The organism is Oscillibacter sp. GMB15532 (assembly GCF_041020825.1).
In the GTDB taxonomy this organism is placed as follows: domain Bacteria; phylum Bacillota; class Clostridia; order Oscillospirales; family Oscillospiraceae; genus Oscillibacter.
This window is the reverse complement of the sequence record NZ_JBEVTO010000005.1, coordinates 1-54,342: the sequence shown is the minus strand read 5'-3', so window position 1 is coordinate 54,342 and position 54,342 is coordinate 1. Positions and strand designations below refer to the sequence as shown.

General features: G+C 48.7%; 63 protein-coding genes, 1 tRNA gene and 2 pseudogenes (1 of these 66 only partly in view). 36 read left to right on the top strand and 30 right to left on the bottom strand.

Translation table 11 applies throughout. The annotated features are described in order from the left end of the window. Together ABVS15_RS07310 and ABVS15_RS07305 are read right to left on the bottom strand one after the other, a co-directional pair. Positions 1 to 320, bottom strand: partial view of a tyrosine-type recombinase/integrase gene (locus tag ABVS15_RS07310; RefSeq protein WP_369283087.1) — the 5' portion only. 19 nt of this gene lie to the left of the window's left edge; the window shows 320 of its 339 coding nt (coding positions 1-320); its start codon is at positions 318 to 320; its stop codon lies off the left edge, out of view. Continuing rightward, positions 260 to 1,186 (bottom strand): tyrosine-type recombinase/integrase, encoded by a 927-nt coding sequence (locus ABVS15_RS07305; protein ID WP_369283086.1) that lies wholly within the window; start codon positions 1,184 to 1,186, stop codon positions 260 to 262. Before ABVS15_RS07305 ends, ABVS15_RS07310 begins: the two co-directional genes overlap by 61 nt. Positions 1,187 to 1,664: 478 nt before the next feature. On the opposite strand from ABVS15_RS07305, the gene ABVS15_RS07300 reads away from it, so the two are divergent. The 4 genes from ABVS15_RS07300 (at position 1,665) to ABVS15_RS07285 (ending at position 3,311) form a co-directional block, all read left to right on the top strand. Continuing rightward, positions 1,665 to 2,210 carry an alpha/beta hydrolase gene (locus ABVS15_RS07300; RefSeq protein ID WP_369283085.1) on the top strand — a complete coding sequence of 182 codons (546 nt, stop codon included), beginning with the start codon at positions 1,665 to 1,667 and terminating at the stop codon, positions 2,208 to 2,210. Next, on the top strand, positions 2,207 to 2,563 hold the full coding sequence (locus ABVS15_RS07295) for a hypothetical protein (protein WP_369283084.1): 357 nt from the start codon (positions 2,207 to 2,209) through the stop codon (positions 2,561 to 2,563). The genes ABVS15_RS07300 and ABVS15_RS07295 overlap by 4 nt, the downstream gene beginning before the upstream one ends. Further along, the gene (locus tag ABVS15_RS07290; protein WP_369283083.1) at positions 2,560 to 2,970 is read left to right on the top strand and encodes a peptide deformylase; all 411 of its coding nucleotides are present in this window, start codon (positions 2,560 to 2,562) and stop codon (positions 2,968 to 2,970) included. Before ABVS15_RS07295 ends, ABVS15_RS07290 begins: the two co-directional genes overlap by 4 nt. A 65-nt stretch (positions 2,971 to 3,035) precedes the next feature. Continuing rightward, the gene (locus ABVS15_RS07285) at positions 3,036 to 3,311 is read left to right on the top strand and encodes a DUF3841 domain-containing protein (protein ID WP_369283264.1); all 276 of its coding nucleotides are present in this window, start codon (positions 3,036 to 3,038) and stop codon (positions 3,309 to 3,311) included. Positions 3,312 to 3,431: 120 nt separating this feature from the next. Here ABVS15_RS07285 and ABVS15_RS07280 read toward each other — a convergent pair whose 3' ends face one another. The 4 genes from ABVS15_RS07280 to ABVS15_RS07265 all read right to left on the bottom strand — a co-directional run bounded on the left by ABVS15_RS07280 (position 3,432) and on the right by ABVS15_RS07265 (position 5,861). Next, positions 3,432 to 3,647: a hypothetical protein gene (locus ABVS15_RS07280; RefSeq protein WP_369283082.1), complete on the bottom strand. Its 216-nt coding sequence runs from the start codon at positions 3,645 to 3,647 to the stop codon at positions 3,432 to 3,434. 120 nt (positions 3,648 to 3,767) lie between these two features. Next, the gene (locus ABVS15_RS07275; protein WP_369283081.1) at positions 3,768 to 4,991 is read right to left on the bottom strand and encodes a hypothetical protein; all 1,224 of its coding nucleotides are present in this window, start codon (positions 4,989 to 4,991) and stop codon (positions 3,768 to 3,770) included. Between the two features lie 292 nt (positions 4,992 to 5,283). Then, entirely contained in the window at positions 5,284 to 5,478 is a 195-nt protein-coding gene (locus ABVS15_RS07270) for a hypothetical protein (RefSeq protein ID WP_369283080.1), read from the bottom strand. Beyond that, positions 5,475 to 5,861, bottom strand: a complete 387-nt coding sequence (locus tag ABVS15_RS07265; protein WP_369283079.1) for a hypothetical protein — start codon at positions 5,859 to 5,861, stop codon at positions 5,475 to 5,477. The genes ABVS15_RS07270 and ABVS15_RS07265 overlap by 4 nt, the downstream gene beginning before the upstream one ends. A 102-nt stretch (positions 5,862 to 5,963) precedes the next feature. On the opposite strand from ABVS15_RS07265, the gene ABVS15_RS07260 reads away from it, so the two are divergent. Then, on the top strand, positions 5,964 to 6,920 hold the full coding sequence (locus tag ABVS15_RS07260; protein ID WP_369283078.1) for a winged helix-turn-helix domain-containing protein: 957 nt from the start codon (positions 5,964 to 5,966) through the stop codon (positions 6,918 to 6,920). On the opposite strand, the gene ABVS15_RS07255 is transcribed toward ABVS15_RS07260, so the two are convergent. From ABVS15_RS07255 to ABVS15_RS07240, 4 genes are all read right to left on the bottom strand, one after another. Beyond that, complete coding sequence (locus ABVS15_RS07255) at positions 6,883 to 8,478, bottom strand: recombinase family protein (RefSeq protein WP_369283077.1); 1,596 nt, start codon at positions 8,476 to 8,478, stop codon at positions 6,883 to 6,885. The genes ABVS15_RS07260 and ABVS15_RS07255 overlap by 38 nt on opposite strands. Then, positions 8,475 to 8,738: a DUF6870 family protein gene (locus ABVS15_RS07250; protein ID WP_369283076.1), complete on the bottom strand. Its 264-nt coding sequence runs from the start codon at positions 8,736 to 8,738 to the stop codon at positions 8,475 to 8,477. The genes ABVS15_RS07255 and ABVS15_RS07250 overlap by 4 nt, the downstream gene beginning before the upstream one ends. Positions 8,739 to 8,874: 136 nt before the next feature. Further along, positions 8,875 to 9,738 (bottom strand): ParB/RepB/Spo0J family partition protein, encoded by an 864-nt coding sequence (locus ABVS15_RS07245; RefSeq protein WP_369283075.1) that lies wholly within the window; start codon positions 9,736 to 9,738, stop codon positions 8,875 to 8,877. Next, positions 9,725 to 10,189: a helix-turn-helix domain-containing protein gene (locus ABVS15_RS07240; RefSeq protein WP_369283074.1), complete on the bottom strand. Its 465-nt coding sequence runs from the start codon at positions 10,187 to 10,189 to the stop codon at positions 9,725 to 9,727. Before ABVS15_RS07240 ends, ABVS15_RS07245 begins: the two co-directional genes overlap by 14 nt. Before the next feature lie 230 nt (positions 10,190 to 10,419). Between ABVS15_RS07240 and ABVS15_RS07235 the strand changes: the two genes are divergently transcribed. Next, positions 10,420 to 10,527: transfer RNA gene (locus ABVS15_RS07235), tRNA-OTHER, on the top strand. A gap of 80 nt (positions 10,528 to 10,607) precedes the next feature. Here the strand turns inward: ABVS15_RS07235 and ABVS15_RS07230 are convergent. After that, positions 10,608 to 10,781 carry a hypothetical protein gene (locus ABVS15_RS07230; RefSeq protein ID WP_369283073.1) on the bottom strand — a complete coding sequence of 58 codons (174 nt, stop codon included), beginning with the start codon at positions 10,779 to 10,781 and terminating at the stop codon, positions 10,608 to 10,610. Positions 10,782 to 10,871: 90 nt separating this feature from the next. Here ABVS15_RS07230 and ABVS15_RS07225 point away from each other — a divergent pair, with 90 nt between their 5' ends. Next, entirely contained in the window at positions 10,872 to 11,087 is a 216-nt protein-coding gene (locus tag ABVS15_RS07225; protein WP_369283072.1) for a helix-turn-helix domain-containing protein, read from the top strand. Here ABVS15_RS07225 and ABVS15_RS07220 read toward each other — a convergent pair whose 3' ends face one another. The 3 genes from ABVS15_RS07220 to ABVS15_RS07210 form a co-directional block, all read right to left on the bottom strand. Next, entirely contained in the window at positions 11,088 to 11,672 is a 585-nt protein-coding gene (locus tag ABVS15_RS07220) for a DNA-binding protein (RefSeq protein WP_369283071.1), read from the bottom strand. Between the two features lie 10 nt (positions 11,673 to 11,682). Beyond that, entirely contained in the window at positions 11,683 to 12,912 is a 1,230-nt protein-coding gene (locus ABVS15_RS07215) for a tyrosine-type recombinase/integrase (RefSeq protein WP_369283070.1), read from the bottom strand. Positions 12,913 to 13,011: 99 nt separating this feature from the next. After that, positions 13,012 to 13,230, bottom strand: coding sequence for a helix-turn-helix domain-containing protein (locus ABVS15_RS07210; protein WP_369283069.1), 219 nt, complete (start codon positions 13,228 to 13,230; stop codon positions 13,012 to 13,014). A 123-nt stretch (positions 13,231 to 13,353) separates the two neighbouring features. On the opposite strand from ABVS15_RS07210, the gene ABVS15_RS07205 reads away from it, so the two are divergent. The 12 genes and pseudogenes from ABVS15_RS07205 to ABVS15_RS07150 form a co-directional block, all read left to right on the top strand. Further along, a complete protein-coding gene (locus ABVS15_RS07205; RefSeq protein WP_369283068.1) occupies positions 13,354 to 14,013 on the top strand; it encodes a sigma-70 family RNA polymerase sigma factor in 660 nt (219 codons plus the stop codon). A 78-nt stretch (positions 14,014 to 14,091) separates the two neighbouring features. Then, a complete protein-coding gene (locus tag ABVS15_RS07200) occupies positions 14,092 to 14,811 on the top strand; it encodes a hypothetical protein (protein ID WP_369283067.1) in 720 nt (239 codons plus the stop codon). Positions 14,812 to 14,995: 184 nt separating this feature from the next. Continuing rightward, entirely contained in the window at positions 14,996 to 15,199 is a 204-nt protein-coding gene (locus ABVS15_RS07195) for a DNA-binding protein (protein ID WP_369283066.1), read from the top strand. Continuing rightward, positions 15,196 to 17,577 carry an EcoAI/FtnUII family type I restriction enzme subunit R gene (hsdR, locus tag ABVS15_RS07190; protein ID WP_369283065.1) on the top strand — a complete coding sequence of 794 codons (2,382 nt, stop codon included), beginning with the start codon at positions 15,196 to 15,198 and terminating at the stop codon, positions 17,575 to 17,577. The genes ABVS15_RS07195 and hsdR overlap by 4 nt, the downstream gene beginning before the upstream one ends. Before the next feature lie 23 nt (positions 17,578 to 17,600). Next, positions 17,601 to 19,070, top strand: coding sequence for an N-6 DNA methylase (locus tag ABVS15_RS07185; RefSeq protein ID WP_369283064.1), 1,470 nt, complete (start codon positions 17,601 to 17,603; stop codon positions 19,068 to 19,070). Beyond that, a complete protein-coding gene (locus ABVS15_RS07180) occupies positions 19,067 to 20,719 on the top strand; it encodes a restriction endonuclease subunit S (protein WP_369283063.1) in 1,653 nt (550 codons plus the stop codon). Before ABVS15_RS07185 ends, ABVS15_RS07180 begins: the two co-directional genes overlap by 4 nt. Beyond that, the gene (locus tag ABVS15_RS07175; RefSeq protein ID WP_369283062.1) at positions 20,716 to 21,468 is read left to right on the top strand and encodes an ImmA/IrrE family metallo-endopeptidase; all 753 of its coding nucleotides are present in this window, start codon (positions 20,716 to 20,718) and stop codon (positions 21,466 to 21,468) included. The genes ABVS15_RS07180 and ABVS15_RS07175 overlap by 4 nt, the downstream gene beginning before the upstream one ends. A gap of 325 nt (positions 21,469 to 21,793) precedes the next feature. After that, on the top strand, positions 21,794 to 22,345 hold the full coding sequence (locus tag ABVS15_RS07170) for a hypothetical protein (protein WP_369283061.1): 552 nt from the start codon (positions 21,794 to 21,796) through the stop codon (positions 22,343 to 22,345). After that, on the top strand, positions 22,346 to 23,281 hold the full coding sequence (locus ABVS15_RS07165; RefSeq protein WP_369283060.1) for a DUF1848 domain-containing protein: 936 nt from the start codon (positions 22,346 to 22,348) through the stop codon (positions 23,279 to 23,281). Between the two features lie 326 nt (positions 23,282 to 23,607). After that, positions 23,608 to 23,931, top strand: a complete 324-nt coding sequence (locus ABVS15_RS07160) for a DUF6809 family protein (RefSeq protein ID WP_369283059.1) — start codon at positions 23,608 to 23,610, stop codon at positions 23,929 to 23,931. Beyond that, complete coding sequence (locus ABVS15_RS07155) at positions 23,921 to 24,283, top strand: hypothetical protein (protein ID WP_369283058.1); 363 nt, start codon at positions 23,921 to 23,923, stop codon at positions 24,281 to 24,283. The genes ABVS15_RS07160 and ABVS15_RS07155 overlap by 11 nt, the downstream gene beginning before the upstream one ends. Then, positions 24,262 to 24,342, top strand: a pseudogene (locus ABVS15_RS07150) (hypothetical protein); the annotation flags it as partial. The gene ABVS15_RS07155 and the pseudogene ABVS15_RS07150, both read left to right, overlap by 22 nt. A gap of 325 nt (positions 24,343 to 24,667) precedes the next feature. On the opposite strand, the gene ABVS15_RS07145 reads toward ABVS15_RS07150, so the two are convergent. Continuing rightward, on the bottom strand, positions 24,668 to 24,880 hold the full coding sequence (locus ABVS15_RS07145) for a hypothetical protein (RefSeq protein ID WP_369283057.1): 213 nt from the start codon (positions 24,878 to 24,880) through the stop codon (positions 24,668 to 24,670). Positions 24,881 to 24,899: 19 nt separating this feature from the next. Next, complete coding sequence (gene mobV, locus ABVS15_RS07140; RefSeq protein ID WP_369283056.1) at positions 24,900 to 25,877, bottom strand: MobV family relaxase; 978 nt, start codon at positions 25,875 to 25,877, stop codon at positions 24,900 to 24,902. A gap of 835 nt (positions 25,878 to 26,712) precedes the next feature. Here mobV and ABVS15_RS07135 point away from each other — a divergent pair. From ABVS15_RS07135 to ABVS15_RS07125, 3 genes are all read left to right on the top strand, one after another. Next, entirely contained in the window at positions 26,713 to 27,264 is a 552-nt protein-coding gene (locus ABVS15_RS07135; protein WP_369283055.1) for a DUF3795 domain-containing protein, read from the top strand. A gap of 2 nt (positions 27,265 to 27,266) precedes the next feature. Continuing rightward, positions 27,267 to 27,779: a hypothetical protein gene (locus tag ABVS15_RS07130; RefSeq protein WP_369283054.1), complete on the top strand. Its 513-nt coding sequence runs from the start codon at positions 27,267 to 27,269 to the stop codon at positions 27,777 to 27,779. Between the two features lie 76 nt (positions 27,780 to 27,855). Beyond that, on the top strand, positions 27,856 to 28,704 hold the full coding sequence (locus ABVS15_RS07125) for a GyrI-like domain-containing protein (protein ID WP_369283053.1): 849 nt from the start codon (positions 27,856 to 27,858) through the stop codon (positions 28,702 to 28,704). A 71-nt stretch (positions 28,705 to 28,775) separates the two neighbouring features. Here the strand turns inward: ABVS15_RS07125 and ABVS15_RS07120 are convergent, their stop codons facing one another. From ABVS15_RS07120 to ABVS15_RS07110, 3 genes are read right to left on the bottom strand one after another with little or no spacing between them, the layout of a single operon-like run. After that, entirely contained in the window at positions 28,776 to 28,967 is a 192-nt protein-coding gene (locus ABVS15_RS07120; RefSeq protein ID WP_369283052.1) for a YwbE family protein, read from the bottom strand. Between the two features lie 8 nt (positions 28,968 to 28,975). Beyond that, positions 28,976 to 29,617 (bottom strand): helix-turn-helix domain-containing protein, encoded by a 642-nt coding sequence (locus tag ABVS15_RS07115; protein WP_369283051.1) that lies wholly within the window; start codon positions 29,615 to 29,617, stop codon positions 28,976 to 28,978. After that, complete coding sequence (locus ABVS15_RS07110; protein ID WP_369283050.1) at positions 29,583 to 30,281, bottom strand: DUF3990 domain-containing protein; 699 nt, start codon at positions 30,279 to 30,281, stop codon at positions 29,583 to 29,585. Before ABVS15_RS07110 ends, ABVS15_RS07115 begins: the two co-directional genes overlap by 35 nt. 454 nt (positions 30,282 to 30,735) lie before the next feature. Here ABVS15_RS07110 and ABVS15_RS07105 point away from each other — a divergent pair, with 454 nt between their 5' ends. From ABVS15_RS07105 to ABVS15_RS07095, 3 genes and pseudogenes are all read left to right on the top strand, one after another. Beyond that, positions 30,736 to 31,680, top strand: a complete 945-nt coding sequence (locus tag ABVS15_RS07105; RefSeq protein ID WP_369283049.1) for a ketopantoate reductase family protein — start codon at positions 30,736 to 30,738, stop codon at positions 31,678 to 31,680. Between the two features lie 369 nt (positions 31,681 to 32,049). Next, positions 32,050 to 32,439: pseudogene (locus ABVS15_RS07100) on the top strand (DUF3788 domain-containing protein); the annotation flags it as partial. A 2-nt stretch (positions 32,440 to 32,441) separates the two neighbouring features. Continuing rightward, the gene (locus ABVS15_RS07095) at positions 32,442 to 33,203 is read left to right on the top strand and encodes a GNAT family N-acetyltransferase (protein ID WP_369283048.1); all 762 of its coding nucleotides are present in this window, start codon (positions 32,442 to 32,444) and stop codon (positions 33,201 to 33,203) included. Positions 33,204 to 33,274: 71 nt separating this feature from the next. On the opposite strand, the gene ABVS15_RS07090 is transcribed toward ABVS15_RS07095, so the two are convergent. After that, entirely contained in the window at positions 33,275 to 34,141 is an 867-nt protein-coding gene (locus ABVS15_RS07090; protein WP_369283047.1) for a GyrI-like domain-containing protein, read from the bottom strand. 458 nt (positions 34,142 to 34,599) lie between these two features. Here ABVS15_RS07090 and ABVS15_RS07085 point away from each other — a divergent pair, with 458 nt between their 5' ends. Further along, positions 34,600 to 35,394 (top strand): class I SAM-dependent methyltransferase, encoded by a 795-nt coding sequence (locus ABVS15_RS07085; protein ID WP_369283046.1) that lies wholly within the window; start codon positions 34,600 to 34,602, stop codon positions 35,392 to 35,394. A gap of 100 nt (positions 35,395 to 35,494) precedes the next feature. On the opposite strand, the gene ABVS15_RS07080 is transcribed toward ABVS15_RS07085, so the two are convergent. After that, the gene (locus ABVS15_RS07080; protein WP_369283045.1) at positions 35,495 to 35,716 is read right to left on the bottom strand and encodes a hypothetical protein; all 222 of its coding nucleotides are present in this window, start codon (positions 35,714 to 35,716) and stop codon (positions 35,495 to 35,497) included. Between the two features lie 111 nt (positions 35,717 to 35,827). Between ABVS15_RS07080 and ABVS15_RS07075 the strand changes: the two genes are divergently transcribed. Together ABVS15_RS07075 and ABVS15_RS07070 are read left to right on the top strand one after the other, a co-directional pair. After that, entirely contained in the window at positions 35,828 to 35,998 is a 171-nt protein-coding gene (locus ABVS15_RS07075) for a hypothetical protein (protein WP_312611644.1), read from the top strand. A gap of 26 nt (positions 35,999 to 36,024) precedes the next feature. Then, positions 36,025 to 36,240: a helix-turn-helix domain-containing protein gene (locus tag ABVS15_RS07070; RefSeq protein WP_369283044.1), complete on the top strand. Its 216-nt coding sequence runs from the start codon at positions 36,025 to 36,027 to the stop codon at positions 36,238 to 36,240. Between the two features lie 56 nt (positions 36,241 to 36,296). Here the strand turns inward: ABVS15_RS07070 and ABVS15_RS07065 are convergent, their stop codons facing one another. Further along, a complete protein-coding gene (locus tag ABVS15_RS07065; RefSeq protein ID WP_369283043.1) occupies positions 36,297 to 37,106 on the bottom strand; it encodes an enoyl-CoA hydratase/isomerase family protein in 810 nt (269 codons plus the stop codon). Positions 37,107 to 37,220: 114 nt separating this feature from the next. Further along, a complete protein-coding gene (locus ABVS15_RS07060) occupies positions 37,221 to 37,364 on the bottom strand; it encodes a hypothetical protein (RefSeq protein ID WP_369283042.1) in 144 nt (47 codons plus the stop codon). A gap of 350 nt (positions 37,365 to 37,714) precedes the next feature. On the opposite strand from ABVS15_RS07060, the gene ABVS15_RS07055 reads away from it, so the two are divergent. Beyond that, complete coding sequence (locus ABVS15_RS07055; protein ID WP_369283041.1) at positions 37,715 to 38,623, top strand: XdhC family protein; 909 nt, start codon at positions 37,715 to 37,717, stop codon at positions 38,621 to 38,623. Between the two features lie 64 nt (positions 38,624 to 38,687). Continuing rightward, positions 38,688 to 39,449, top strand: coding sequence for a ThiF family adenylyltransferase (locus ABVS15_RS07050; RefSeq protein ID WP_369283040.1), 762 nt, complete (start codon positions 38,688 to 38,690; stop codon positions 39,447 to 39,449). A 103-nt stretch (positions 39,450 to 39,552) separates the two neighbouring features. Here the strand turns inward: ABVS15_RS07050 and ABVS15_RS07045 are convergent, their stop codons facing one another. Further along, positions 39,553 to 40,461: a PLP-dependent cysteine synthase family protein gene (locus ABVS15_RS07045; RefSeq protein WP_369283039.1), complete on the bottom strand. Its 909-nt coding sequence runs from the start codon at positions 40,459 to 40,461 to the stop codon at positions 39,553 to 39,555. Beyond that, positions 40,458 to 41,612 (bottom strand): PLP-dependent aspartate aminotransferase family protein, encoded by a 1,155-nt coding sequence (locus ABVS15_RS07040; RefSeq protein ID WP_369283263.1) that lies wholly within the window; start codon positions 41,610 to 41,612, stop codon positions 40,458 to 40,460. The genes ABVS15_RS07045 and ABVS15_RS07040 overlap by 4 nt, the downstream gene beginning before the upstream one ends. A 695-nt stretch (positions 41,613 to 42,307) precedes the next feature. Between ABVS15_RS07040 and ABVS15_RS07035 the strand changes: the two genes are divergently transcribed. The 5 genes from ABVS15_RS07035 to ABVS15_RS07015 all read left to right on the top strand — a co-directional run bounded on the left by ABVS15_RS07035 (position 42,308) and on the right by ABVS15_RS07015 (position 47,597). Beyond that, positions 42,308 to 43,186 (top strand): transporter substrate-binding domain-containing protein, encoded by an 879-nt coding sequence (locus tag ABVS15_RS07035; RefSeq protein ID WP_369283038.1) that lies wholly within the window; start codon positions 42,308 to 42,310, stop codon positions 43,184 to 43,186. A gap of 152 nt (positions 43,187 to 43,338) precedes the next feature. Continuing rightward, positions 43,339 to 44,055, top strand: coding sequence for an amino acid ABC transporter permease (locus ABVS15_RS07030; protein WP_369283037.1), 717 nt, complete (start codon positions 43,339 to 43,341; stop codon positions 44,053 to 44,055). Beyond that, on the top strand, positions 44,052 to 44,804 hold the full coding sequence (locus tag ABVS15_RS07025; RefSeq protein WP_369283036.1) for an amino acid ABC transporter ATP-binding protein: 753 nt from the start codon (positions 44,052 to 44,054) through the stop codon (positions 44,802 to 44,804). The genes ABVS15_RS07030 and ABVS15_RS07025 overlap by 4 nt, the downstream gene beginning before the upstream one ends. Before the next feature lie 4 nt (positions 44,805 to 44,808). Further along, a complete protein-coding gene (locus tag ABVS15_RS07020) occupies positions 44,809 to 45,981 on the top strand; it encodes a M20 family metallopeptidase (protein WP_369283035.1) in 1,173 nt (390 codons plus the stop codon). 2 nt (positions 45,982 to 45,983) lie between these two features. Beyond that, complete coding sequence (locus ABVS15_RS07015) at positions 45,984 to 47,597, top strand: L-serine ammonia-lyase, iron-sulfur-dependent, subunit beta (RefSeq protein ID WP_369283034.1); 1,614 nt, start codon at positions 45,984 to 45,986, stop codon at positions 47,595 to 47,597. A gap of 313 nt (positions 47,598 to 47,910) precedes the next feature. Here ABVS15_RS07015 and ABVS15_RS07010 read toward each other — a convergent pair whose 3' ends face one another. Further along, positions 47,911 to 48,114 (bottom strand): helix-turn-helix domain-containing protein, encoded by a 204-nt coding sequence (locus tag ABVS15_RS07010; protein WP_369283033.1) that lies wholly within the window; start codon positions 48,112 to 48,114, stop codon positions 47,911 to 47,913. A gap of 96 nt (positions 48,115 to 48,210) precedes the next feature. Between ABVS15_RS07010 and ABVS15_RS07005 the strand changes: the two genes are divergently transcribed. Further along, on the top strand, positions 48,211 to 48,393 hold the full coding sequence (locus ABVS15_RS07005; RefSeq protein ID WP_369283032.1) for a hypothetical protein: 183 nt from the start codon (positions 48,211 to 48,213) through the stop codon (positions 48,391 to 48,393). 80 nt (positions 48,394 to 48,473) lie between these two features. Here ABVS15_RS07005 and guaA read toward each other — a convergent pair whose 3' ends face one another. The 4 genes from guaA to ABVS15_RS06985 form a co-directional block, all read right to left on the bottom strand. Continuing rightward, on the bottom strand, positions 48,474 to 50,009 hold the full coding sequence (gene guaA / locus ABVS15_RS07000; protein WP_369283031.1) for a glutamine-hydrolyzing GMP synthase: 1,536 nt from the start codon (positions 50,007 to 50,009) through the stop codon (positions 48,474 to 48,476). Between the two features lies 1 nt (position 50,010). Next, on the bottom strand, positions 50,011 to 50,589 hold the full coding sequence (locus ABVS15_RS06995; RefSeq protein ID WP_369283030.1) for a xanthine phosphoribosyltransferase: 579 nt from the start codon (positions 50,587 to 50,589) through the stop codon (positions 50,011 to 50,013). A 277-nt stretch (positions 50,590 to 50,866) separates the two neighbouring features. Beyond that, complete coding sequence (locus tag ABVS15_RS06990; RefSeq protein WP_369283029.1) at positions 50,867 to 51,688, bottom strand: P-loop NTPase; 822 nt, start codon at positions 51,686 to 51,688, stop codon at positions 50,867 to 50,869. Positions 51,689 to 51,770: 82 nt separating this feature from the next. Beyond that, complete coding sequence (locus tag ABVS15_RS06985) at positions 51,771 to 54,017, bottom strand: ATP-binding protein (protein ID WP_369283028.1); 2,247 nt, start codon at positions 54,015 to 54,017, stop codon at positions 51,771 to 51,773. Between the last annotated feature and the right edge of the window lie 325 nt (positions 54,018 to 54,342).

Sequence of the window (54,342 nt, the reverse complement as noted above, 5' to 3'; positions counted from 1 at the left end):
TCCATTTGCAATGCCATCTCCCTTCTCTGTTCGTCTTGAATCCGAGCGTAAACATTAAGTACCATGTCCGGCTTTACATGCCCGTTATCACCTTGGACAGATTTGAGATCACCTCCACTGATTAATAATTTGTACGTTGTACTGGAATGACGCAAACTATGAAACACCACTTTGGGGAAATTATGCTCTATAAGTAACTTGTCAAAATGCTTGTTAACCCATTCCGTCTGGAGCGGAAGTCCTTTGCCTTCTGTAAATATCAGATTATAAGGTTTAGAAAGTATTTTGTCTTCCTGCTCTTTTTTCCAACACAACAACATCCGCAATAGGGATTCCGGCAAAAAAACTTTTCTAATAGAGGCCGGTGTTTTAGGTATTTTAAAAACAAGCCTTGTGTTGCATTTTGAACTTTGAGTCGGAAAACATGAATCACTTTTTGAGATGCTACCGAATTAATAGACTTTACTGAAACCCTGATCAATTCTTTTCTTACATTGACAAAACCTCCTTCAAAATCAATATCGTCCCAACACAAAGCCAAAATTTCACCTTTGCGAAGTGAGCCCACAAAAGCAAGCTGTATTGCAATTGACAGCATCGTATTTTGGTTCGTTGCAATACTAACTATTTGCTTGATTTGAGCCATACTAAGAATATTTCTTGTGGCACTAATATGTTTTGGGATAGTAACGCTTTTTAATGGGCTTTCGTTATACACACCCCAAATGACCGCCTGATTAAAAATACTGCGAAGCAATTTATAAATGTCATAAACTGTGCTGCCTGTTAAAATGTCAGTCTTGGAGGGTTTGTGCTTGCTATCTATGGGTTTAAGACCATAAAGCTTGTGAAAATACCTACTTAGTAAACGGCCATTTATCGTGGATAGCTTCAAGTTCCCTATTTGAGGTAAAATGTACCGGTTTATAAGAGAAATTCGGATGGTGTATGAGCTATATGACCATCTGATTTCTCCGTAGGTATAAATATATTCTTTAATCAAGTCGGATAATGAACTAAGCTTAGGCGGTATACCTAAAAAGGGTACTGCGTTTTCAATCTCCCATTTCCGATTCTCGGCCTCCTCTTTTGAATGATAGGTCTCCCATTTTTGCTTTGAGCCTCCCTCTAATTTTTCCGAGTAGACAACCGAATAACTCTTGTTTCTTTGAACGATGGATGCCATAATATTCTCCCTTTTAATGAAATTAGTCACACATTACTGCAATGAAAGACAACTCGAGTATTATAGCATTATGAAGTCGTCCAAAAGCGTTATCCCTTATTGACTATCCTCGGAAGAAAGAAATAAGAAAACCGACGCACAGCTTCCATCAGGTTAAAAACTAAAGCTACCGAGACGGCTGTTGTTACTAAAAACAGCCTCAATACGACTACCTGCCCTTTTGACAGGCGACCATATTGTAGGCGGGTTGTGGTCTGTGAGAACCTGTGCTATGATGAGAAAATAAGAGTAAATTGTAGGTTGTGATGCAGCTAAAAGAGGGATCCCTATGAATGTGATAAAATTTCAAATTGATATTATTCCCGCCGTATTATACGGCGAGAGTTCTGACCGTGTCTGGCTATTCGTCCACGGCAAATGTGGGTGAAAGGAAGAGGGCGAAGTCTTTGCGGAAATTGTGTGTCACAAGGGGTGGCAGGTGCTGGCCATCGATCTACCCGAGCATGGGGAGCGCCGGGGCGGCGAGTCCGACTTTGCCCCTTGGCATGTGGTGCCGGAGCTGCGTTCCGTGCTGGCGTATGCCCAGCAGCGTTGGGCTCATATTGCTCTGCGAGCTACCAGCATCGGTGCTTGGTTTTCCATGCAGGCTTTCGCCGGGGAGCCGTTGGAAAAAGCGCTGTTTGTCTCCCCGGTATTGGATATGGAACAGCTCATTCGCAATATGATGCTCTGGGCAAAAGCAGATGAAAAGCGGCTGGAGCAGGAGGGTGAAATCCACACCGATTTGGGCGAAACCCTATCCTGGCGCTACCTTCAATACGCCAGAGAGCATCCTGTCACCGCTTGGAATACAAATACCGCCATCCTCTATGCGGACAAGGACAACCTGACTGGCCGCACCACAGTGGACGAGTTTGTCCACCGCTTTAGCTGTGTGCTGACCGTCATGGAAAATGGCGAGCATTGGTTTCATACGCCGGAGCAGTTGACTCTTTTGCAAAGCTGGGAGGAGGATCATGCATGACAGAACAGGAACGGGCAGATGCGCTAAAGGTGGTGACTTTGATCATCACGCGCTGTAAGCAGGCACTGCCCAAGTTTGTCCCCGGCACCTCCCAACACACGTTGCTCAAAAACCGCATTCAGGCCCTGAAAATCGGGTCAGCTTTGCTTGGTGGTGGCGATGTGGAAAAGGATTCCAACGAAACCCTCACCGCAGCATTGGAGCCTCTGGCCTCCATCATCCGCAAATGCGAAAAAGCACGGTCGAAGTACGAGCCGGGCAGCGGGCAATATAACCGCTACGGCAGTACCATCCGGGCCATGGAGTTGTCCCGGATACAAATAGAAAACGAGCTGCACAGGAGGATGCTATGATACGGGAGATTATGCGGGATACGGACTTTCTCGCCAGAAAAGCGGAACCGGCTACAGAAGTTGATTTGGCAGTTGCGCGAGATTTGCTGGAAACCTTGGCTGCCTATAAGGACGGCTGCGTGGGCATGGCTGCCAACATGATTGGCATTAACAAACGCATCATCGCCTTTGACAACGATGGCAGCTATATGGTGATGTTCAATCCGGAAATCGTTAAGCGGTCAGAGCCTTACGAAGCGGAAGAGGGTTGTCTATCCCTGACCGGCACACGGAAGACCAAGCGGTGGAAGTCTATCAAGGTGCAGTATCAAAACGAAAGCTTTCAGACTCGCTTCAAGACATTCACCGGTTGGACGGCGCAGGTTATTCAACACGAAATCGACCACTGTGAGGGAATTATTATTTGAGAAGACACCACTGTCAAAGTTTAATGATACGCTCCTTCATATGGTGAGGTTTTGTATCGCTATTACTGGTAAATGGTACGGAGGACTTTATACGATTATGGACGATACATCCGAAAACACTTTATGAAAAATTGCGGTCGGAAAAGATATTCCACTGTGTTCCAGAGCAATCCGATTGGGTTACGGAGTTTGGATTTTACCCTGCTTATAATTGGATGGTAGAGCAAATGTGCAAGCACATTGGACCGCCGTCACCGGGTATTCGATATCCGATATGGGCATGGCATACGTTGGAGTGGAAACACGCAAAGCCGGATTTAAGGCGCAGTGAATTTCAATGAATTAAGGCCACCTGTCAAAATTGACAGGTGGCCTTATTGTAGGTTGGTTTGTGATGTATGATCCAATAAAGAAAGGGAATCCGTGACATGGGAAATCTATAAAGCTATATTCAAATTGTACTATTCCTCGGACTGTGCCCTTGCAGATATTTCTGCGTCAAGTTGGCTGGCCTCTTCCGGAGTGCAAAATTTGTCGAGGTAATAATCATAAGGCATCATGACAAGTGATCGTTCACCACAGTTCAGCTGAATTGGTCCATCCCATGCTGTGCAAAAATCTCCGACTATCTCGAATTGCTTTTCGGGATCTGTAAGCGGAATAATTGGTATTTCCATATTTGCTCATCTCCTTATAAGCCACATATTAATATAATAAACCATATCCTCAATCTCAATGTGGAATAATAGCAAGACATAGCATATGTAGTGAATCTTGCACTATCGTATGCTTTTTCGTCAGCTAAACGTCACCCTATCCAGCGGATGCCATGTTACAGCCTCTATAATCGCCCCTGTATGATCATATGGAAGATGCATAAAATCAATGATATTCTCATCGGGGAACAAATGGCCGCAATATGAAGGTATAACCTCTCCCGGCACAATGCCAATATAATCCTTTCCGGCAAGCATAGCGGCGAGTTCCTGTCCGTCACACAAAAATGCCGGTATTCCGTGATCATTCAGCGCCAGATAAAATTTGACTGTCTCGACGGACCGGGAATAGCTGGAGCCAGCCAGTGTAAACCACCATCCACGATTATCGCATCTGGCATACAGAGAGATATGTGTGGAGTTACCGCCCCGGCAGACTTCCCAAGGATGGCCGCTTCGCATCCTTTCATCATGGTACCATGCAGCAAAGTCTTCAGGGGAATCTTCGTTTATATCCAGTAGACCGTCGTCTCTGCCATCCGCATGAGAACGGTACAGTTCCATTGACGATAAAGTGTTGGTACCGGCATAGTGGTTGGCTGCATATCCCAGACGGCAGCTGTCCAGAAACAATCTGTGTGTCATCTCGGGGAGGCGCTTAGCCGGGGAATCAGGTGGCTGTGTTTGTATAAGATTGAAGAACCTGTTCATCTCATCAGGCGTAATATCTTTTAGATATGCGGCTTTTTCCTCCGGAAATATACGCCAGAAATCTTCACGTAAGATTTTGCCTATACGTTTGCTATACGGAAGATTGTCTGCTACAAAAGCATTGTACTCTCCCTTTTCGAGGGCGGTCAAGCAATTATCCACAGCCGAGAGCAGCCATTCTGCCAGTTCAGAGTGATCTTTTGTATCATTATTTTGTAGTACCGGCCTTACTTCAAATATAAGTTTATTGTCGAGGAAAACGTAACATGTATTTTCATAGATTGTTGTGGTAAGTTTATACCACTTTATAGAATCAGGGTATTCGGATAGCCATAACTCCTCAAATTCATCACGGCTGCTTACTTCTCCTTCGGTCAGATACTCTTCAAAGTCACCAAAATCCTCAATAGTACCACGATCAGCTGGAATCCATAACTCACGCCGCTCATCGTCACCATGGTTCGTGATATCCTGCATTTTTTGAAACATCGTAGTTATCAGATGTTTGGTTTTATCATCCAGTACCGCTGGGTGATGCTGTATGTGATACAACAGCAAATCGATTTGCGGCGCAGGTATAGGAGTTATTTCCATGTGTCCTCCAGCATTTTTATAAGGTCAAGCGGCCTGCTGATAATTTGAACTATAATGATTTTAAATTCTCTCGTCCTAAGTCATACTTTTCGGACAGGATGGCGGATAATTGTTTTCAACGTAGAGACTTCTGTTTTGCGGGGATCGCTCAGATAAATCTCATGATGATACCGCTGATCTGTAATGTCGATGACATATCCATTTTCTTTGGCGTGTCGCCCCATCGCAAGAATGGTGACGGTTCTTCATCATACGAGCCCAGATGCATGCACTGCCCGCATACAATATTATTTTACCGCATACTCTGACTGCTCGCAATGATGTCTGCTGTTTTGTTACAAATTTCTTTGTTGAGCAAAGCAGCAATTTTCGATTTGAGCGTATCCTGATGGGAATGGGTTAAGAAATGAGCGGTAACATGGTATGTTACCGCTCCAATTTTATATTCAGATTGAGATTTAAAACGGATGCGTCCGTTATTGCTCATGTGCATACTCCTTCCGCCGTGATGACCTTAGCTGGGAGAACCTGATCAAGGCAATCCACCATTTCCCTAAAATAGTATCGGTACACATAAAAGGTGAGTTCGTCATTGATAAGCGCCCAGCCTATATCGCTGTTGGGGATATTGCTCCCGGTGTAGTATCCAGACAAAAAGAAATAGAGATTGCTCCAATCATCTAATGATTCGCAATCTCTAATAATCTGTTTTACCTGTTCAGTTGAGTATCTTCGCTTCCGTATCTGTTCGACCACGTTGCAAAATGCCTCTAAAGCGATTTCGTTTATTGCGTCCTCATTTGGCTCACCGTCTTTATCGATGAAACCTAATTCTAAAAGCAGGTTACGTGAAGTGCCTTTGTTATTCATTTTAATCACCGTCCTTTTCATGTGTTAATCTGTTTTTTACTGGTTTGTTGTACCCACAGAAGCCACTGCTTCATCAGGTACAACTTTTAGAAGAAATTTCAGTTGATCAGCATCATAATCTCCTTATATTTCAATATGTTTCGGCAATTATTATGGATTCAGGCAGAAATAAATAGTGTGTTATTGTTTGATTTCTGTTATAGTATTGCTATGGAAAAGAAGTATATCGATTTAAGAAAGCTGAACCCTGCTCAATTATTCTCACTGCGCAAGAAAGTCATTCAATTCAAAAGGAACGGCCGCAGCACGGTGGACACCGCACAGATCCTTTCGCTGAATGTAAGGCAGGTACAAAAAATTTGGACGGCCTATCTTGCGGCAGGAGAGAAGCTGGAAAAATTGCGCCCTAAAGCCTGCGGACGCAAGAAAGAGTCCTGCAGGCTCTTGGAGGATAATGAAATCCAGGAACTCCGCTGCGCTCTGATTACCTCCTCCCCGGAACAGCATGGGCTTAGCTCTCATCTCTGGACGCGGGATGCCATCATCCGATTGATTGAGCAGGAGTATGGGAAAAGCGTTCCTGCCCGCAGTATGACCAACTATCTGAAAGAGTGGCGGCTTTCGTTCCCACAGTTAGTGTGGCGTATGGGTTTTTCCGAAGAACAATACAGCGCTCTTAAAATACGCTCACAAAAGGAGTCCGCCACGCTATACCGGCTTCATGCAAGGAATATTGCCCAAGTAGAACATTATGAGATGAAATCCAAGTGTGGAGCCATGAGAGTCTCTTTTATACCCGCAGAAAAGCCTGTGGATGCTATTTATGCCATCCCCAGCAAGGGCGCGGTTCGGTTTCTCGTGGTTCAGGATAGAAGCAAACAGAATCGGCAGATGGACTTTTTACGCCGGCTGATGGAAGATACAAACAGCGCCAAAACAATTGTCGTTCTGGACAACTTTCGCCTTGACGACGGAAAACGAATGAAACAGTTCCTTGCCCGAAACAGTAACCGGCTGGAGGTCATCGAGATTCCACTAACTCCATCAGAGGATCTTTAAAACGGAAATGCACGGTGATATCACCGGCCTGATCAACTTCAATTTTCTCGATGAGATGCATTAGCATACCATGTGTGAGTTTTGGGAATGCCCCGGTAGCTAGAAACTCTGCCAACTGCTCATTATCTTCATTCTGCCGCTCAGGGATATTGGCCTTTTCCTGTGTCAGAGCAGAAAGTGCTCTTTTGGCTTCTGCTATCTCAGCCTCATATTCTGTACCGTATTGGTCAAACTCCTCTCTGGTAATGGAGTTGTCCTTCCAGTCCTGATATAGGGATTTTTTGTAGTGGGAAAGCCTTTTCAGTCGTCTCTGCTGCTGCTCTATGAGCCGGTTAACCTGGGATTTGTAATCATTTTGCATAGACACGGGCTTTATTGTACTTTGAATATATGCCGCATCCGCCGCCAACTGGGTCTGAATTCTAAGCAGGTTATGGATTATCACCTCTAATCTGTCCTCCCGGATGCTGTGTCCGGAGCAGGCTTCTTTCGACTGTTCATAATAGGTTTTGCATTTGTAATATACATACTTGGACACAGGCCTTCGTGCCATTGCCTTATGGCACCCCGCGCAGCGGACAAGCCCTGAAAATAGATGGGAGACCCCCTCCCGAGGCTTGTCTTTGCACTGAAGTTTCTCCTGCACTCTCACAAACCGCTCTTGCGGAATGATTGCAGGGTGGGTGCCTTCAACAATGATCCATTCATCCTGCGGCACATTCACCACCTTTCCGGTTTTGTAGTTCTGGCTGCGATACCGCCCCTGTACCATATTTCCAATATACATTTCGTTACGCAAAACACAGGAAACAGTTGTCAGGGACCAGAGCAGCGAGCTGTTTTGAATGCCGCGGTTATGATACCGAAGGCCTTTGCTCTGCTTATATGAGCCCGGGGAAGCAACTCCCATGTGATTTAGCTTTCGTACGATGCTCATTTGACTCATATCGTCATGTACATACCAACGAAATATCATGCGAATAATATTTGCTGCTTCATCATCAATCACCAACCGGTGCTTTCTATCCGGATGCTTGCTGTAGCCATAAGGCGCAAATGCGCCGATGTAATCTCCTCTTTTCTGTTTCATCTTCAGTATATTGCGTACTTTAATGGACGTCTGCCGGCAGAAATCGTCGTTGACCACATTCTGCATGGGTACCATGACGCTGTTCATCATATCCGGGCACTTGTAGCTGTCCAGAGTCGGGTACTCCAAAGAAATGAACCGGGCATCCAGTGAGGAAAAAAGATAGTCCAGATAATATCCCGCTTCATAGTAGTTACGGGACAGTCTGGACAGGTCTTTGACAATAACACAGTTGATGCGCTTCTCCTGTACATCGTTGAGCATACGGACAAACTGTTCTCTGTCGGAATTGCTGCCGCTGGCACCTATGTCCACATAGAGCTTAACTTGCTCAAATTCGTCATGGATGGCATCAACAAAGTCGTACAGGCGCTTTTTCTGGTTTTCGATGCTGTACTCGGTAGAATTGTCGTCGCGGGATATGCGGGCGTACAAAGCAGCGTTCCATTGCTTTTTCACCTCCTTCATTCTTGAGCGCCTCCCCTGCTGAAATAGTCCGCCAGAAGGTCGCTGAGTGATAGACCGTCGGCTGAATATACGGCTGTGATCTGAATTGAGCCGGACCGCAAAAGATAGGGGTTTTCGGCATCTTCAAGATACTGCTGCTTTCGCTGTGCTTCCGGGAGTTCTGTATCGATTTTGATTTCGGTGATCTCCGAAGGAAGCCGGGAACCTCGTTTTTCCTGGGCCTCTTTGGCCAATTTTCTTAATAATACGCGTGTGAGCATAAATTACCCTCCTTGCTTTGATACTGAATTATCTTAGCAAGGAAGGAACCTGAGCGGTGTTCAATTCCTAAAATAGATGAGGGGACATTCGTTTTGATATCAAACGAATGTCCCCTCACTAGAGAAACAGTTGAAACTATTTTTTGGATAAGCAGCCGCAACGTTTCCACTCATCTAGCAGACGGAAGATAATCTTCTCCATTTGACGAGGTGTGGTTCCATGTGGAAAATACTGCATCAGTTGATCTTGCCGCAGCTTAAGCCGGTCCACCTGATTACCCTTTTGCTCACTTAGGATGCCAAGAATAATGTCCATATCGAGCGTACCCTCCTGACTGAGCTTTTTCAGGGTTTGTGCCTGAGAAAGGGATGGAGTGGCCTCCTCGGTGATAATGGTTTCCAGCAGCATGCATTGCTCATCGTGCTTGAGGAAAGAAATCTCAACGGCAGGGCCAAATGCAATGCGGCCTTCATCCACCATTCTCAATAGATTTTCTTCGAGGTAAGTCAAACGGATATAACGAAATACCTTATCGCGACTTTCGCCAGTTACTAAGCCGATCACAGAAGCTGAATCGCTTTTCCCTAACTTAGTCGCAACTTGCGACAAAGATGGCTTTCCCTGATGTTTCATCGCCTCCAGCTTCATACGGTAAGCAAACGCCTTTTCACTGGGAAGCAGATTTTCCCGCTGCTGATTAGCGTCCACCATCAGAATAGTAGCAGCATCGTCATCCAAATCCCTTACAATTGCCGGTATGGTCTTTCGCCCGATCAACCTGCAGGCGGCTACCCGGCGGTGACCGGACAGCAGTTCATAACCATCGCCATAGGGACTGGGGCGGACGATGCAGGGTGTAAGCACGCCGTTTCCCTTAATACTTTGAGCCAACTGGCGCAAAGCATCATCTTCAACCACCCGGAAAGGATGATTTTCAAAGGACTGCAGTTCATCAAGTCGGACTGAAATGCTTTTTTCTCCTGTGTTAGTTTTCTTCATCGGAATCCTCGCTTTCATAGGGTCGCACCGTTACATACCGCTGCTTTACATGGCCGGGGTACTCCGGAATAGTCATCCGGATCACGCCTTCTTCCAGCAGAGGATGCAGTACGGTGTCCCGGAAAAATTTCCGGTCGGATAAATCGAGGAATTCCTGAATTTGTTTGCGGCTCCTTGGGGTTTGGCAGTAGAGCGCCACGGCAGCCCGTCTCTGCTCATGAAAGCTTTGTTGCCTTTGAAATCCGTATTTCTGGATATACTCGATGAGCCATAGCTTTGGCACCCGAACCCAGCGGTCGAACTTAATGCTGTTGATCTCGCCGGAGCGAAGCATCCGGTAGACACGCTTCTTGTCCAGATTCATGATGACCGCCACATCATCGACCGAAAGAATATCGTCATAGGTAGCGAACATCTGCAAATACAACTCATCTATGGTAAGCTTCTTCATGAGATGCAACCTCCGTTTCCTTGCTTTGTCGGCAGCAAAGAGTCAGAAATTGCTGGGGGGTAAATTGAGTTTATGGGACAGACTTGACGGGAATTTGCTATCAATTCTCTATCGTTTTGGCTCTAATACGGGGTAAAAGTGCCTCCTTTCTTATTTTTCAAGAACAGCGTGCCGCTCCAGCCTTTGTTGCCTTTAAACCCGCATGATACAAGGATTTTTCGGCATATTCAAAGGCCTTGAACGACCATAAAAGGCCTCTCCGATCCTTTCCAACCAGTCGCTCGAAATGAGGTAGTCACGAAAGTGGCTCGTGGGTTCGAATCCCACCTTCTCCGCCATCGGGCTTTTGCCCAACAAAAAAGAGCTGTCTGCGGACAGCTCTTTTTGCTTACATAAGCACAAAAGCACGGATTTGGAATTACTCCTCCTCCATGTTTTTCCTATTTTCTGTCGATATGGATACTACTTTTAAGTCAGGCTCGGGCTGGCTGATGTACAGCTCCTCACACTCTTGTTGTGCCTGTATCAGTGTATTGATTGCTTGCTCGCTTGCACGGAAAAGCTTTAAATACATTTCTTTATAGTCCGGCATATGCTCACCTCAAATATATTCTATGCGTTTTTCGCATAGAAATCAATATGCGATAATCGCATAACATACAATAATGTAGAGGTGATGTTATTGTATCAGCATATTAAGGATTTACGAGATGACTCAGATTTAACGCAAAAAGAGATTGCGGAGATACTAAATGTAAGTCAAACAACCTATTCACGGTATGAAAGCGGTGCGCTGGATATTCCGAGCTCCTCTTTGATAAAACTTGCAAAGTTTTACAAAACAAGTGTAGACTATCTTCTTGATTTAACCAACGACAAAGCTCCGTGTAAAAAGTAATTACAGCGACATGGTAAATTCCATGCCACTGTTTTTCTGTTCTGACATATATTCCACAATCACATCTCGGTGAATCTCTGATTTTTGCACAATGTCCTGTCCCTGTTTAGATGATAAAAATTCTGCAAGGGACTCCTTGGAAATCAGATACCGCTCATGATACAACACTCCCTTCACCTGTTTTTGGTTTACCCATCGCAAAATGCTTGTTCCTACATAACCGCTTATCTTGCTTGCCTGTTTTATGGTGAGCATATCGGGCGTAGCATACCAATCGGCGAGAAATTGTTCTTTCAGCTCATCACAGTCGAGATATTCTCGTGGCGGTTTGCTCGTAGCCCCGCTTGCGAATATGCCGCTTGGGATTGATACATTGAGTGTTCCACCCTGCACCTTTTGCAAATAATCAATCACATTATCAAGGCGAATCTTAAAACGTCGAGTCTGTTTTCCACTGTCCTCGCAGGGCACAACGCCATTAGTGAGCAACCAATTTGCTTTCCGCTTGCTGATATGGGCAATGCGATAAAATTGCTCCATAGTAATTGTTTCGGGATACTCCTCCCTCAGTTTTTCATAATCCAATGCCCACACCTCACATCATCTGCATGTTCATACCCTGCTGTTCCTCTGACTCCTCCTGCAATGGGTTTAGCGCCGCACTGATGGCATTGGCAGAATCCTGTTTGGAGCTAAAATCAAGGTGGGAGTAGATGTCCGCTGTGGTATTAAACGTGGAATGTCCAAGCCAATCCTGAATCTGTTTCATGGCGATTCCCTGCGCCAAAAGCAGGCTGGCACAGCTATGTCTGAGGTCGTGAAAACGAATTTTCCGCAATCCATTTTGAGATAAAAGTAACTTAAAATGGTCGGTGATGTAGTTGGGGCGAAAGAGCTTGCCCATTTGGTCAACGCAGATATAGTCCTCATAGTCTTTGCAATAAGAGCCTTTGAACAGTGCCTTGTATTCCGCCTGTTTTTCCTTGGCGGCGAACAGCAGCTCCCGCACACAGGGAATGAGGGGCAGGGTGCGAAAGCTGGATTTTGTTTTCAGCTTGTCCTCGGTAAAAATGGTTACTTTGCCATCCACCTTACCCTCGGTTACCTTGTGGTTGACTGACAAGGTGTTTTGCACAAAGTCAATGCTGCTCCAGCGAAGCCCTAGCACCTCACTGCGCCGCAAGCCGTAAAAAGCGGCAAGCTGGATGACGATTGCCATAGGGTCATCCTTGGTGGCTTCAAATAGTGTGGATAGCTCGGCTTTACTGTAAAAGGAAGCCAGATATTTATTCTTTTTCGGTCGGTCAACCTTATCCGCTGGATTGTTGGCAATCAGCTCGTTTTTCACAGCGTATTGCAGTGCCTTGCGCACCACCGCATGATAGTGAATGACCGAATTGGCATTGCAGCCATCGGCAAAGATGGACTGGTGAAGCTCACGAATATGCCGTGCCTCCACCTCGTCCAAATGCAGCTTGCGCTCCCTGAAAAAGCTGTCCAAGCGGGCATCAATCATGCTTTTGTAGCTTTGATAGGTAGTGCGCTCAATGGTTGGGGCGGTCAGCTCCAGCCACTCTTTTAAAAAATCTGCAAACAGCGGTGACTCTGCCTTTGCCCGTTCAATTTTGATTTCTTCACTTTCATATTGGCGCAAAAGCTCCTGCAATGCCGCCTCTGCCTTGCGCTTGTTGCCTTTGGTGGGAATGCCAAGGGCGTGGTATTTTTGCTGCCGCTTACCGTTTTCGTCATAAGCGTTAATCACGGCGGTATACTTGCCGTTTCTCTCCTTTAAGCTGCCCGTAACAGGGCGGTTTTTCTGTTTCATCTTAGTCCTCCAATCTTATAATCAATGAGCGTCTGCCCAAGGTGTTGTGATGTTACCTTAGGCAGACGCTTTTTACAAGTCGTTTCGGTTATAAAGTTTTCACTGGGTATTTCCACATAGGAAGTCGATCACCAAAACCTTAGGAATTCGATACAGCCGCCCCATACGAATGCTGGGCAGTGCGCCACTTTTTAGTAGGTCGTAGGCTTTGCGCCGTCCAATACCAAGCATCTGCCGCAGCTGCTCCGGTGTAACGGCATCAGGATAGTCCCGAAACATCAAACCATACTGCTTTGCCATTTTCTCTTCTCTGTTCATCCGATCACCCCTCTTGACAAATATAAAATGTAATAGTATGTTATAATTACACCAATTACAAATGAGTCTAATATATAGACGTTGAGAAATTGAAAAACGGAAGTTAGAAAGTGAGGAACGCGAATGAAGATGTTTGAAAAGGAAAAGCAAATCCGTCTATGGGGTAACCACATTGACCCTGAAGTATCTGCCGAGAGCTATCTGAATAGCCACAATATTGAGGCGTCACAATGGGCAGCGGAAAATGAGCGCGAGCTACAACAACTGGACCGGGACGCCATCAACCTCTATCGCCGCCACATGGCGAACAGCGATTTGAGAAGCACCGATACCGTACTGGAAAAGCGGAAAAAGAAAGAGGCCACACTAAGGCCTCAAAGGGGAAACCAACCAAACGACCCAACTGACCGCTGGATTAATCATATGTTTTCTCATAGACCGGAGGATTTGTTTCAGTTGGTAAGCGATGAGAAGCTTGCTAATGAGCTCAAGAACCTGACACCTCGCCAGCAGCAGGTGGTTCACATGAGCATCGTCAAGAAAATGAAAAATAGCGAGATTGCAAAGCGGCTGGGCACCACCGACCGCAATGTGCGGGACATTCTGCAAAGAACCTACGAAAGAATGCGTGAGGTTTTGCTGGATAATCGTGGGGAGGTCTATTTGGATGCAGCAATTTGGATACTGCTATCTACAATTTTTCCAACCTTTGCAATTGGTTGGGGTATTAGCTGCTGGATTTACCCCAAGCTGAAAAAAGCAGTAACAGGTCTTGCGGCATAAAAGATGGCATAGCAAATTGCTATGCCACAAGAAGTATGTTATAGTAATTACATCAATTACAAAATTGGAGGTTCTTCCATGGAGCTTAAAAATATATTTCCCACTTTCAACGCAATGTGGGTGCGCTGGTCAGCCTATGAAATAGCAGATATTCTGAACGGCCGCTATATTTTGCCCACTGCTGATGCCACTGCAATTCCATATAGCAGCACCGAAAGCTTGCAGGAACTACTGACGGATGCTCTAAACCTTGGCAAGGCTGTCTATCAAAAATCGGACGATGTAGAGCATGTCTGCCTTACTTTTGTGCAGAAGCACGGCTTGCTGGGTTTGCATAAGGGTACTGGCAGTCGGGTATTCCCCATGAAAGGTGGTAATATCTCTCCTGCCCGCAAGGAACATAGTAGTCAGGAATACGGCGAGGAACTCGGCCATTTTACAGCGGAGTTTCAAAAGCTGTATTTGCATTTTCTATCCACACGGGGAGAACTGCCGACGAAGTTGCCAAAGCATCTGCAAGCCGATCTTGCAACGGTGACCGCTCAGCCGATACCCAGTGGGCTAAGCTATCGGTTGACTGCTACCTGCCCACCGCAGATGGTGTGGCAACCGGACGATCTGATTGATGTGTTGTACATTGCCTATGGGCTGGCAGTGACTGATACTGTCACACCGCTCAAGGTCTGCAAAAATTGCGGTACGGTATATTTCAACCCCCACCAAAAAAGCGAGTTTTGCAGCGTGAAGTGCAGGAATTACTTTAATGTGAAGGTGTTTCGGGAGAAGGGGAATAAATAGTAGCTTTTTTGGTGGCGGTGTCCGTCAGCCGAATTTACTCTCTGATTTTTATAAATTATTTTTACAAGGCAATAACATGTTTTTAAATTTATCTGAAAATCCACAATACTATGTCGCAATCTTGCTTTTTTCGTCCAAATGAAATATACTAATATTGGATAAATATAATTTGAGGTGAACTGATATGGACTATCTGACAATGAAAGAAGCCGCCGGACTTTGGGGCATCACAAGTCGAATGGTCACTTATTATTGCACCTCAGATAAAATACCGGGTGCGATGAAAAAAGGTGACATTTGGCTTATTCCGGCTGACTCACAAAAGCCTATTGATGGTAGAACTGTTGGCGGGCGCAAAACAAAATGCAAAGGTGGTGGCGATAAATGAACTGTAAAAAGCATCTTTCTGAAGAAGATATTAAAATGAAATTTATTACCCCAGCTATATTAAATGCAGGATGGGACTTAGGCAGACAAATAAGAGCTGAATACCCATTTACCGACGGTCGTGTCATTGTACGAGGTGACACAGCTCAGCGTGCCAAGCGAAAAGCCATTGATTATTTGCTCCTTTATAAGCCTAACATACCACTTGCAATTATTGAAGCCAAGAAAAATAAACTCAGCATTGGTGCAGGGATGCAGCAGGCTCTTGATTATGTTGAGGCAATAAAAGCCGCCAAAACGCTTGATGTACCTTTCGCCTTTAGTTCCAACGGTGACGGTTTTATTGAGCATGACATGAAAACCGGTATTGAGCGAGAGATTACTCTTGAAGAATTCCCCTCTCCAGAAGAATTATGGAGTCGCTACATCGCAAGCGAGGGTATCACCGAGGAACAAGAAAAAATTATCACTGAGCCGTACTTCTTTGACATAGCTGACAATAAACCACCACGCTACTATCAGCGTGTGGCGATAAATAAAACTGTGGAGGCCATTGCCAAAGGACAAGACAGGCTTTTGCTTGTTATGGCAACAGGCACAGGGAAAACTTTAACAGCATTCCAGATTATATATCGGTTGTGGAAAGTAGGCGCTAAAAAGAAAATTCTCTATCTTGCAGATAGAAATGTCCTTATCGACCAAACGATTGATAATGATTTTAAACCTTTGGGAAAGGTAATTACTAAGGTTGAAAACCGCAAGTTAGATTCTTCTTATGAAGTCTATATGTCGCTTTACCAGCAGCTTTCCGGTGATGATGACATGGAGGCTTTCAAACAGTTCCAGCCCACCTTTTTTGACCTTGTTGTCATTGACGAATGCCACAGAGGTAGTGCACGAGAAGAATCCCGCTGGCGAAAAATCCTTGACTACTTTTCATCGGCAACTCACTTGGGACTTACCGCTACACCAAAGGAAACAACCGATGTTTCAAACCAAGACTATTTTGGCAAGCCGATTTATACATACTCCTTGAAACAAGGCATTGACGATGGTTTTTTAGCACCATACAAAGTGGTGCGTATTGGACTTGATAAAGACTTACAGGGCTACCGCCCCGAAAAAGGCAAGGTTGATATCTACGGTAATGAGCTTGAAGATCGAGAATACAACATCAAGGATTTTGACCGCAATCTGATTATTGATGACCGCACAAAAACCATAGCCAAAAAGATTACAGAGTTTTTGAAGAAGACCGATCGCTTTTCAAAAACCATTGTGTTCTGCGTGGATATTGATCATGCAGAGCGGATGCGCCAAGCCTTGATTAACGAAAATGCAGACCTTGTAAAGCAAAACCCCAAGTACGTCATGCGTATTACAGGTGATAATCAAGAGGGTAAAAATCAGCTCTATAACTTTATAGATGAAGACAGCCTTTATCCTACACTAGTTACAACATCAAAGCTGATGACCACAGGTGTCGATTGCAAAACTTGTAAAGTCATTGTTCTTGATAACAATTTCAGCGAAGATGGCGGCATGACAGAGTTTAAGCAAATCATCGGCCGTGGCACTCGTTTAAAGCCTGATTACGGCAAACTGTATTTCACCATTATGGATTTTAGAAATGCAAGCCGTTTGTTTGCCGACCCTAATTTCGACGGTGACCCGGTGCAGATTTACGAGCCTAATCCCGACGAATCTCCGGTGCCTCCGGATGACCCAGATGAAGAAAACCCGACAGAAGGTAACGATGATATTCCACCCGATACCTCACCCATTATTGGCTTTGAGGGCGATGAAAAAGAACACCCAAAAAAGTATCGGGTAAATGATGTTTATGTAACGGTTTTATCCGAGCGTGTGCAATATTACGACAGTGACGGCAAACTCATCAGCGAAAGCCTTACTGACTATTCCAAAAAGAATATCCTTAACGAGTTCTCCACCCTTGATGAATTTTTAAGTGTGTGGAACAGTGAGGGACGAAAAGCTGCCATTGTCGAGGAGCTAAAAGAGCATGGTGTACTCTTGGAGTCATTGCGTGAGCTTGCAGGCAACAAAGACCTTGACGATTTTGATTTGATTTGTCATATCGCCTTTGATAAACCGCCACTCACCAAGGCGGAGCGAGCCAAAAACGTGAAAAAGCGTGGCTATTTGTACAAATACTCTGACATGGCGCAGCAGGTGCTTGAAGCTTTGCTGGACAAATACATGAACGATGGTGTTACAGAATTAGCAGATACCAAAATACTTGAGCTGAAAGAGTTTGAACGCTTTGGCAGCTCCATAAAAATTGTAAAAGCCTTTGGCGGTAAAGCTGCGTATCTCAATGCAGTGCAAGAGCTGCAAAAAGAGCTATACATAGCATAGAGAGGGAATCGAGAGAAATGAATATGGGTACTTTTGTGAAACGATTACAGGACATTATGCGCAATGACGCAGGTGTTAACGGCGATGCTCAGCGGATAGAGCAGATGACATGGCTGTTATTTCTCAAAATATACGATGCCAAGGAAGAGATTTGGGAGCTGCACAGAGATAACTATACCTCAATTATCCCAGAAAATCTGCGTTGGAGAAACTGGGCAGTCGATGAAAAAGACGGAAACGCACTCACTGGAGAAAAACTGCTTGAGTTTGTCAATACCGAGCTTTTTCCCCATCTGAAAGCAATTGAGGTGGACGACACTACACCCATGCATAAACTGATTGTTCGCAATGCCTTTGAAGATGCCTACAACTATATGAAAGATGGTGTCCTCCTGCGTCAAGTGGTGAATGTGGTGGACGAAATTGATTTTACAGAGCATATGGAGCGCCATGCCTTTGGGGAAATCTATGAAAATATTCTAAAAGACTTGCAAAGTGCCGGTAACTCAGGCGAGTTCTACACCCCACGCGCAGTCACTGACTTTTTGGTGCAGGTGATTAAGCCCACCATTGATGATAAAATAGCCGATTTTGCTTGCGGCACCGGTGGCTTTTTAACCTCTGCTTTAAATTATCTTTCTCCACAAGTTAGAACACCTGAGGACAAAGAAAAATACAATGAATCGGTATTCGGAGTTGAGAAAAAAGCACTGCCCCACCTTTTATGCGTCACGAACTTGCTTTTGCATGATATTGATGATCCCAAAATCTATCATGGAAACAGTCTCGACAAAGCAGTAAAAGAATACAAAGAGAGCAAGGGCGATTGCTTTGATGTGATCCTCATGAATCCTCCCTATGGCGGAAATGAGAAGGATAGTATTAAAAATAATTTTCCGCCTGAACTTCGTAGCAGTGAAACAGCCGATTTGTTTGTTTCGCTAATCCTCTATCGCCTAAAACGAACCGGTCGTGCCGGAATTGTGCTGCCGGATGGATTCTTGTTTGGCACTGACAATGCCAAAACTGCCATTAAGGAAAAGCTGTTGACCGAGTGCAATTTGCACACGGTTATCCGCTTGCCTCATAGTGTTTTTGCACCCTATACCTCTATCACAACAAACCTGTTGTTTTTCAAAAAAGGGAAATCCACCGAAAAAACTTGGTTTTACCGCATGGATATGCCCAGCGGATACAAGAACTTTTCAAAGACAAAGCCCATAAAAGCGGACCATTTTGCACCTGTTCTGCAATGGCTTGAAAACCCCGTAAAAATTGTCGAGGATGGCTTTGACAAAGCAAAATGCTATACCGTTGATGAACTCAAAGCAAAAAATTATAACCTTGATTTGTGTGGTTTTCCCCATGAAGAAGAAGAAATTTTAGAGCCGAAAGAACTTTTGGAGCAGTACCACACAAAGAAAACTGAGCTCAATGAAAAAATAGAAGGCATCCTTACCGAGCTTTTGGAACTACTGGAGGAAGCACAATGAAAGCGCAAAGCTTAAAAAATGCTATTCTCCAATTGGCAGTACAGGGAAAGCTTGTCCCACAAAATCCACATGATGAACCCCTAAATGAGCTGTTAAAGAAAATCAAAACGGAGAAAGCGCAGCTAATAAAAGAAAAGAAAATTAAAGCTGAAAAACCATTAGCTCCAATTACAGATGAGGAAAAACCTTTTGATATTCCTGATAGCTGGGAATGGGTAAGGCTTGGAGAGATTGGTGAAACCAATATTGGCCTAACGTATAAGCCCAGTGAAGTTTCTAACGAAGGTATTCCAGTATTACGTTCTAACAATATACAAAACGGACGGATATGTTATGATGATTTGTTGAGAGTTAACAAATCTGTAAGTGAAAAACTTATGGTTCAAGTTGGTGATGTCCTTATTTGCGCAAGAAATGGGAGCAGAAAACTTGTAGGTAAATCAGCAATTATTGAATGCAACAATATGACATTTGGTGCCTTTATGGCTATTTACAGGAGCATTTGCAATCCATATATACAGTTATTTATCAATTCAATGGTTTTTCGTTTGCAATTAGAAGGAGCTAATACAACAACCATAAATCAAGTAACGCAAGATATGTTAAAGAATGCCCTTTGCCCCCTCCCACCCCTTGCGGAACAACAGCGCATAGTTGAAAAAATTGAGCAATTAATGCCACTTGTTGAGCAATATGACAGCTACGAAAAAGAGCTTTCTGCATTGGAAACAAAATTCCCACAAGACTTGAAAAAGTCTGTACTTCAATTTGCTGTGCAGGGTAAGCTTGTACCACAAGATGACACTGATGAGCCTGCAAGTGAGTTGCTCAAGAAAATTAAAGCTGAAAAAGCAACGCTTATCAAGGAAAAGAAAATCAAAGCCGAAAAATTGCTTACTCGGATTACAGATGAGGAAAAACCTTTTGATATTCCCGATAGTTGGGAATGGGCAAGGCTTGATGAGTTATGTGCATATATTCAGCGAGGAAAATCTCCAAAATACTCTGATGTAAGAAAAATCCCTGTCATAGCGCAAAAATGCAACCAATGGGAGGGGTTTTCAATTGAGAAAGCAAAATTTATAGACCCAGATAGTATCAACGGATATGTTAAAGAACGGATGCTTCAAGATTGCGACCTCATGTGGAATTCAACTGGTATAGGAACGCTTGGAAGAATGGCCATGTATGAAACTAGACTAAATCCATATGGCGTTGCTGTGGCGGATAGTCATGTGACTGTAATTAGGCCATTCGGAGGCTTTGTTTTGAGTGTATATCTGCTAAAGTATTTCTCAAGTCCATTCGTTCAAAATGTCATTGAAGATAAGTCTGAGGGGAGTACGAAGCAAAAGGAATTGTCAACCTCAACAATAAAAAACTACATCGTTCCAATTCCACCACTTGCCGAGCAGCAGCGCATTGTTGAAAAAGTTGAACAGTTGCTCGCCTTATGTGATGTTTTAGCAGATGAGAACAAGCTGAAACAATATCAGCTGCCAAAACGCTTGGCTAAGGTAATCAAATTTACCCCTGTGGAAACAGCGGAAGAACACGAGCACCTAATCGCCGCCAGAGCCGACGAAATAAGCCCCGAAACAAGAAGCAAAGAACAGGAGCGCCTTGCTCTTTTGAGGAAGAAGCGATGACACCGGAACAATGTGCAGCACAGGTTTTAAGCGATTTTAGCATCACTGATATTCCAATTCTGCACTTTCCTCATATCTGTGAAAAAAGGGGCATCAAGTGGGACGAATATCCGTACAACGATGCAAAATACTCGGGTGCTCTGCACAAAATTGATGGCGAATACTACATCCTCATAAATAGCGACTGCGGAATCCCCACCCGCATAAATTTCACCAAAGCACATGAGTTAGGTCACTTTTTCTTAAAGCACCCGGGAGAAAAGTTTGAGTGCTCCAGCAACGACATTTTCACGACCGACATAGCAAACAAACCGTCCGAGGTGGAAGCTAACCGCTTTGCTGCCGCTTTTCTTTTACCGCAAGACAAGATGGAGCTATTGGTTAGCGACGATAACTATGATTTCACAACCATAAGCGGCATCGCAAGCAGTTACGCCGTATCAATACAAACCACAGTGATACGTACAATTACTTTTCTACAAGGTAGCTTTAGGGCAGTGTGGGCGGTAAATGGCATTGTGCAGTGGGCTATCAAGTCCCCTCATTGCAAACAGCCTACCCTGTACAAAGGGCAACCCTTGCCACCGCAGAGCATCGCTCACAAATGCTTTGCTGATAACTACATACCACCCAAAGACGAGTATATAAAAGTGCCACATGGTACTTGGGGACATGCAAAAACACCGCCAACAGAGCTGGTAATTCCATTTAAGAAGATAAATGCAATATTATCGATTACTAAGTGGTAAGTGAGGTAAGCGTATGCTTTACGATGTTATTACTGGTTATTGTCAAAGGCGCTGCGCAGATGAGAATCCGGGAGAAGTGTGTGCAGACTGTAATCACCCCTCAAATAAGTGTAGTGGAAGTTGTAACACCTGTTTAGATGAGGTTCATTATGGTGGTTGCGATAAAAGAAAGGACTATGAGTGTGGGAGACTTTTGCTGCATTACACAATGAAATACTCCAGCAGATATATGGGAAATATTAAATTTGCACTCTTAAAAATTGATCTTTCGTAATATGACCGATTTAATATACTGTCAATCGGGTGCGGTTCGGCACCTGACTTAATGGCTTTTGAGCAAATTGCTGGCAGAAAGAGAATTGGATATAAAGGAATTGACAGAAATAAATTGTGGAAGAAGATCCATGAAAAGATAGAAAAATATTCTGAAACGTCAGAAAATATTTGTGCAAAACTATATCGAGAAGATGCCTTTAATATTCTCAATGAAGGATTTCATGGCAGGAATATTGTTATAATGCAGTTTTTGATTTCACACCTTTATAACACAGCACAAATTGGTGCCATTAATCATTTATATGATATGTTAATTGAAAATGTTTTGGGGCATAGAAGAGCCAAAACCCCATTTCTCTTTATTTTTAATGATATTGATACAATGAATAAGGGGAGAGATAAATTTTATCCTTTTCTTGATAAATTAGAGTCAGCAGGGTATGAAGGCACAGCCTATGCTTTCAGTGCTCATTCAAATGGAGGTTTAGGACGAGATAGGTATAGCCACAGAAAAGATTCCGAGGAGTATGGTAATATCAAATATCAATATTCTTCATGTACATGCAATAATAGTGCCATGCTGATAATAGAGGTGAACTAGATGATAATAAGTGCAAGCAGACGTACAGATATACCATCATACTATTCTGACTGGTTTTATAACCGCATCAAAGATGGGTATGTGATGGTGAGAAATCCAATGAATATACATCAGGTGAGCAAGATAAACCTGTCCCCTGATGTTGTAGACTGCATTGTATTCTGGACAAAAAATCCAGCACCGATGCTGGATAGACTTGACAAATTAAAGGAGTACAACTACTATTTTCAGTTCACTTTAAATGCTTATGGCAAGGATGTGGAGCAGAATGTTCCATCTAAGGGTACTGAGGTTGTGGAAACATTTAAACGCCTTTCCGACAAGATAGGCCCGGAACGTGTGGTTTGGAGATATGACCCAATACTTCTGAACACCAATTACACAATGGACTACCACATTACCTACTTTGAAAAGCTCGCATCGAAGCTGAGCGGCTATACAGAGAAATGCACCATCAGCTTTATTGATTTTTACAAGAACATTGCCAACAACGTAAAAAGCCTTGAAATTTCTAGTATGTCTATTAACGAAAAGAGAAAAATAGCACGGGCTTTATCCGAGATAGCGTTTTCATATAATTTAAAGATGGATACATGTGCCGAGGATATTGAGCTTGATGACTTTAAAATTACACATGCACGATGCATTGATGATAAGCTCATTGAAAAAATTATTGGTTGTAAAATCAATACCACGAAAGATCCTAATCAGCGGCTTGAATGTGGATGTGTTGCAAGCATAGATATTGGGCTTTATAACACTTGCCTGAATGGTTGCAAATACTGCTATGCAAATCACAATCAAACAACCGTTCAAAAGAACTCGTTGCTCTATCGTCCGGATTCACCATTATTGTGTAGTGAACTTTCTGCTGACGATAAGGTTAATGAACGTGCAGTTAAATCGCTTAAAGAAAATCAAATAACACTGTTTTAGTGGTAATTTATTTCACAAACTACACTCTAATACAAAGCCATTGCAAACACAAAAAATATTCGTATTAGGGCTAAACTGTTTCACCAAAAGACATATCTTCCGCCAGGGGGTGATATGTCTTTTTTATACCATCGTCCACCCACCGATATCCATAAAACAGAATATGGCGTGCGTTTCGATTTCCTCACTTGGAGATGGGACGATGATAGTTAATGGACTTATCACAACCCAAGCTACAGTATATCCCCACCAATTTGTGAATGGAATATGTTGTAGACTTCTTAAATCATACATGATATTGTGTGTTGCTAAGGAGGCGACACACAATGAAAACCATTTTAGAGGAACTGTACGACAGCTACAACAATTTTGTTCCAGACCCTACAGCGCAAGCCGAAATTGATAATGCACACAAAGCGCTCATCCGAAGCTTGGAAAAGCCGGAGCGAAAGCTGATTCTGCGTATCATCGACAACAAGGATTTGATTGCCGGGGCTCGTGCCAGAGAAAGCTTTGAATGCGGATTCTGGCTTGCATGGCGGTTATGCACACAGTTGAATATGATTGACAACGGTCGTTTGTTTGAGCAGCAGCTCAATGCAGGCGGCCGTTGTCTTATGGAACAGGAGGAGTCCGCAGATGAAAGCTAAAATCGTATTCTTGACGAGCGTTACCTGTGCCATTTTATTGGCAACGCAAATTGCCAAACCGCCGCAGGCAATTTCAAAACCATCGTGCACCCAGCCGAGCATCCCTCAATTTTCTGAGTGCTTAATTTCCGACTTTCCCTCGATGGATAAGGGGAAAGCGGACAAGGAAGTCCCCCTTAGGACAGTTACCCCTCCTCAAGAGGTTGAGAGTTCCAAAACCAGTGTTGTTCCCGAGAAAATCGCAAAAACAAGCACTCAGGCAAAGCCTTTTTTAAGCCACCAGCAGAGGAAGTCACCTTACCGCAAAACAATCAAATCACTACACCTAAAGTGGGTGATACCCGTGTGGTAAACGGGCAAAAGCAATTCTACTTTTTAGGCTTCGGTTGGATAGATGATAACGATCAACCGAATGAATGCATCTATGCCGAGGACATGTACGAAAACGGAAATAAAATCGGTAGCATGGGCGGCGGTACCTTCGTGGACGGCGAGGGTGACATTAACAAAATGGTTGGCACCATGGATTAGTATGTATCGGCCAAAGGGTGTTCCACTTCGGACACCCTTTGACTATTGGTAAGTTGCTTACCATCTGTGGAGCACAAGAAGGGTGGGATCAATCGTCCCGCCCTTGCGCCAGAGGGAGTCGTGAAACACGACCACCTTATTTTAGGGTGTAACGATTCGTTCCACCCTTTCCAATCGATGAGGTATGTCGTGAATCACGACGCACCTAATCGACAACTTCGCATTCCAACTGTTTTTGAATGCTGGCAACCTTGTCTTGCAACCAGTCAGGCACACGGGCATTTTTATATTCGCCGATAATCCGCTTGCGGCGCTCAAGCTCCATAAGGGCCTCGTCCCCGGTGCGCAGAAAAATGGGACGGTCAAAGCTCACAGAAATCTCTTTCTTCTCGGTATCAATGGTCAAGATGTACTTCATAAAATTGTTCCTCCTAAAATTAAAGTGTTTGTGTTTGCTCATGAGTTTGGGACTGCTGTTTTCCAAAATTAGCGATAAGCTCTGTACGCAAATCCTCCGGGATTGACTCGACAAAATCCTGATAGGAATACAGCTCCCGCACAAGGTCGATGTTTTCTCTTGCCGCTTGCTCTGCCTTATACATGGCTCGCTGATTCTCCAAATTCATCACCGCTTGGTTGTGCTTTAAAATATCAAGCTGGCTCTGATATGGGCGCAGCTGATTTTCAAAAGCGTTGACCTTGGGATACCACTTATTGAATAATTCCGTAAGCACCTCTTTCTTTTTCTGGGCATTAAAAGCGCCAATACTTTGAATCTCGTTTTGCAGCTCGGTCATCTGCTGGGTTAGACGGTTTGCCTGCTTATACAGCCAGGTCGGAATGTGCTTGCGTTTGGTAGATGCTGCTGACTGACCACGTTCCAGCTCGGGAAACTGCTCTGCCATGTGGTCGTGAAACTTGTCCTGCCATTCAATTAGCTTGTTGCGGTCACCCATAACCTCTTTTGCAGATAGCCGCTTGTCCTTTGTCAGCGGTACAAAGCACAGGTGCATATGTGGATTGCGCTCGTCCATGTGCACCACCGCCGAAAAAATGTTTTCCTCGCCAATCTCTTTCTTCAAAAAATTCAGTGCGTGTTCAAAATAGTGCCGTGTGTCCTTGGGCGAAAGCTCCGCTAAGAATTCGGGACTGGCAGTGACAATGGTGTCGATAAATTTCACGCTGTCCTTGCGAACCTTGCATTTTGGATTTTCTCTCTGCGCCTGTTCAATACGCAGCTGAATTTCACCGTAGTATTTGTGCTTCGGTTTGATCAGATGGTAATTCTCCGATGATTTTTGGGTATCAATATCCGGGTTGCTTGCATACTGGCTCTTTTTTCGTTCATGATGTTTTTCCAAAGCGGATGCCGGTCCGCCCTTGCGTTTTTCAAATCGCAGAATTGCATAGGGCATAAAATCGAACTCCTTTCTCTGCAATCAAGATGGGTGGTAATCGTCAGCTTTTTTCACATACCACTCACGCCAGTGTGGAAACCGCAGCCGCTGTTCCTATCTGTAAAAGCTGATTGCGGCAGCGGTTTCCCCGCCCGCCAAAATGCCCGCCCCCTGCAAGGAGGGGCGGGCATTTTATCGTGCGGCTGTCGTGGCGGTATAACGCACTATACCTTGGCGTTGCCAAGGTGTGCGCCCGGGGACACCCCAGGACCCCATTTGGCAAGGGTACGGCAAAACGCCGTACCCTTGCCAGCGGCTTTGCGCTCTGCTGAAATGGTAGTGCATCCTTGCGCTTCGCCGCGAGGTTTGCCGTTTACAAGCATAATACACACCGTTGCGGCAAACCTCACCGCCTCGGGCGGGGACGAAGGACGATGGACGAGAGCAACAAACACAAGCCCAAAATCCCCCTGCGTGGGTGCGTATTTTGCCCCTGTTCGCCCGTGTAAGGGGCGTTCAAAGGCAGGTAGGGTGTTACCCCATCCGCGTACCGTTTGGGGATTGTGGGGCGTTTGTACCACCCGTTTGAACACGCTCCCGATAGCTGGGGCATGCAAGAATTTGGGCACGATAGCTTTGCTTGCATTCGCAGATGCAATGTTGACACAAGAGATTAAACTGTCGTTTCCCTGTGAGAGAGTTAATAAAAAACGCCCACTCGGCTTTTGCTTTCTTTGATAATCTTGACATGAAAATTTCTCCTTTACATAACAAAGCTCGCCTCCGTTCTTCACACAGACGAGCTTAACTGGTATAATGATTTTATTAAATTGATCGTTAGGGGGCGAGGTAGATGAAAAACTTTGCAAGAGAGAACACAAATGTTTCCCTGTGCGGGCTTAACTGTCTTCTCTGCACGATGCATATTGGTGGCTATTGCCCCGGATGCGGTGGTGGTGATGGCAACCAAGGCTGTGCCGTTGCCCGCTGTGGTATGGAGCATCAAGTGGAGTTTTGCTCACTTTGCCCCGAGTACCCTTGTTCGAAATATGATGGCATTGATGCTGCCGATTCCTTTATTACGCACCTCCATCAGAAAAGCAACTTAGAAGAAATCCATCGGGTGGGTGTGAAGGCGTATTGTGTACAGCTGGATAAAAGAGGCCAAATACTAACCCAGCTTCTCGAAAACTACAACGACGGTAGGCGAAAAAACCTGTTTGCTACCGCTGCAAATTTGCTGAATCTCACCGCTCTTGATGAAGTGATGGAATGTCTTAATTCAAAAGATCACCTTGGTATGCCACTGAAAGAACGTGCGAGTTTAGCGGTTGATGCAATCAATAAAGCTGCCGAGAAGCAAGGTGTTTCTTTAAAACTTAGAAAGAAAAGCAAGGGAGAGTAACCATGCAGCTGGGTCTCACCATTCCACTAATGAAGCACTTGAAAATAAACAGGCTGCCTTATGGAGAGGAATTGCATCGCCGTTTCTGTTGGGATTTACATTGTATCCAGCTACATAGCCATAGCTGCCTGCTGGCGGTACACTGCGAAACACGATACATGTTTGTGCTGTATGGCATGACGAGAGCGCAGTGGAATCGTCTTCCCGAGGTGTTTTTAGAGGGGCTTATCACCAGCCTTACCAATGCGGGAATTGAAAACAACTTGATAGAAATCTATCTGCAAGCAGCAGGAAAGATAGAGCTTACCAAGACTCATGGACGGCGGGAGGTTGCTTTTCTCAATCGTGCATGGGACGATGTTGCCGCCTTGGACTATTGCATCGACAGGGAACAGCAAGCGCAGCCGCTAATAGAGCAGAGCATTAACAATATGATTTGCAACTGCGTGGGCTACGAGGGCTACGGTGAGCCATTGGTGCGTATGCGGAAAAGTCTGGAAAGCTTAGCAACATGACCTCTCATTTTGGTGCATCAAATCAGAGGACATATTTGCAAAAATATGATAAGCTATCAATAAGGGAGCGATCACAATGGAATGGATTGAACGACTGAATGGGGCAATCAATTATATTGAGGAGCATTTGACGGACGGTATTAACTACGAACAGCTTGGGCAAATCGCCTGCTGCTCGTCCTATCATTTTCAGCGGATGTTCGGCTACATGGCAGGAATGCCGTTGTCGGAATACATTCGCCGCCGCAAAATGAGCCTTGCCGCCGCCGACCTGCAAAGCGGCGAGGAAAAAATCATTACTGTTGCCGCAAAATATGGCTATGAATCACCTACTGCATTTAACAGGGCGTTCCAAAGCGTACATGGCTTTGCGCTGTCACAGGCGAAGGCGGTAGGGCAGACCATCAAATCCTTTCCTCCCATTGGCTTACAAATATCCATTAAAGGAGCAGCGCAAATGGAATACAGAATTGAGAAAAAGGATGCCTTTCGTATCGTGGGCATCAGCGCCCCGCTGGACAAAGAGATTGAAAAAAACTTTGAAGCAGTCCCACAGCTTTGGGGAAAAGCGGCACAGGATGGCACCATTCCCGCACTGTGTGCAAAAATGAACGCTCAGCCCATGGGCGTACTCGGGGTAAGTGCCTGCAATGCCTCGGCAGAGCAGTGGCGGTATTATATCGCCGTTGCCAGTACTGCCGATGCAGGCGAATTTGAAACATACACTGTTCCTGCATTGACTTGGGCGGTTTTCCCCGGTGAGGGCAGCGGAATTTCGATTCAGCAGCTGGAGCAGCGCATCGTGACCGAGTGGCTGCCCACCTCCGGCTATGAGTATGCAGACGGCCCGGATGTGGAGGTATACCTTGACCCCAATCCCGAAAACACCAAATACGAGGTTTGGATTCCGATGGTCAAAAAGTAAAGTGCCCAATGAAAAAGGCAGGTGTCCAAGGGAAGTTCCCCCAGACATCTGCCTTTCATCTATTTATTAGATTACAATATTTCCTGCACTCGACCGACCTGACCGTCCTCCAGCATCACTTTAATGCCATGGGGGTGAGTGTTGCTTTTAGTCAACAGCCTTGCCACAACGCCCTCAGTTCGCTTGCCTGTGCGCTGGTCTGCCTTGAGCACGATGCTCACCCGGGCACCGATTTTTATATCACTGCGGTTTTGTCCGTTCATAAATTCTCCTATTCCATCAAGTCCTGCATCTCGCAGCCCAGTGCCTTTGCCAAGCTGAGCAGCGTACCTGCCTGTGCCTTGTTAATATCGTTCTGCCGTTGCTCGTAAAGCTGAATCATGCGAAGTGCTACCCCAGACTGCTCTGCAAGTTGCCCCTGCGTAAACCTTCTTGCCTTTCGGATGGTAGTCAGATTAGAGGGCTTCTCCAACCTATGGCGGTTGATGATCTCGTTTGCGGTATCCACAAACTTGCTCTGGTCAGCCTCGTGGAGAATGTAAAGGGAGAGCACCTGGGACAAGGAAAGTCCGTTTTCCACCATGTCGGAAAACCTCAGACCGCTGTACCACTGATAATAGGCGAGTATCCACCCTGCCCAGTATTCACAGCCTGCAAAGTCCTTAACGGCTTTTTCCTTGGTTGGATAGCTACCTGTGGTGAGAAAAATTACCTCTCGGGCAAGCTCCACACCCGACATTCCGACAATGTACTTTGGGTTACCATTTTCAATTTTTGTGGCAATGCCGCTGTTGATAAACCAAGAAAAAAACTCATCGGGGGCATAACCGCAATCCACAAGGGCATAGTCCAGCATATCACCCATGTTTTGCATGGCATCATCCAAGTAGGATTCGCTGTATGCGTGGGTCATCGTTTTGCCACCTCCCTCTGATGATGTCAAGGATATAAACCTCATCTTCTACGCTTGGCTTTGTTTTCTCCTGTTTAAATTCCGCTCTTGCCTCAGTGTCTCTTGCCAGCTTTTTGGGCAGATAGATGGCTCTGGGTGCAGCAGTGCTTTCCACAAAGGTGAGCCTGTCAAAGGCTGCTTGCGAGCGCAAAACAACCTGTTCTCCCAAGTTGCCTAATACCATTGCTTTTTCAAGCTGGGCAAGAGATATGGTGTTATTGAGAAATGCAGTCGCAAAGGAGAAATACGAATCGTCTGCACGGTAGCCCTTGATCACATCGTAAGACTTGTATTCTATCATAAAATGCTCAAAAATATAGTCCTTAGCACGCTGGGCAATGTCACCGCTCATGCGAAAGGTTCTGTTCTCCAAAAGGATAGACAGCCAGTTTAAAATGTGGTATTCTCCACTTGAAAGATTCAAAACCGACAGGTTGGTTGGCTCGAAAGCATATCGGTTGGCAAAGCCGTCTGTTTCGGTACTGCAAGCCCACTCCTTGGCGAGCTCCATGCTTTCGGTACAGTAGAAACCTCTGCCATAGTCGTTGTTCGGCTTGCCCTTGGCAAGCTCCGGTGCCTCAATGATTTGGGGAGAGCCGTGAAAAAGTGTGAGTGTGTGTTCCATACTACACCTCCTGATTTTAGCATCGTCAAAACGATAGTCGCTTATTCAATATTAGTATATCGTTCCAGCGATATATTGTCAAGGCGGATTTTTTTCTCTGCATGATAACACTGTGAGCGCTCACAGCTTGCTCACACTTATCCAAAAAACCTGCTTTTGGAGCGATTTTTTGCAAAGCCTTTTCACAACGGCATTTGTGCCCGTAAACCCGCATGAAATCAAGGCTTTCAGCGTTTCTATATGCTCACAGAAGCCACCCGAGGACACTGGAAGACAGTGGTTTCCAACGACTCGAAATTTCGTGTCGGTGTTGAGCCGACCTAGGGTTCGAATCCCTAACTCTCCGCCAATTGAAAAACCACATGTTAGGACTTTAACCTGCATGTGGCTTTTTCTGATCTTGTACGATATACTTAAGCAAGTATGGTTGATCGGCTAAATGGGGGGAAAAGCGTTGAATATACTTATATATGGAGCAGGAGTTATTGGAAGTGTTTTCGCGGGAAAGCTTGCTCTTTCAAAAATCAACGTTACAGTTCTTGCAAGAGGGGCGCGGCTTGAGGAAATAAAAAGAAACGGTATCATTCTTGTAAATCCACGAACAAGAAAACGAGAGTGTGTCCCCGTTCAGGCAATCGACACATTGCGGCCAAACATGGGATACGACTATATTATTGTGGTAATGCAGTGCAATCAAGTGGGTGAAATCCTTCCTGTACTAGCTGAGAATTGTTCAAAAAGCATTGTTTTTGTCGTGAATACAGCTGATGGATACGATAAATGGGCGAATGCTGTCGGTAAAGGCCGCCTTATGATTGGGTTTCCCTCTGCCGGCGGCGAACTCAACAATGGTGAGATCAATTACTTTGTTGGAAAAGGATTTCAAAGAATTTTTCAAACAACAACATTTGGTGAATTCAGCGGCGTAAAAACAGAGCGAGTGAAAACGCTGATCAATATTTTTAACCATGCTGATATTCCGTCTGTGTTCTATCCCGATATGGATGCATGGCAAAAAACGCATGTCGCGCTGGTGTCCAGTATCGCAAATGCTTTATACGGTTATGAATGTGATAATGTCAAGTTAGGACATTCCTATAAAGCTGTGAAAGACATGGTAAGCGGTGTGAAAGAAGGCTTTCAAGTGCTTCGTCAAAACAGCATTAGTCCTGCGCCTGAAAAACTGTGTTGGATTAACCTTCCTACACCGCTGCTAACGGTTATATTTTGCTTGTTTATGAGGACCACCCTTGCAAAAATAACAATGGCAAAGCACTGCGCCGCAGCAAGACCGGAAATGATGTTGCTGCAAAGTGAATTTGACAAGTTGATTCTAAAAAGCGGGGTAAAAACACCGGCGATTGAAAAACTAAAGAAAAACTTATACGCAACAAAATGAGCACAATCTCATTGGTATCTAAACGGGAAGCCTGCTATGAGGGAGAGCAAGGCCGCCTTACACTTCGGGTCGTGAAGGGCTGCCTATTGGGGTTACGATAGATTTGACGAGGACTGTATCCGTCGCAATGACGATGGTGTTTGTCATTGCCTGCCCGGTCGCCCTAGGCTGACTGGCTGTACAGCTTTTTGCGTTCTCTTGGCCGGGAGGTAAAGGTGCTTTGCCCCGGGCATATTACCGAGAAGCAGGAGAAAAGCAAAGAAAAACATGACGCACTGTTGTCATATTATCTGATATATGATTAATTCGGGAGGGGTGGCAATGGACTGAGTACAGCGCTATGGGCCGGACAGGTAGCCAACCGCGGAGGAAGTCGCGGACTATATCAACAGCCCTCTGTGGGCTGAAATAAATTGCTTTTTGCATGAAAATTACGAGGTTCAGCCAAGCTTTCATTATAGCAGTTGCTCTGCCCAACGGGGATGGAATGTGAAGTATCAAAAGGGAGGGCGTTCTCTGTGCACCCTCTATCCCATGGACGGATTTTTTATTGCACTGGTGGTGATTGGCGCGAAAGAACAAACCGAGGCCGAGCTTACCATGCCGCTGTGCGAGGAATATACCCGGGCTCTTTTTTCCAACACCGCGTTCAGCGCGGGCGGCAGATGGCTGATGCTCAGTGTCACCGACGAGGGCGTTTTGGAGGACGTGAAGCGGCTGATTCAAATTCGCAGAAAGCTTAAGAAAAGGCAGGCATAGGCATGGAAAAAATGATTGCCGTGACGGCGGAGAATATTGACCGCGAGCATATCTGCTGCGCCATCACGGAAAAAAAGGGCGAGACGTGCGTTTCTTCTAAAAAAGCGTGGCTGAAAGAGCGCTTCGAAGACGGCCTTGTATTTCAAAAGCTGGATGCGCGGGGCAAGGTATTTATCGAGTATATCCCCGCCGAAAAGGCGTGGTATCCCATCGATGCACCGGGGTATCTGCACATCAACTGCTTCTGGGTGTCTGGGCAGTATAAGGGAAAAGGCCATGCCAGCCGCCTGCTGGAGACGTGTATGAAGGACGCCAAGGCCAAGGGCTGCTGCGGATTGACCGTTATCGCGTCCGAGAAAAAGCGTCCGTTCCTCTCCGACGCGGCCTATCTCAAGGGAAAGGGCTTTCTGGCCGCCGATACTGCTCATCCGTATTTCGTGCTTTACTATCTGCCGTTTGCAGAGACTGCGCCGGTTCCAAGGTTTAAAGACTGCGCAAAAGCTGGGACAATTGAAGAAACCGGCATGGTTTTATACTATACCAACCAGTGCCCCCACACGGACAAATATGTGCCGGTCATCGTGAAGCTTGCGGAGGAAAGAGGCGCAAAAATCAGCGTCCACAAGATTGAAACCACGGCGCAGGCCCAGTCGGCGCCCACACCGTTCACCACCTACGGATTTTTCTATAACGGCGAATATGTGACCAATGAGATTTTTGGCCCCGCAAAATTTGAAAAGTTTCTGAGCGAACACGGATTTTAACGATTAACAGGGAAGGGGCCGCAGCGAAAGAAAATCGCTGCGGCCTCTGTTTGTTTTGTGGAATGAATCGCTTACTTTTTTACGGGCAGCCAGATATAGCAGAGATAGTCCTCGCTGCTTTGGTCACCGTCGGTATACTGCTCGATGTCAGGCGCGTCGGCGTATTGATAGCCGCTGCTGGGGAGCCATTCCGTCAAAATACGCTGCTGCATGGCCTGAATTGCGTGGGGCATGGCGCCCTTGCATTCAAAAATCGCCCAGGTGCAGGCGGGAATTTCATATTCCTCCATCCCCTCCGGCACAGGTTGGTCGCTGGAAACTGCAATGTAGTAATCAAAACTTCCGGCGGTCTGCCAGTCCCCCGCGCACACGCCCAGTACGCCCATGGGCTGTCTGTTCATGATTTGGCATAATGCAGGGATGGTTCCCTTTGGATAGTGTTCGGCCCAAAACTTTGGGATGAGGGAGAATCCCTCCTGCTTTTCGGGGGACCAGGGGCAGCTCATTTTCGGGCCTACAATGCGGAATGCGTCGTGATGTTCAATTCGGTAATTCATTTCAGCCTCACCTCGTATGGTAATTTTGAAGCTGATGGGCTGGTAGGCCTTGAGCCTTGCGCCCTCCTGCCGAGCGGCGGAGGGGGAAACCCCGTGGACACTCTGGAACGCGCGGTTGAAGGCAGTGGGGGAGTCGTACCCGTATTTCAGCGCGATGTCAATGACCTTATCCCCCGTGTTCTGCAAATCAAACGCCGCATTCGTCATGCGCCGCCTGCGGATGTATTCCGACAAAGGCACCCCGGCCATATATGAAAACATCCGCTGAAAGTGAAACGCCGAGCAGCAGGCAAGCTTCGCCGTGTGCTCCGGGTCAATTTCTCCATCCAGATGTTCCTCGATATACCGCAGCGCGTCGTTGAGCTGGGAAAGCCAATCCATACCATCATCTCCTGTACTGAAAGTTTACGTTATTTTGGGCTGCGCGTCCTCGCCGTCTCTGCCGGATTCGGAGAGATACATTTCATGGTCTGCGTGGGGCCCGAACACAGGGCTGGGCTTAAAAGCCTCCGTTTTGCGGGGCATGTCCGGATAAATTCGGCAGGTCTGCCGGTGGACCGCTCTTGTAGTTAGTATACCACATTATTTTTCCCAACGGGAGATAACTGTGGGATGCATGCTGCTTGGACTTATCCATGTTTGGGACCTCAAAAAATCTTTTGAGGATAGGATTGTATTATACGATGGGCGGTGGTAAAATGTGGTTAGTTATTTCTAACCGCGGTGATAGTGGAGGTCAAATTGGGGCGGGGTGAGCCCGAAGCGTTGGGTCTGGGGGCTGCTTAGCGTGCTTTAATGGAAAGACCGCCCTCAACGGGCGTATAAGGGGAGGATTCCGCATGAAAAATCAAACGAACATTGACTATGCGAATTGGATACCGATAAAACTGCCGGTGACCTTGGGGACAATTACCGCAGTTTCGCTGCTGCTGTTTGCGCTGAGCTTTTTGCTGCCCGGCAGCGTTCCCGTTCTGATTCTGCGGGGTCTGCTGGTGGCGGCGGCGGTGTTCATGGGGGTGTTTTTTGTTTACATGGCCCACGCCCGAAAGTTGCTCTCTTACGAGGGCGGCGGCGTTCAGGGGAAGATATTGGACAATGTGCTGCGGTATCTGGACTGGGACGGAAATGGCACGCTGCTGGACATTGGATGCGGCAGCGGCGCACTGACCATCAAGGCCGCAAAGAAATATCCGCAGGCCCATTGCGTCGGGATGGATTACTGGGGCGCAATGTGGGACTATGCCCAGGGCCAGTGCGAAACCAATGCGCGGCTGGAAGGCGTTGCGGAGCGCACGACCTTTCAAAAAGGAGATGCGGCGAAGCTGGATTTTCCAGACGAACACTTTGACGCGGCGGTGAGCAATTTTGTGTTTCACGAGGTGGCGTCTCAGCCGGATAAGCTCAAGCTAATTCAGGAGGCCCTGCGTGTTTTAAAGCCTGGCGCGCCTTTTTCCTTTGAAGATGTTTTCAATTCTCCCAGAAGCTATCCGGATATGGACGGTCTGATGGAGGCGCTTTCCAAGGAGGTAAGCGAAATTCGTTTTGTAGACACGCGGCAGAATGATTTTGTGCCCAAGTTTTTGCGCACGCCCCTGGTGGCGGGGGAAATGGGCCTGATCTGCGGCAGGAAATAGGGCCTGCGCATTGTAGCTTTGGCAAAGCTCAGGCCGTGGAGTGTCTGGTTATTTCATTTGCTTCAGCGCCTGTGGGTGTTTACCGAAAAAATGAGCCGTCCTAGGACGGCTCATTTTCTTTTGCCAGTCTGGCAGGCATGGATTTAAAATCATGTCTCATTTCTGTGGTTCTTGTTTCTGACGGCAACGGAAGAACCTTTAATTCCACCTCGGGCTGGCTGATGTAAAGCTCCTCGCAGGCTTGCTGCGCCGCAATCAAAAGATTGATTGCCTCCTCCGAGGCCCGAAACAGTTTGAGATATAGTTCTTTATAGTCTGCCATAAAAAGCTCCTTTTATAGATATGAATTGAATATGTTTTATATCTATTTTTGTATTGTACCATGAAATGAGCCTAAAATAAATATATATTAAATTTATTTTGAGGTGAATATATGGCTACAAAAAGCCTTTCCATTCGGATTGATGATGAATTGCTAAATAAGCTGCACGTTGTGGCGGATTATGAGGGTCGGTCCGCAAACAGCCAGATTCTGATTCTTATTCGAAATTGCGTCGAAGAGTATGAAAAAGCACATGGAGCAATTGATAAGAGCGGAAGATAACATAGAGGTATTCTGAGAGGTAGATAATGTATCAGCATATTAGGAATTTAAGAGAAGACAATGATTTGACCCAACAGCAGGTTGCGGAGTTGCTTAACATCAGCCAAACAACCTACTCCAGATACGAAAGCGGCGCCCTTGATATTCCAAGTTCATCATTGATTTTTTTAGCTAAATATTATAAGACCAGTGTTGATTATCTGCTGGGACTGACCAAGAATAAGGCTCCTTGTGATAAATAATATTCGGGACATGGCGTATACGCCATGCCCCTGTAAAGTCGTTTCAACAAGACTGTTTATCGGCCTGAGTACTCCGGGTCCCGTTTTTCAAGAAATGCGCTGACGCCCTCTTTAAAATCGGTGTAGCGGGTCATGCGCCGGGTATAAGAGAGCTCCAGTTCGTTTTTACGGTGCATTTGAAGATCCTCCTGCTCGTTCATGCAGGCCTTCAAATACCGCAGCACCAGCGGGCCACGCTTACACAGCTCCCGCGCCTTTGCCTCGGCGGCGGGCATCAACTCCTCCGGCGTGTCCACCACCACGGTAACGCCGCCGTATTTGCTGTGAAGCTCCTCTGCGGTGATAAAGCTGGCGCAGTAGCACATATCACGCATGATCTGGGGAGGCAGGAGGCGGGACAGGTGTCCGCTGCCGCCAACCACGCAGAGCTTTGCCTCCGGTGCGCCGAAGAGGGTGTCCTTCACGGCGATGGAGATATCCGCCCCGGCGGAATAGCACAGGCCACCCCCAACACAGTGCCCGTGAACCGCGCAGATCAGGGGCACCCGCAAATCATACAGCGCCTGCGCCCCATCGTAATAGACCTTTTGGGGACCGGTTATGTCTTCACCCGGAATGCTCTGGGAAAACCGATGGATGTCCGCACCCACGCAAAAGGTTTTCAGATCGGAGTGCATGACGCACACCCAGATGTCGTCGTCATGATTGATGTAGTCGCACAGCAGGAGAATTTCCTCCTGCATTACGATGCTGATGATATTCACGGGGGGATTGTGAAGGGTCAGATAGGCGATATGCTCCTCCACAGACAAAAACACCTGCTCAAGCCGATGGGTTTCCACGCGCTCAATAATTTTTCGTGCCATACTGCTGATTTCTCCTTACCGTAACGCTCATAATAGGGCCGCAGCCTGTTCCATTTTAAGCGGGTCAAAAAGAAGCCTGCAAGCATTTCCAGCTTGCAGGCTGTCCGATCGGATTCACGGCCGCTCGGGTTCGTCCGGTTCCACATCCGTGCACCCGTTGGCAAACTCAGCAGAACAGGCGACGGTCTCCGTGTCCTGAACAAATTCATGATCGTTCTGAGTGCTCTTCGGGTCTGTGCTTTTTTTAATCTCATCCATAAAATGTCCTCCTCTTCGCTGCTTTTCACTACTGTGATATTAAGTTTACTCAGTATAGCATGATTTGGCTGGGAATACAATATGAAAATAGCAGGCACTTTTCTTGCATCCTGACGAAAAATATGCTACGCTGTAAAAACCAACAAACAAACTATGTTGATGAAATGGACTTGCTGTTGCTGTCCCTCGTGGCCTGCGCTGTCTGGCCGCGCAGAGATATGATCTGGCGGCATTTTCGATGCCGATAGGAAGAGCGGAGAACCCCTTGGGGGAGATCATTAGGCCGGACAGTTCGGAATACGGTGTTTCCCCGTCTTTGCAGCCGGGGAAGCCGGGAAGGAAGCGTTGCGATGCATTTGGAATTTGAGAAGCTTTTGAATGCGGTGCGGGCGGGAGAAGCGGCGTCCATGCCGTTTGAAATTGAGGGTGCCACATACCTGCGCACGTTTAGCCCGAAGGAACGGCTGATTTTGCTGGGCGGCGGGCACATTGCCCAGCCGCTGTGCCGCTATTGCGCCGATATCGGCTTTGCGGTGACGGTTGTGGATGACCGGCCGTCCTTTGCCAATCACACGCGATTTCCGGAAGCGGCAGAGGTGATTTGCGGCGCGTTTCCGGATGCAATTGAAACGCTTGCAATTACGAAGCGGGACTATGTTGCCACCATCACCAGAGGGCACCGCCACGACGCTGACTGCCTACGAACCATCCTGCACGGCGAATTTCCACGCTATCTGGGGATGATTGGCTCGAAACGGCGGGGCGTGGAGCTGCTTCGCCTGCTGGAGGAGGAGGGCTTTTCCGGCGCTGCGCTGGATCAAATCCACACGCCCATCGGCGTGGATATCAATGCGCTTACGGTGGAGGAAATTGCAATTTCGATTACGGCGGAACTCATTCAATCCAGACGGAAAGATACCCCCCGCCGCTCAAAAGCCGAACGGCTTGTGACAGAGGACATCAACCTTCCGCTGCTGGAGCTTCTGGCAAATGCGCAAACCCCGAAAGCACTGCTGCTCGTCTACGAAACCGGCGGGTCCACACCGGTGAAATCAGGAGCCATGATGGCAGTGGACCAGAGCTTTCGGGCGGTGGGGACAATTGGCGGCGGATGCAGCGAAAATGCTGTTCTGATGGATGCGTATCGCTTGATTGGGACAGGCCGCAGCCAATGCGTTATGGTGGATATGAGCAACCACGCGGAGGATGAGGGCATGGTCTGCGGCGGGCAGATGAAGGTGCTGATTCAGGATATATGAAATTCCCGTCGGCGGAGATTTGACCGATGGATTGAAAACGCAGGAAGTTAGGATATAAGGAAGTATGTTAAATCAATTTTCAAGAACGCAGCTTTTGCTGGGCGCGGACGGAATGGAAAAGCTGTCCGCGGCGCGGGTGGCGGTGTTTGGTATCGGCGGCGTGGGCGGCTATACGGTGGAGGCGCTGGCACGCAGCGGCGTGGGCACACTGGATCTCATCGACGACGACCGGGTCTGTCTTACCAATGTCAACCGGCAGATATTTGCCACCCGTAAAACCGTTGGGCAGTATAAGGTGGATGTGGCGCAGCAGCGCATTCAGGAAATCAATCCGGACGCGGTGGTCCACACCTACAAAACCTTTTACGCCCCGCAGACGGCGGAGCAGTTTGACTTCACGCAGTATGATTACGTGGTGGATGCGATTGACACCGTGACCGGAAAGTTGGAGCTGGTTGAGCAGGCGCGACGGGCCGGTGTCCCCATCATCAGCAGTATGGGGGCCGGAAATAAAATGGACCCCACGGCGTTTGAGGTGACGGATATTTATAAAACCTCTATGTGCCCACTGGCTCGCGTGATGCGGCGGGAGCTGAAAAAACGGGGAATCAGGAAATTAAAGGTGGTCTACTCCCGGGAACCGGCGATGACGCCTATTGACGACATGACCATCAGCTGCCGGACCCACTGCATCTGCCCGCCGGGAACAGCCCGAAAATGCACCCAGCGCCGGCAGGTGCCGGGCAGCAACGCGTTTGTTCCGCCGGTGGCGGGACTGATTCTCGCCGGAGAAGTGGTGAAAGACCTCTCCGGGGTGGGAAAGTGAACGGAAACTGATTCGGCAAACCTCATGGATAAATTGACGGCTCCCTGACGGCTTATTGAAGCAGCGTATGCTGCATCAGAAAACCATCAGGGAGCCGCATTTTTCAGAACAGGTTCTTGCTGAAATACCGATCTCCCCGGTCCGGGAAAATCACAACAATGTTTCCCTGCGTTACGTCCGACGCAAGCTTCAGCGCCGCCGCCAGCGAGGCGCCGGAGGAGCTGCCCGCCACAACGCCCTCTTTTTTTGCCAGAAGGCGTGCAGTGTCAAATGCCTCGGTATCGCCGACTTTGATCACCCGGTCCACCAGGGAACTGTCCATGGTTTTGGGAATAAAGTCGTTTCCAATGCCTTCGATATCATAGTCGCGATGCTCTCCGCCGCCAATGGCAGAGCCGATGGGATCGGCCAGAATGCCCTGAATGTTGGGATTTTGTTCCTTCAAATAGCGCATGACTCCGCTGAAGGTGCCCCCGCTGCCCGCACCTGCCACGAGGTAGTCGATTTTTCCGTCCAGCTGGCGGTAAATTTCCGGACCTGTTGTTTCATAATGGGCCAGCGGGTTTGCCGGGTTTTCAAACTGCCTGAGCGAGATGGCGCCGGGAATGGTTTTCAGCAGCGATTCCGCTGTTTGCGCCGCCTGCTGCATGCCGCCCTCTCTAGGCGTGGAAACGATTTCTGCACCCAATGCCTTCATAACAGCCTGTTTTTCCATGGAAAACTTACCCGGCACCACGAAAATAACCCGGTAGCCCTGATTCAGCGCCGCAATGGCGATGCCGATGCCCGTGTTGCCCGCTGTTGCCTCAATGATGGTTCCGCCGGGGAGCAGACGACCGCTCCTTTCCGCTTCTGCCACCATGAATTGCCCCACCCGGTCTTTCACGCTTCCTGCCGGGTTGAAAAGCTCCAACTTGGCAAAGAGGCCCACGCCATCCGGAACGTCCAGATGGTTCAGCCGGAGCATCGGTGTTTTGCCGATTAAATCCTGAATGCTGTCTGCATAGTTCATACTTGCGCCTTTCCTGATGCCTGAATCGCCTGCTCCAAGTCCGCCTGGATATCCTGCACGCTCTCAATTCCAACAGACAGCCGAATCAGTCTGTCGGTGATGCCCACCTTTTTCCGAATCTCCTCTGGAATGGCTGCATGGGTCATGGTGGCGGGATGGCACACGAGAGATTCCACGCCCCCGAGACTTTCCGCAAGCGTGACCAGACGCAGGCTGCGGAAGAAACGATCGGCGTCATAGTCTGCATGCAGCTCAAAGGAGATCATGCCGCCTGCCCCGGATGCCTGCTTTTGCTGGATGGCATAGCCGGGGTCGCGCTCCAGCCCCGGATAGTAAACGTGCTTTACCGAGGGGTGGATTTCCAGCCAGCGGGCGATAACCTGCGCGTTGAAGGTATGCCGGTCCATGCGCAGGCCCAGCGTTTTGATGCCGCGCAGCATGAGGAAGGAATCGAACGGACCCAAGACCCCACCGGTGGAGTTTTGCAAAAAGTAAAGCCGGTCGGCCAGTGCCGGGTCTTTCACAACCACAAAGCCAGAAATTACGTCGCTGTGCCCGCCGAGATACTTCGTGCCGCTGTGAATGACAATATCCGCGCCAAGGGAAAGCGGCCTTTGCAGATAGGGTGTCATAAAGGTGTTATCCACAATTACCAACTTTCCGTGCTCGTGGGAAAGCGCAGACACTGCGGCGATGTCGGTCACGGTCAAAAGTGGGTTTGCCGGGCTTTCGATCAAGACGGCTTTTACGTCGGGCGTCAGCTTTTCTGGCAGAGAGGACAGATCGGTAGTGTCAATAATTTCATAGGTAATGCCAAAATTTTTAAAAACCTTGTCCAGCACACGGAAGGTTCCGCCGTAGACATTGCTGGACAAAAGCAGCTTATCCCCCTGCTGAAAAAGGCTCAGGACCGTGGTAACAGCCGCCATGCCGGAGGCAAAGGCCAACCCGTGGGAGCCTTCCTCCAAATCGGCCAGGAGCTTTTCCAGCGCGGTGCGGGTGGGGTTGCCAGTGCGGGAATATTCCCAGACCGGAGTTTCTCCCAGCCCTGTTTGCCGATAAGTAGAGGTTTGATAAATCGGAACATTGACGGCCCCGGTTGCGGCGTCCCCGTCAATTCCACCGTGGATCAAAAGCGAATCAAGCTGCATAGACATTGTTCACAATCCTTTCTTTCATTAAGCAGATAAAAAGCGGATGCATCGCAATGATGCATCCGCTTGAAATCATTTGGGTTTCCAAATGAATTTCGATTAAGGAGCGCAGAAATGCACCGCTGTATTCCGTTGAAGGGGACAACAGCGGCATGCTTTTTCAAAACGGTTCAGTACAATCATAGTTACGCCTCACGCAATCTGATTTTAACAACGTACTATAAAAATACCACCAATTAACCTATTTTGTCAATAGGTTAATTGGTAGAATGAAGGGGGGAGGCGCAAATAAGCGGCGCTATGGGTGCATGGAAAGGCAAAAGCCTCTTTAAATACGTGAGACGGGAAGTCGCGGACACCCTGTAAATTGCAGTCCGGCGACAAAAAATCTATTGACAAAACAGGTGGGCACTGTTATACTTCATTCAACCTATTTACCAGATAGGTTAATTACAAAAAAGGAGGGCGCGCACGATGTATCGGGTGTTTCAAAACCTGCTTCGCAGTAATTTTCGATGTGGACGAATGCTATGCTCCCGGGCTGGTGATATGGCTGGGTGTTTTCGTGCGCCCTTTGTTCGCTGTTAATAGGCGACTTTTTCTGCCATGCGCTGTCCGGGAGCTAAAATGCGGCCCGGGCATTTTTGTTGTCAAAATTAGAAAATGATTTGATTTATAAGGAGATTTTTATTATGAATAAGCTAAATACCATTCGTTTTCTTGCCCTGTCCTCGGCGCTTGCGCTGGCACTGACCGGATGCGCAAATCAAGGCGGCGCACAAAGCTCCTCCGCGTCGCAAAGTGCACAGGGTTCCCAAAGCGAAGAAGCGGATGTGGTGACATACCGCGTTGCAACCGAAGGCGCGTATGCCCCCTTTAACTATGTGGGGGCCGACGGAAGTCCCGACGGCTACGATGTTGCGGTGGCGAAGGCCGTGGATGAGCTGATTCCCGAAATCCAGTTTGAGTATCAGGCGGTGGAGTGGTCCTCGATTTTTGCAGGGCTGGAGGCTGAGAAATACGACCTGATTGTCAGCCAGGCGGCGAAGACCCCCGAACGGGAGGAGAAGTATCTCTTTGGTGACACGGCCTATACCTGGGGCATCGGTGCCATTGCATATAAGACCGGGCGCACCGATATCAAGAGCATGGACGATCTGGCCGGGAAAACCGTCACGGTGGGCGTAGGCAGCTCCAACGCCAATATTATTGAGACTTGGAATGCGGAGCACGGAAACGTGGTCAATGTCACTTACGGCGACGGCGATATTTCCAAGGCACTGCTGGATGTGCAGGAGGGGCGCGTGGATGCAACGCTGGTCAGCCCGGTGACGGCCGGCCTGATTGTGAAGGAGCAAGGCCTTGATGTGGAATTTGCACTTCGCAATGACGACACGGTGAAGCCGGTTTATTGGCTGTTCAACCAGAATGAGGGCGGCGAATATTTGAAGTCCCTGGTGGACAATGCGCTGCAAACCCTGCTGGACAACGGAACGCTGGCAGATCTGAGCACAACCTATCTTGGCGAGGATTATTCCACGCAGGAAGCGGTGCAGGCCCGTATCAACTGATTTCGGGGCGCGTCGGCTTATTTTGGCTGCGTGCGGATCACCTCGGAATTTCAGTGATTTTTGCATGATGAAGCGGGCGGCCGCAGTCTCAGCGCGGCATTTGGGCGTATGGAAGCAGATGCCTTTCACCGCGATCAGAAAGGATTATCTCTATGGGAAAAGTGTTTGATCTTGAATTCATGATTTCAACCGTACCTGAAATCATCTCATATCTGCCTGTTACGCTGAAGATTGCGGCCTGCTCGGGAATCATTGCACTTCTATTGGGATTTGGCGTGGCGTTTGTCCGGTATTTCAATATTCGTATTCTCTCTCCCCTGTGCAAGCTTTACTTATCCTTTGCTCGCGGGACACCGGCCATGGTACAGCTTTTGGTGGCCTATTACGGGATTCCGGTCTTTTTGCGCAGCCTGAACGAACAGCTTGGAAGCAATTTGTCGGTCAATGGGATTCCCGCCTCGGTCTTCGCCGTGGTTGCACTGTCCCTGAACAGCGGCGCATTCATGTCGGAAACCATCCGCAGCGCAATGCTCTCCGTTGACGCAGGACAGCTCGAGGCCTGTTACAGTGTCAATATGACAACGCGGCAGGCGCTGTTCCGGGTGGTTCTCCCGCAGGCCTTTACGGTTGCGCTGCCGCCGCTTGGAAACTCCTTTATCTCCCTGCTGAAGGAAACCAGCCTGATTTTTAATATTTCTGTAATTGAAATGATGGCTGCCGCCAAAATCGTGGGGTCGCGTTCCTTCCGCTTTTTCGAGGTGTACATTGTGGTCGCTCTGATTTACTGGGGCTGCTGCATCGTGTTGGAGTATCTGTTTGGCTGCTGGGAAAAGAGAGTGCGCAGATACGAGAGGAGGGCCGCGAAGTGATTCATATTAAAAATCTTAAAAAGCAATTTGGAGAAAACGAAATTCTGCGCGGAATTAATTTAGATATCCGGCAGGGCGAAATCGTTACGATGATCGGCCCCTCCGGTGCAGGGAAAACCACGCTTCTGCGGGCGATTAACTGGCTGGATGCGCCCGACGAGGGACAAATTGAACTCAACGGCGCCGCCATAGACGCCAAAACCGCCACCAAAAAGCAGATTTCGGGTTTGCGCGGTAAATCGGCCATGGTATTCCAGCATTATAATCTCTTCCGCAACAAAAGCGCCTTGGAAAACGTGACGCAAAGCCTACTGTGCGTGAAAAAAATGAACAAACAGGACGCCATTCTCCGGGGCAGACAGCTTCTGGACAGGGTGGGCCTTTTGAACAAGGCGGATGCGTACCCAGACTTTTTATCCGGCGGACAGCAGCAGCGGGTTGGAATTGCCCGGGCGCTTGCCGTGGATCCGGACGTGATTTTATTTGATGAGCCGACAAGTGCGCTGGACCCTGAGTGGGTGGGCGAGGTGCTGACGGTGATGAATGAAATTGCAAAAGACGGCATGACCATGATCGTCGTGTCCCATGAGATGCGGTTTGTGCGCAGCGTTTCCACCAGAGTAATTTTACTGGACGAGGGCGTTATTTTAGAGGACGGAGCCCCGGAGCAGCTGTTTTGCCATCCGCAACACGAGCGGACCAGACTGTTTCTCCGCCAGGCGCATTTGGGAATGGCCGCAGGAGAGTGATGCTATGAATGTGAACGAGATAAAACCGGCGAATTTGGAGTTTGAAGAAACCCTGAAAGAGCGCTTTAAGTGGTTCCATCGCCACCCGGAGCTGGCGCTGGAGGAGCATGAAACAACGCGGAAAATTAAAGAGCTGCTGGTTAAGATTGAGGGAGTTGAGCTGCTGGAGCTGGGCCTTCCGACCGGGGCGCTGGCAAGAATCGCAGGAAACGCTCCGGGACCCGTTATTGCCATCCGAGCGGATATTGACGCACTTCCGATTACAGAGGCCAGTGAGCTTGCGTACAGCTCTGAAAACGCGGGGCGCATGCATGCCTGCGGACATGATTTTCACACCACCGCCCTATTGGGCGCGGCGGCGCTTTTGGCAGCGCAGCGGGAATCTCTTCCTGGAACGGTGCTGCTGCTGTTCCAGCCGGCGGAGGAGGCGGAACATGGCGGAGAAAAGGTGGTGCAGACCGGGATATTTAAGACCTATGGGATTCAGCGGATTCTTGCCCTGCACGTTCGCAGCAAAATGCCGGTAGGAACCATCGGAATCTCCGGCGGACCTTTTTCCGCCGCCGTGGACCGGTTTGTCATAAGGATCAGCGGCAAGGGCTGCCACGGCAGTGCGCCGCAGGACGGACTTGACCCCATACCCGCCGCCGCGCGCCTGATCGGCTCGTTTCAGGAGATTGTCAGCCGTGGAATCAGCCCCCGTGAATCCGCTGTGGTCAGCATCACCCGCGTTACTTCCGGCACAAGCTGGAACATCATTCCGGACAGTGCGGAATTGGAGGGAACCGTGCGCAGCTTTGACCCGTCCGTACGGGAGGCGGTTGTGCACAGTATGGAAAAAAAGCTGAATGCGCTGCAAGCTGAAGGGTATCAAACGGGTTTTCAATGGCTGCCCGGCTGTCCTGCCACCAATAATGATGGAGATCTGGCAGATCTGATTGCGCAAACGGCTCTAAACAATGGATTTGCAGTTGTTCCGCAGCGACCTGAGATGGGGGGAGAGGATTTTTCCTGCTATCAGGAGTTGATTCCCGGCGCACTGTTCCATGTGGGAATCGGGGATACCTGCCCCCTGCACAATGCGGGCTTTTCCGCCGATCTGTCGGCGCTGGCGCCTGCCGCCGGGCTGATGGCCCGGATTGCCGTGGAGACGATTGCCAAGGAGAAGGAAGGATAGAAATGCCCAAATTATTTTACCCGGATTTTTTTAATGATGTGTTTGGCCCCATCATGCAGCCCGGCTCCAGCGGCAGCTTTGCCGGAACCAGCCGGGTGGGCCGCATCGCCAGATATACTTTGAAAAGTGAGCCAAAGCGGGTGCGGATTCTGTTTAACCCCGGCGACCATCACATGAATTCCCTCGGCAACATGATGGATGACCGGGGCTATCTGGGAGGGCTTCAGGACTTTCCCACCGATGACATCCGGCTGTTTGACGCGCATGAGCTGGCCCGTCAGGCGGGAATTTCTTACGAATTTGGAGAACGCTCGTCAGATAACAGCTGGCCGGGAAGCACCACCTTTGAGCTGACGGGCGCCGAGGGGGACACCGCTGTACTGACGGCCCGCTCAATCGGCGGGGGTATGGTCAGCACCTACACAATTCATGGATTTCCCATTGCGTGGCAGGCCGATACGTTTGCCCTGCTTGCATGGGGCGGAGAGTCTGCATTTCTGCATGAAACGGAACAAAGGCTGCGGGAGCGGCTTCACGATCTTCTGGAAGCCGCCTACTATGAGGACGGTCAGGGGCGGCATGCGCTTTTCATGGAATTCTCATCCTTACCTGATGAAAACGCATTTGATGAAATTTTTGCGGACCGGGCGGAATGGAGACTTCTGCCCGCGCTGCTCCCCGTCGTTACCACAAAGAATCGCAAGCCGCAGCTGTTTAAAAATGTGCAGGAATGGCGGCAGGTTTCTGAGGAACGGGGCATCAGCTTCGTTCAGGCGGCAATTGAGTATGAAAAAGGGTTTTCCGGATGGACGGACCAGAAGGTCTGGGACTATTTTGAGAAAATCAACGAGATTCTTTTCAACCAGATTCACTCGCTGGAGACAGTTGGATACGACCGGGCAAAGGACACGCCAAATCTTCCGATTTACGGCCGCGCATGGAACCGGTATCTTCAATCCGGCAAGGTTTTGGAAGATCCCATCACCCGGCATATCATCACCCATGCCATGTCCACCAATGCGAAGCTTCCGGGTACAAAGATTGTCCCCGGACCCATGGGAACCGGCGGCGGATATTTGTACAGTGCGATTGACGCCGTTCGGGAAGCACATGGGTTCAGCCATGAAAAGGTGATTGAGGGCTTGATTGTTGCCGCCGGACTGGGGGCAATCGCGTTCACAAACGCGCAGGCCAGCGGCAATTCCGGCTGCGTTGGAGAGTCCGGAATCTGCTGCGCCATGGGCAGTGGAGCCATTACATGGATGGCCGGCGGAGACGGGCAACAGGTGGAGAATGCGGCTTCAATGGCCTTGCAGGCGAACCTTGGAATTCCCTGCGATCCGATTCCCGGTGGCAAGGAGTTTCCGTGTATCACCCGTACAATCCGCGCGGCGGTAACGGCCCCCCTGTATGCGGACCTTGCGCTTTCGGGAATTGATCCCCTGATTCCCTATCATGAGGTGCTTTTTGCTATTGAGGAAAATCGGAAAAACACCTCTGAGAGCATGCTGCATTGCGGCATCAATGCGGCGCCCTGCGCGAGGCAGTGCCAGGCCTGCTTCCAAAGCGAACAGATGGCGGATAAATTGAAATATGAGGCCGACGTATCCCGCTGAGTTTCAGTGGCTTTGGATCAAGATCTTATAAAAGAAAAAATAAAACGCCGGAAACCCAGGAATCTCTCGGGTTTCCGGCGCTGCGCCACTGCACCGGCCTGGCACATCCCTCCTGAAAATAATTGTTTCCCTCGGTGTGCTTAACAAGAAGCAAATTAAATACCAGAAGATGGCCACGACGAAAATTACTAGTGGTTCGAAAAACAAAAAGCCCTCCAAAAAGGAGAGCTTACGCAGGAAGAATATTACGAGTGGAAGATGAATTGGAGGGTATGAAACAAACCCAGTATGCTATAAAATTGGCATACTGAGTTTATTTATCTTCAACATATTCTATTATATTAGTAATATCACATTTCAAAATAAAACACAACGTGTCTAAAGTTTCTGTTGTTATGGGTTTGCCATTTTTCATTCTGTGAATCGTATTTGCCGAAATTCCTTGTTTATATATTAAATTATATTCGGTTATATTGTGGTCAAGCAAATATTTAAAAAACGGATTGTAGTTTATCATTAACATCACCTCTAATATAGTATACTTAAATATTAACATGCCTAATCTATTGACTATGCTCAATATATTGACTATAATGTGTTTGAGGTGAGTGCTTTGTCCGACTACAAAAAGATGTATTATATATTGTTTAACAAAATTACAGACATAGTCGATGAGTTACAGGCAGTTCAACGGCAGACAGAGGAAATATACATAAGCGGTGAGGAGCAAATTATTGAGCTATCCATTGTAGAAAATAAAAAAGAGGATAGCGTTTCTACTATCCCACCAAAATGATTCTGCTATCACCGCACAAAGCAAAAGACCACAAACCCGCATTACACTTGGGTTTGTGGTCTTGGTTTTTGTCTAAAAGCTTATTCCCACTCAATGGTGGAGGGGGGCTTGGAGGTAATATCGTAAACGATGCGGTTAATATGGGGGACCTCGTTGACAATGCGGGTGGAGACGCGGTCCAGCACATCGTAGGGGATACGGGTCCAGTCGGCGGTCATGAAGTCGGTAGTGGTCACGCTGCGCAGAGCCAGCGTGTAATCATAAGTCCGCCCGTCACCCATCACGCCCACTGAGCGCATATTGGTGAGCACTGCAAAATACTGGTTCATGGAATCTTCCAGCTTGGCCTTTGCCACCTCGTCCCGGAAAATGAAATCCGCAAGGCGCAGAGTGTCCAGCTTTTCCTTCGTGATTTCGCCAATCACCCGGATGGCAAGCCCGGGACCGGGGAAGGGCTGGCGCATCACCAGATATTCCGGCAGGCCCAGTTCCCGGCCAAGCCCGCGCACCTCGTCCTTGAACAGCATCCGCAGCGGCTCGATAATCTCCTTGAAATCCACATAGTCGGGAAGACCGCCGACATTGTGGTGGCTCTTGATGGTGGCGGAGGCGCCCAGACCGGACTCGATCACATCGGGATAAATGGTGCCCTGCGCCAGATAGTCCACCTTGCCGATTTTCTTGGCCTCGGCCTCGAAAACGCGGATGAACTCCTCGCCGATGATCTTCCGCTTGCGCTCTGGTTCGGTTTCCCCTGCAAGCTTTCCTAAAAACAATTCCTCGGCGTCGGCACGGATAAAGTTGATATCCCACTTTTTGAACGCGGCCTCCACCTCGTCGCCCTCGTTCAGGCGCATAAGGCCGTGGTCCACAAACACGCAGGTGAGCTGTTTACCCACGGCTTCGGCGATCAGCGCCGCCGCGACGGAGGAATCCACGCCTCCGGAAAGAGCCAGCAGCACCTTGCCGTCGCCAACCTTCTCCCGGATCTGGGCCACGGCGGTATCCCGGTAGTCGCCCATGGTCCAGTCGCCCGCCGCGCCGCAGACCTCATAGAGGAAGTTGCGGATCATATCGGTGCCGTGCTGTGTGTGGTTCACCTCGGGGTGGAACTGGACGCCGTAAAAGCCCCGGCTTTCGTCGCAGATGGCAACGGTGGGGCAGGCGGCGGAGTGAGCCACAAGAGAAAAACCGTCAGGAACCTTTTCCATATAGTCCCCATGGCTCATCCAGGTGACGCCCTCTTTTTCAAGGCCCTTGAAGAGCTTGCAGTCGGTTTCAAAAAACGTGTCGGTCTTGCCGTATTCCCGGGCGGTGTCCTCGGTGCCGGCGGTGACGCGCCCACCCAGATGATGGGCCATAAGCTGGCAGCCGTAGCAAATGCCCAGGATGGGGATGCCCAGCGCAAAAATGGCGGGGTCCACCTGCGGGGAGGCGGGGTCGTACACGCTGCTGGGCCCGCCGGTAAAGATCATGCCGATGGGCTTTTCGGATGCAAGCTGGGAAAGTGGGGTGGTATAGGATTTTACCTCGCAGTACACATTGCATTCCCGGACGCGGCGGGCGATCAGCTGGTTATACTGCCCACCAAAGTCCAAAACAATGACCTTCTGCATATCAGTCGTCCTCCCGGAATACAATGTTGCCCGGCTCGGCGGATTCGATGATGGCAAGGGACTTCAGATTCATCCCGGCGGCGCGCAGCCGGTCTCCGCCGCCCTGAAAGCCCTTCTCTACGGCGCAGCCAATGCCCACCAGCGTGGCCCCTGCGCTGGTGACAATGTCGCACAAGCCCCGCATGGCCTCTCCGTTGGCCATGAAGTCGTCCACAATCAAGACCTTATCGTCGGCATTAAGCCATTCCTTGTTTACCAGCAGGGTCACTTTTTTCTTATAGGTATAAGAAAAAATATCGCTCTGGTAAAGTCCGCCCTCGATATTGTCGCTCTTCGCCTTCTTTGCAAAAATCATGGGCTTTCCAAAGCGCTGGGCACAGATGGCCGCCAGTGCAATGCCGCTGGCCTCGGCGGTGAGAATCACGCTGACCTGATCCATGTCAAAGTGACGGCCGAATTCCTCGGCGATGTGGACCATAATGGTGGGGTCCACCCGGTGGTTCAAAAAGCCGTCCACCTTAATGATGTTGCCGGGGAGAACTTTGCCCTCCCTGACGATGCGGTCCTTCAATTCCTGCATGTGATGATATCCCCCTCTTTCAGTTTGTCCCCCATGAGGAGACGGGCGGTTTTTCGACCGATTGTATTATCATTCTATTATTATAGATAGTCCGCAAATTTGCAACTGTTTTTACAGAACAAAATATGGATGTCGGGGAGACAATGCTTGTGGAATTTGTCTTTACACGGCAAATTGCGGTTTGTGAGGAAGACAAATCCGGCCCGCTGTGCATGCTAAAAAAAGGGACCGGCAAAAAAGGCAGGGACATCGAAAGATGTCCCTGCCTTTTTTGTAATTATTTGCCCTCGGCGGCGTCAGCGGCAGGGCTGAGCCAATCGCCCTGAAAATCCTCGATGCTGCCCGCGTCGGTCAGGGCCGCGAGGGCCGGGTCAACGGGCATCTGGGAAAGAAGCTTCAGGTTATGCCGTGCGGCGGCTTCGGCGGTTTTGCCCTCGCCGAAGAGATAGATTTTCTTTCCGCAGTCCGGGCAGGCCACGTAGCTCATGTTCTCCACCAGACCCAGAATGGGAACCTCCATCATCTCCGCCATCTTGACGGCCTTTTCCACCACCATGCTCACCAAATCCTGCGGAGAGGCCACCACAAGAATGCCGTCCAACGGGATGGACTGGAACACGGAGAGGGACACGTCGCCGGTTCCCGGGGGCATATCCACGAACAGATAGTCCACGTCCCAGATTACGTCCGTCCAGAACTGCTGAACCACGCCGGAAATCACGGGTCCGCGCCAGATGACCGGGTCCGTCTCGTTCTCCAGCAGCAGGTTGACGGACATGATCTCAATGCCGGATTTGGTCACGGCGGGAAGGAGGGAGTGCCCGTCGCTCCGGGCCTTTTCATGGATACCGAAGGCCTTGGGAATGGAAGGGCCGGTGATATCAGCATCCAGCACACCGACCTTAAAGCCTCGCCGCCGCATGGTCACCGCCAGCTGGCTTGTGACCATGGATTTTCCGACGCCGCCTTTGCCGGAGACAACGCCAAAGACCTTCCCGATGCGGCTTTCGGGATTGGCCTCCTTCAGCAGGGACTGGGGTCCCTGACGCTCCGCGCAGCTCTCGCCGCAGGCGGAACACTCGTGGGTGCATTCACTCATGTTGAAACTCCTTTTGCCATATTACATATTAAAGGTATTGGCGGGAAAAATGGGGCCCGCCGCTATCAATGCAACCGTTATCTTATACCCCGGACGGGCCGTTCGTCAACCTCTGAACGGAAACCTCCGGATCGTCTGCGAAAAAGGCGGCTTCCCGGCTGTGGCAGGTGAAAAGAAGAAGCTGGCGCTTTTTCCCTTCCTCCTTTAAAAGCCGCAGGGCGGACGCGCAGCGGGAGTCGTCAAAATTGGCCAGCGCGTCGTCCAATACCAGGGGGGGAAGGGCTGCGTCCGGTAAAACCAGCTCGCAGATGGCCAGCCGCGCCGCAAGATACAACTGGTCCCCCGCCCCGGCGGAGAGCAGCGCTGCGTCCCGCCACACCGTGTCTCCAGTGGGTTCCGCAGAGAGGTGGAACGACCGGTCCAGCACCACGCCGGAATAGGCCCCGTCGGTCAGCGCGGAGAAAAGTTCTGCCGTCCGGCGGCCCAGCAGGGGAGAGAAGCGGTTTTGCAGCGCGGCGTTGGCGTCGTCCAGCGTCTCCATCGCCAGCGCGATGGACTGATATTCGCCCTCCAGCACGTCTATCTGCAAGCGGAGCTGTTCCGTTTGTGCCTCCAGCGCTTCGCGCCCGCCAAGAGCGGCGATTTGACCGGTAAGGCGGTCGGCTGCGGATTGGGCCGCGGAGAGTGCGGCTTTCACGGAAAGAAGCTCCGTATTCAGCGTTTCCCGGCTTTGGGTGGGCGGCGCGGCGGGTTCTTCCGCGGAGAGGTTTTGTTCGGGAATCTGGCGGTACATGGTTTCGTACCGCAGCCGGGCGGCTTCCGCCGCGTTTTCGGACATGGTCAGCTCTCTGCGCCGAACAGCGCACTCCCTCAGGGCCGCATCGGCGGCGGGGATGTCAAAGGCGGCGGGGGCAAAGCGGCGAACCTCCAGTAAGATACCCTGTTCGTTGGAGGTAAGGGAGGCGTACAGCGCGTCATAGGTGGCGGTGGCCTTCACCACTGCGTTTTGGGCCTCGTCCCTGTTTTGACACAGGGTGGCATAGGTGTCCGCCAGGGCGGCGATCTCTGCAAGGTCGGCGGTGTGGAAACGTTTCAGTAGCAGAGCGTTTCTTACCTGTGCTGTGTCGTGCAGGTGGAGTTTCCAAAGGAGTGGAACGGCCCCAGCGCTCAGCGCAAAGAGAATCCCGGGCACAAGGCCCTGTATGGCAAAGCCGTGGCTGTCTTTCCATCCAAGGAGAAACACGGCCAAAACAAGGCAGAGAAGCGCCACAATTGCCAGAATTACCTTGGTGGGCGTCAGGGGCGCACGAGCAGTTTGCATTGTGGCAGCTTCTTTTTTTGAATCCTCCAGCGATTTCCCTGCAAATGGGCTTTCGCTGACGGCGGTTTCGGCCCGGACGGAGGCTTTCATGGCTGCATCCTTTTCCACCATGGCGGCATTCACGCTTTTGCGGACCGTTTCCAAATTCACGATGGCCCCCCGGAGGCGACCGATGGTTTCGTTCTCAGGCAGGCGCGCCTCTTCCGCCTGGCGGCGGAGATTGACGGCGGTTTGCTTTGCGTCCGCTGCGGCGGACCCTGCTTCCGATAAAAGACGGCGTTCTTTGGCCACATCCCACAGGTCGTGGAGCTTTAAAAGTCGGGAAAGCTCTGCTTCCTGCTCCGTCAGACGGGAAAGCTCCTGACGCTGGTCGGACAGTTGGGTTTCCGCTCCCGTCAGAGCCTCCAACTGACGGGCAGCGTCCGCCAGCTCCAGCTCCAGCGCGGGAAGCCGTCCGGTTTTATTGTGGCGGCGGCGGTTCAACTGCTTATTCAGAGCCGCGGCGGCCTCGGAATAAGAGGTGTCCTCCTCGCCGGTGGTGATTAGGGCGGCAATGCGCTTTTCAAGTCCTGCGTCCTGTGTCACGGGCAGACCGGCCTGACGGATAAAGGCGCTGCGCTCATAAACCTCCCGGCTGACGCCCAGAAGTGTCTCCCCACAGTTTTGCCCGGTTAGACCGGGATATTCGTCCATGGTTCCCTGGCGGACTGCCTTAAAGTCCCCCAGCGGGGCGGTCTGGCGTTTCGTCTCCCGGAGGAGCGTCAGCTCGTCTTCTCCCACGCGGCAGTCCAGACGACCCGACATGGCTGCGCCGCTCCATGGGGCGTAGCGGTTCTTGTCGGCAATAAAACCCGCGCGGTCCCGCTCCCGGCTGTTGATACCATATAACATAGAGAGCAGAAACGCGCACCAGGTGGATTTGCCGGTTTCATTGGGGGCCTGTATAATGTTCAGCCCGTCGGAAAGATGAAGCGTCTGCTGATACAGCTTTCCGAAGGTGGCGCTCATACGATGAATGCGCAGGAAGATCACCTCTGTTCTTAAGATTCAAACAACCACATCATACCATATACAATAAAAAAAACACAGAGACATTTTGAGAATTGCGTTTAAAAAGGCGCGGTATGAGGCAAGATAATGGCTGGTATAAAAAAAGTAGAAAACATGTGAAAACCGTATTGACAAACTAAGTGGGGTATGGTAGTCTAACAAAGCTGTCCGGGAGGGCGGCGGCGGACTTGAAAAGAAGTGTTGAGGACTTGAAAAAAAGTACTTGACAAACCATGGGAAACTGTGGTAATCTAATCGAGTTGCCGAACAAGACAACGGTTTC

Coding starts and splice junctions, on each gene's coding strand:
- ABVS15_RS07305 (WP_369283086.1), bottom strand. CDS start 1,186: ATGGCATCCATCGTTCAAAGAAACAAGAGTTATTCGGTTGTCTACTCG.
- ABVS15_RS07295 (WP_369283084.1), top strand. CDS start 2,207: ATGACAGAACAGGAACGGGCAGATGCGCTAAAGGTGGTGACTTTGATC.
- ABVS15_RS07290 (WP_369283083.1), top strand. CDS start 2,560: ATGATACGGGAGATTATGCGGGATACGGACTTTCTCGCCAGAAAAGCG.
- ABVS15_RS07280 (WP_369283082.1), bottom strand. CDS start 3,647: ATGGAAATACCAATTATTCCGCTTACAGATCCCGAAAAGCAATTCGAG.
- ABVS15_RS07275 (WP_369283081.1), bottom strand. CDS start 4,991: ATGGAAATAACTCCTATACCTGCGCCGCAAATCGATTTGCTGTTGTAT.
- ABVS15_RS07270 (WP_369283080.1), bottom strand. CDS start 5,478: ATGAGCAATAACGGACGCATCCGTTTTAAATCTCAATCTGAATATAAA.
- ABVS15_RS07265 (WP_369283079.1), bottom strand. CDS start 5,861: ATGAATAACAAAGGCACTTCACGTAACCTGCTTTTAGAATTAGGTTTC.
- ABVS15_RS07255 (WP_369283077.1), bottom strand. CDS start 8,478: ATGAAGGAGGTGAAAAAGCAATGGAACGCTGCTTTGTACGCCCGCATA.
- ABVS15_RS07250 (WP_369283076.1), bottom strand. CDS start 8,738: ATGCTCACACGCGTATTATTAAGAAAATTGGCCAAAGAGGCCCAGGAA.
- ABVS15_RS07245 (WP_369283075.1), bottom strand. CDS start 9,738: ATGAAGAAAACTAACACAGGAGAAAAAAGCATTTCAGTCCGACTTGAT.
- ABVS15_RS07240 (WP_369283074.1), bottom strand. CDS start 10,189: ATGAAGAAGCTTACCATAGATGAGTTGTATTTGCAGATGTTCGCTACC.
- ABVS15_RS07230 (WP_369283073.1), bottom strand. CDS start 10,781: ATGCCGGACTATAAAGAAATGTATTTAAAGCTTTTCCGTGCAAGCGAG.
- ABVS15_RS07215 (WP_369283070.1), bottom strand. CDS start 12,912: ATGAAACAGAAAAACCGCCCTGTTACGGGCAGCTTAAAGGAGAGAAAC.
- ABVS15_RS07210 (WP_369283069.1), bottom strand. CDS start 13,230: ATGAACAGAGAAGAGAAAATGGCAAAGCAGTATGGTTTGATGTTTCGG.
- ABVS15_RS07205 (WP_369283068.1), top strand. CDS start 13,354: ATGAAGATGTTTGAAAAGGAAAAGCAAATCCGTCTATGGGGTAACCAC.
- ABVS15_RS07200 (WP_369283067.1), top strand. CDS start 14,092: ATGGAGCTTAAAAATATATTTCCCACTTTCAACGCAATGTGGGTGCGC.
- ABVS15_RS07195 (WP_369283066.1), top strand. CDS start 14,996: ATGGACTATCTGACAATGAAAGAAGCCGCCGGACTTTGGGGCATCACA.
- hsdR (WP_369283065.1), top strand. CDS start 15,196: ATGAACTGTAAAAAGCATCTTTCTGAAGAAGATATTAAAATGAAATTT.
- ABVS15_RS07185 (WP_369283064.1), top strand. CDS start 17,601: ATGGGTACTTTTGTGAAACGATTACAGGACATTATGCGCAATGACGCA.
- ABVS15_RS07180 (WP_369283063.1), top strand. CDS start 19,067: ATGAAAGCGCAAAGCTTAAAAAATGCTATTCTCCAATTGGCAGTACAG.
- ABVS15_RS07175 (WP_369283062.1), top strand. CDS start 20,716: ATGACACCGGAACAATGTGCAGCACAGGTTTTAAGCGATTTTAGCATC.
- ABVS15_RS07170 (WP_369283061.1), top strand. CDS start 21,794: ATGGCTTTTGAGCAAATTGCTGGCAGAAAGAGAATTGGATATAAAGGA.
- ABVS15_RS07165 (WP_369283060.1), top strand. CDS start 22,346: ATGATAATAAGTGCAAGCAGACGTACAGATATACCATCATACTATTCT.
- ABVS15_RS07160 (WP_369283059.1), top strand. CDS start 23,608: ATGAAAACCATTTTAGAGGAACTGTACGACAGCTACAACAATTTTGTT.
- ABVS15_RS07155 (WP_369283058.1), top strand. CDS start 23,921: ATGAAAGCTAAAATCGTATTCTTGACGAGCGTTACCTGTGCCATTTTA.
- ABVS15_RS07145 (WP_369283057.1), bottom strand. CDS start 24,880: ATGAAGTACATCTTGACCATTGATACCGAGAAGAAAGAGATTTCTGTG.
- mobV (WP_369283056.1), bottom strand. CDS start 25,877: ATGCCCTATGCAATTCTGCGATTTGAAAAACGCAAGGGCGGACCGGCA.
- ABVS15_RS07135 (WP_369283055.1), top strand. CDS start 26,713: ATGAAAAACTTTGCAAGAGAGAACACAAATGTTTCCCTGTGCGGGCTT.
- ABVS15_RS07130 (WP_369283054.1), top strand. CDS start 27,267: ATGCAGCTGGGTCTCACCATTCCACTAATGAAGCACTTGAAAATAAAC.
- ABVS15_RS07125 (WP_369283053.1), top strand. CDS start 27,856: ATGGAATGGATTGAACGACTGAATGGGGCAATCAATTATATTGAGGAG.
- ABVS15_RS07120 (WP_369283052.1), bottom strand. CDS start 28,967: ATGAACGGACAAAACCGCAGTGATATAAAAATCGGTGCCCGGGTGAGC.
- ABVS15_RS07115 (WP_369283051.1), bottom strand. CDS start 29,617: ATGACCCACGCATACAGCGAATCCTACTTGGATGATGCCATGCAAAAC.
- ABVS15_RS07110 (WP_369283050.1), bottom strand. CDS start 30,281: ATGGAACACACACTCACACTTTTTCACGGCTCTCCCCAAATCATTGAG.
- ABVS15_RS07095 (WP_369283048.1), top strand. CDS start 32,442: ATGGAAAAAATGATTGCCGTGACGGCGGAGAATATTGACCGCGAGCAT.
- ABVS15_RS07090 (WP_369283047.1), bottom strand. CDS start 34,141: ATGGATTGGCTTTCCCAGCTCAACGACGCGCTGCGGTATATCGAGGAA.
- ABVS15_RS07085 (WP_369283046.1), top strand. CDS start 34,600: ATGAAAAATCAAACGAACATTGACTATGCGAATTGGATACCGATAAAA.
- ABVS15_RS07080 (WP_369283045.1), bottom strand. CDS start 35,716: ATGGCAGACTATAAAGAACTATATCTCAAACTGTTTCGGGCCTCGGAG.
- ABVS15_RS07075 (WP_312611644.1), top strand. CDS start 35,828: ATGGCTACAAAAAGCCTTTCCATTCGGATTGATGATGAATTGCTAAAT.
- ABVS15_RS07070 (WP_369283044.1), top strand. CDS start 36,025: ATGTATCAGCATATTAGGAATTTAAGAGAAGACAATGATTTGACCCAA.
- ABVS15_RS07065 (WP_369283043.1), bottom strand. CDS start 37,106: ATGGCACGAAAAATTATTGAGCGCGTGGAAACCCATCGGCTTGAGCAG.
- ABVS15_RS07060 (WP_369283042.1), bottom strand. CDS start 37,364: ATGGATGAGATTAAAAAAAGCACAGACCCGAAGAGCACTCAGAACGAT.
- ABVS15_RS07055 (WP_369283041.1), top strand. CDS start 37,715: ATGCATTTGGAATTTGAGAAGCTTTTGAATGCGGTGCGGGCGGGAGAA.
- ABVS15_RS07050 (WP_369283040.1), top strand. CDS start 38,688: ATGTTAAATCAATTTTCAAGAACGCAGCTTTTGCTGGGCGCGGACGGA.
- ABVS15_RS07045 (WP_369283039.1), bottom strand. CDS start 40,461: ATGAACTATGCAGACAGCATTCAGGATTTAATCGGCAAAACACCGATG.
- ABVS15_RS07040 (WP_369283263.1), bottom strand. CDS start 41,612: ATGCAGCTTGATTCGCTTTTGATCCACGGTGGAATTGACGGGGACGCC.
- ABVS15_RS07035 (WP_369283038.1), top strand. CDS start 42,308: ATGAATAAGCTAAATACCATTCGTTTTCTTGCCCTGTCCTCGGCGCTT.
- ABVS15_RS07030 (WP_369283037.1), top strand. CDS start 43,339: ATGGGAAAAGTGTTTGATCTTGAATTCATGATTTCAACCGTACCTGAA.
- ABVS15_RS07020 (WP_369283035.1), top strand. CDS start 44,809: ATGAATGTGAACGAGATAAAACCGGCGAATTTGGAGTTTGAAGAAACC.
- ABVS15_RS07015 (WP_369283034.1), top strand. CDS start 45,984: ATGCCCAAATTATTTTACCCGGATTTTTTTAATGATGTGTTTGGCCCC.
- ABVS15_RS07010 (WP_369283033.1), bottom strand. CDS start 48,114: ATGATAAACTACAATCCGTTTTTTAAATATTTGCTTGACCACAATATA.
- guaA (WP_369283031.1), bottom strand. CDS start 50,009: ATGCAGAAGGTCATTGTTTTGGACTTTGGTGGGCAGTATAACCAGCTG.
- ABVS15_RS06995 (WP_369283030.1), bottom strand. CDS start 50,589: ATGCAGGAATTGAAGGACCGCATCGTCAGGGAGGGCAAAGTTCTCCCC.
- ABVS15_RS06990 (WP_369283029.1), bottom strand. CDS start 51,688: ATGAGTGAATGCACCCACGAGTGTTCCGCCTGCGGCGAGAGCTGCGCG.
- ABVS15_RS06985 (WP_369283028.1), bottom strand. CDS start 54,017: ATGAGCGCCACCTTCGGAAAGCTGTATCAGCAGACGCTTCATCTTTCC.